This is a genomic window from Paraburkholderia ribeironis, assembly GCF_900019265.1.
Classification (GTDB): domain Bacteria; phylum Pseudomonadota; class Gammaproteobacteria; order Burkholderiales; family Burkholderiaceae; genus Paraburkholderia; species Paraburkholderia ribeironis.
This window is the reverse complement of record NZ_CYGX02000047.1, coordinates 1-56,680: the sequence shown is the minus strand read 5'-3', so window position 1 is coordinate 56,680 and position 56,680 is coordinate 1. Positions and strand designations below refer to the sequence as shown.

Genomic DNA, 56,680 nt, shown 5'->3' with positions numbered 1-56,680 from the left:
GCCGGTCGAACAGCATCGCACGCGAGCTGGTAGTGCCCTGGTCGAGCGCAAGGACGTACTGATCCTGCATTGTCTCTTCTCCATAGTCGTTTATCGTTCGAAGCGCGCTGCAACAGTGTGCAATTGGGCCGCCGCGAGCCGCCGCGCCGGGTTCAGCCGAAGGGATAAGTGAACCGCGTCATGCAGGCAAGCTCGCGCGCAGCGCGCGCCACACGACGATCCCCTGACTATGCGCGTTATCGATGCATCCGGTCTAGGCGCTCTGCTGCGCGGGCTCGTCGGCGAACCATGCGTCGATCTCGTGCGTGATCGAATCGAGCGCGCCTGGCCCGGCGTGCAGACCGAGCTTCGAGCGCCGCCACAACACGTCCTCAGCGCTGCGCGCCCATTCGGTGTCACGCAGATACGTCAACTCGGCTTCGTAGAGGCCCGGCGCGAACGCGCGGCCAAGCTCGGCCAGCGAGCGCGCCTTGCCGATCACGTGCTGCGCGCGTGTGCCGTACGCGCGTGCGAGGCGGTGAGCCAGATCAGCTGGCAGCCACGCATGCCGCTGCCTGAATTCAGCCAGGAAGCGCTCGAAGTCGGCGTGCTCGATATCGCCACCGGGCAACGGCGCGCTGACGGTCCACGCAGGCGCGTCTTTGTGCAGCGCCTGCGCGAGCGTATCGACGGCTTGCTCGGCGAGTTTGCGAAACGTCGTGATCTTACCGCCGAACACCGACAGCAACGGCGCTTCACCCGCCGGTGCGTCGAGTTCGAGCGAGTAATCGCGCGTGACCGCCGACGGATTGTCGGCCCCTTCTTCCTCGAGCAGCGGACGCACACCCGAATAGGTCCAGCGCACGTCGGCCGGCGTGATCTTCTGCTTGAAGTAGCGGTTGATCGAATCGCACAGGTACTGCGTTTCGTCGGCGGTGATCGCGACTTGCGACGGGTCGCCGTCATATTCGAGATCGGTGGTTCCGATCAGCGTGTAGTCCTGCTCGTACGGAATCGCGAAGATGATCCGCTGGTCCTGGTTCTGAAAGATATACGCGTGGTCGTGTTCGAACAGACGCCGCGTGACGATATGGCTGCCTTTGACGAGGCGCACGCCGTGCGCCGCTTGACGGCCAAGCGCGCCCTGCAGCAGTTGGGCGACCCACGGGCCCGCCGCGTTCGCTATCGATGCAGCGCGCACGGCGAGGCTCGTGCCGTCCGCGCGCCTGAGTTGCGCGCGCCATTCGCCGCCGGCGCGCACCGCGCTCACCAGCTTCGTGCGCGTGAGAATCCGCGCGCCGTGCTCGTGCGCGTCGAGTGCGTTGAGCACGACCAGACGCGCGTCGTCGACCCAGCCGTCCGAATACACGAAACCGCGCTTGATCGAATCGATCAGCGGCGCGCCCGCCGGATGATTGCGCATCACGATGCCGCGCGACCCCGGCAGCAATTCGCGCCGCGCGAGATGGTCATACAGGAAAAGGCCAGCGCGGATCAGCCAGGCCGGACGCAGATCGGGCATGTGTGGCATCACGAAGCGCAGCGGCCACATGATGTGCGGCGCGGCGCGCAGCAGCGTTTCCCGCTCCTGCAAGGCTTTGCGCACCAGGCCGAACTCGCGGTATTCGAGGTAGCGCAAGCCGCCGTGAATCAGCTTGGTGCTCGCCGACGACGTATGCGACGCCAGATCGTCCTGTTCGCACAGCAGCACCGACAGGCCGCGACCCGCCGCATCGCGCGCAATGCCCGCGCCGTTGATCCCGCCGCCTACGACGAGCAAATCGTATCTCGAGCCTTGCGTCACCTGCTGGGTCCTCTGCGGCGGATCTGGAAGATCGGTAGGAAAGTGGATCGAACGGATTGTGTTCGTTTTCGAACTCTAATGAACATATTCGAAAAAGTAAAGTTCGCTTGATGTGCGCGAATCCGGCTCGATTGGTCAGGGAGTGGCGCAACCGACGCCCACCGACGATACTCTTGGCAGCAGCCATTTCGAGGTGAACTCATGCGTGGACTTTTGGTGATCGGCACCGCTGCGCTTCTGACGGGGCTCCTGACGGCGGCGTGCGTCAGTACGCCGAGCCTGGAAGGAACGCGGGGCGCACCGTCGTTCGAGGCCTTGCAGCAAATGTGCACGGCCCAGACGGTCGACTACGGCAGCGACGCGCAAGACGTCTATATCACGCTGTTCGACGCTTACGTGGCGAGCCGGCGCGGCGCATTGTCGAAGGAGGATTTCTGCGCGTTCCAGGCATCGATCGCACAGCGCCATGCGAGCCAGGGCGTGAGCACCGATCCGAAGGTGCGCAATCAGTGGGTCGCGTTCTTCATCGAACAGCGGGCCAAGGCGTTGAGCTGGCGCGCCGCCGTCGATCCGACCTTGCGCAGCGGCTGAGCGGGCTGTTTGCGGTCTTTGATGCAGCCGGCTGCTCGCTGCCGTCCCCGCGTGGCTGGCTGACGTGCGAAGTCAGCCGCGCTGCGGCAGGGCCCCGCGCCACAACATGCGACGGATCTGAGCGAACACCGCTTCGCGGGTCAGCGCAGGATTGGCGTTCGCGCTGGCGTTTGTGGCGCTGGCTTGTTGCGCCTCGGGCAGTGGCAACTGATTGGCGAGCGCCAGCATCGTGAAACCGTGCAGACTTGCCCAGTACGCATAGCCGATCAACTGCGGGTCGCCCTCCAGAATGCCGGCCGCGACGAGCCGCTCGAAGTGCACGCCGAGCAGGCGCCAGGCACGCTGCGATGCGGCCGCGAGTTCCGGATAGCCGCCTTGCTGCGATATCTGATCGAACATCAATCGGTACGCGTGCGGTTCATCGAGTGCGAACGCGACATAAGCCTCGCTGAGCGCCGATTGATCGGTCGCGGGCGCATTTTTCGCGGCTGTTTCGAGGCGCGCCGCGAAGCGGTTGAACGCCGCGGCACGCACCATCGCGAGGATCTCGTCCTTGTCGCGGAAGTAGCGGTACGGCGTCATCGCGCTGCAACCCAGTTCTTTCGCCAGTTCGCGCATCGTTACACCTTGGGCGCCGCGCGTGGCGAACGCGTTTTCGGCGATGCGGCGCATGGCTTCGCGGAATTGCTGGATGTCGTCGGGGGAGAGCGTTTTGGGCATACGCGAGGGGTGGAAGTCCGTCGCGTCAATTTACTGTGTAAATGAGTTGCGCACAACAAAGCGGCCGCCTTGGCGCCGGCCTGCTTTCACGCGAAGCAAAGACGAGGCAATCTGAAGACGGCGGATGGAGCGCACGAAGTTGCGCCCCGCCATCATTGCGGGTCGGGCATCGACCGTTAAAACAGAGACTCGCTCGGTGACACTATGAAAAACGTTTGATGGCCCGCAGCGCGTTGTCGCCGGTTTCCGTCACGCTCCATTGTTCGTTGCCCGACGCAAGCCTTTCGAGTTGTACCAGCTGACGTTCCAACAGGGCGTCCAGTTCTTGACGATCCATATCGACTTGATTGGGTGCGTCCTTGACGAGCAACAACGTGGCGAATTCATGCGGACTCAGCATCGTTTCTCTCCATGTCAAGCAAACGCGGACGGCCTTGTCGGCAACTGGCGAGACGCCAGTGAAGTCCGCAAGAGGATCAGGGCGGGAAGTACGGCTCACACACGACAGATTCACGCAACCGGCGTTACGCAGAACGCGGAATCAACGCCGGGGAACTGGAGTGTAGTCAACCGCGCGTTAAACACCAAATCCTCCCCAGTAAATTTTCCCTTTGACAAGACGGCCTGGAAGCGGCGGTCTGGAGCCGCGGCCAGATTCTGGATTTCACTCGAAGTTTGGTGTGCGCCGCAGCATGGCGTGAATCCGCTACGCCTGGCCGGCGACAAACACCTGGCAATTGGCGGCGGCGAGCGTTTCGGCCATCTCGGCGGGCGGCGCGGCGTCGGTGAACAGCGCGTCGATCTGATCGAGGTGGCCTTGGCGCACGAGCGCCGGGCGGCCGAATTTCGAGTTGTCCGCGGCAAGGAACACGGTGCGGGCGTGCTGGATGATTGCTTCGGCTACGCGCACTTCGCGCGTGTCGAAATCGCGCAGCGTGCCGTCGGTTTCGATGCTCGACGTGCCGATGATCGCGAAGTCCACCTTGAACTGGCGGATGAAATCGATCGCCAGCTCGCCGACGATCCCTTTGTCCCACGGCCGCACGATGCCGCCCGTCACCAGGACTTCGCAATCCGGGTAGCCGCTCATCATGCTCGCGACGTTCAGGTTGTTGGTGATCACGCGCAGTCCGCGGTGCCGGTTGAGCGCGCGGGCGACTTCCTCGGTGGTGGTGCCGAGATTGATGAACAGCGAGGCCTGATCAGGAATGTGAGTGGCCACTAGCGCCGCGATGCGCCGCTTCTCTTCGTGGAACATGCGCTGACGCGCCGTGTACGAGACGTTCTCGGAACTGGTCGGCAGACTCGCGCCGCCGTGATAGCGGCGCAGCAGGTTCATGTCGGCGAGCCAGTTGACATCGCGGCGGATCGTTTGCGGCGTCACGTCGAAGTGGGCGGCGAGGTCGTCCACGGTCACGAAGCCGTCACGTTGCACCCACTCCAGCAATTCCTGTTGCCGGGCGTTGAGAGTCAGGCGGGGGTCTCGGGTCATGGGTGTCGTGGATTTTTGGGCGGCGCGGCCCGTCGCCGGCGCGATGTGTCGGGCGGGTAACGGGGTCGTGCATGAACGAACAGGCTGGGCGTATTGTAAGACCACCGGACCCCTTGTCCGCCAACTCGCGCAAGCTGCAGCCATTGCGAAAACCCAACCGGCCGATTCATTCAGGCGCACGACGCATTTATTCATTTGATAAATGAATTTGTTTTTTGGGCCGGTTCGCGCTGCAATCCAGGGTTTCGCGTTTTACCCGCGCGTACCTCTTTCCCATGGTTTCCGGCGTCTCCCTCAGGCTGCGCCGTGCTTTCGAGAGTGTTCGACATGACTGGCTTTAACTGGCAAAACCCCTATCCGACACCGCGTCTGCCTGTATTCGCGCGCAACATCGTTTCGACCTCGCATCCGCTCGCCGCGCAAGCCGGGCTGCGCATGCTGTGGAAAGGCGGCAATGCCGTCGATGCGGCCATCGCGGCGGCGGCCGCCATCACGGTGGTCGAGCCGGTGTCCTGTGGTCTCGGCGGTGACGCGTTCGCGCTGGTGTGGGACGGCAAGAAGTTGCATGGCCTGAACGCGTCGGGCGTGTCGCCCGCAGCCTGGAACGTCGACTACTTCAAGCGCAAGTACGGCGAGGAAAACGGCCTCGCGAAGCAGCCCAAGCGCGGCTGGGATGCGGTGACGGTGCCGGGCGTGATCGCCGGCTGGGAAGCGCTGCATCAGAAATTCGGCACGCTGCCGTTCGCCGACCTGATGGAGCCGGCGATCGAGATCGCCGAGCGCGGTCACGCGGTGGCGAGCATCGTCGCGTACAAGTGGGCCGCCGCTGTGCCGGAGTTGAAGGACCAGCCGGGCTTCGCGCAAACCTTCATGCCGCGCGGCCGCGCGCCGGAAGTCAGCGAGCTGGAGCGCTTTCCCGGCCACGCGAAGACGCTGCGCAAGCTCGCCCAACAAGGCCCGCGCGCTTATTACGAAGGTGAGATCGCCGAGCAGATCGCGGCGTTCGCACGCGCAGGCGGCGGCGCGCTCACGCTCGACGATCTGCGCAATTACCGCGCGGATTGGGTCGAGCCGATCGGCAAGGCATATCGCGGCTACACCGTGCATGAGATTCCGCCGAACGGCCAGGGCATTGCGGCGCTGATCGCGCTCGGCATCCTCGAAAAATTCGATGTGAAGGAATTGGCGGTCGACAACGTCGAGTCGCAGCACCTGCAGATCGAAGCGATGAAGCTGGCGTTCGCGGACGTGTACCGCTACGTCGCCGATCCGCGTTCGATGGACGTCACGCCCGAGCAGATGCTCGACGACGCGTACCTCACGTCGCGCGCAAAGCTGATCGATCGCAAGCGTGCCACGCAGTTCGACTTCGGCATGCCGAAGGTCGGCGGCACCATCTACATGTCGGTGGCGGACGAGCGCGGCATGATGGTGAGCTTCATCCAGTCGAACTATATGGGCTTCGGCTCGGGCGTCGTGGTGCCCGACAGCGGCATCGCGATGCAGAACCGTGGCTGCGGCTTCTCGATGGACCCGAAGTCGCCGAACGTGGTCGAGGGCGGCAAGCGGCCGTTCCACACGATCATCCCGGCGTTCCTGACGCAGCAGGTGAACGGCCAGCAGGAAGCGGTGATGAGCTTCGGCGTGATGGGCGGCGACATGCAGCCGCAAGGTCATCTGCAGTCCGTCGTGCGGATGCTCGATTACGGTCAGCAGCCGCAGGCCGCGTGCGACGCGCCGCGCTGGAAGGTCAACCGCGACTTCACGATCGACGTCGAAGCGACGCTCGATCTGAACACCGCCGAGGCGTTGCAGAAGCTGGGTCACACGATCAAGTCGGTCGATGATCCGTACATGGACTTCGGTTCCGGCCAATACATCTGGAAGCTCGATCGCAACGATCCGGAGCGCGGCTATGTGGCGGCAAGCGACAGCCGCCGCGACGGATTGGCCGCCGGCTTCTGATCGACTGACTCGCGCGACACCGCGCTGCCCGGGATGCTGTTCAAGGCGGCGCCCGGGCGCCGCTTCGCCGGGTTCGTCGGGTTTGCCTGGTGTCGCGCGGGGTATCGGGAAGCAGCCACATATCAAACAAAAAAGGAGACACCATGCACACGCCCGCGTCGCCATCCGCGACCGCTTCCCCACATGGCTCGCCCGCACCGCTTTCTAAAGCGATGGTGCGGCGGATTGTGTTTTCGTCCTCGGTCGGCAACGCGCTCGAATGGTTCGACTTTCTGGTCTACGGCTATTTCGCGACCATCATCGCGAAACAGTTCTTCCCGATGCAGGACGAGTGGCTCTCGACGCTGCTGGCCATCGCCACGTTCGGCATCTCGTTCCTGATGCGGCCGTTGGGTGCCGTGGTGCTGGGCATCTATGGCGACCGCAAGGGTCGCAAGGCGGCGCTCACGCTCGCCATTGTGCTGATGATGATCGGCACCTTCACGATGGCCGTGATGCCGCCGTATGCGTCGATCGGTCTTGCCGCGCCGTTGCTGGTTCTGCTCGCGCGACTCGTGCAGGGCTTCGCGGTGGGCGGCGAGTTCGGCAGCGCGACGGCCTTCATGGTCGAGCACAGCGCATCGCGGCGCGGCTACTACGCGAGCTGGCAGTTCGCGAGTCAGGGACTCGCGGCGATCACCGCGGCGGCCTTCGGCTCCCTGCTCACCGCGTGGATGCCGCCCGAGCATCTGAACAGCTGGGGCTGGCGTCTGCCGTTCGTGTTCGGTTTGCTGGTGGGGCCGGTGGGCTACTACATCCGTTCGCATCTCGACGAGACCCCTGAGTTCCTCGCGATGCGCGAAGCGCGCGAGGCGTCCGGCGCACAGAAGCAGGTGAGCGAAGAACAGGGCGCGTCGTTCGCCAATCAGTGGGTCAATCTGTTGCTCGCGATCGGCATCGTGGCGCAGTCCACCGTCGGCGTGTACGTGCTGCAACTCTACATGCCGATGTACGCGGTCAAGCAGTTGCATATGCCGACGACCGCATCGTTCGGCGTGGTGGTGCTCAATGGTGGACTGCAGTTTCTGCTGTCGCCGGTGATGGGCGCGTTGTCTGATCGCATCGGCCGGATTCGCATCATGCTGACCACCTCGATCCTGATGGGCTTGCTGATCTATCCGATGTTCGCATGGCTACAGTCTCACCCGACGATTGGCTGGCTGCTGTTGTTGCAGGCCACGGCCGGTATTTTCAAGGCCGCTTATTCCGGACCGATGCCCGCGCTGATGTCGGAAATCTTCCCGACGCAGGTGCGCTCGACCGGTCTTTCAATTGGCTACAGCATCGGCGTGACGATTTTCGGCGGCTTTGCACCGACAATTGTCGAGACCTTCATTCATTTGACCGGCGATAAACTTGCGCCAAGTTATTACGTGCTGCTTGCCGCGCTGCTGTCGGGGATGTCGCTGGTTATCGTGGCCTGGCGCATGCGTCGCTTGCGTCCGGTGCGAAGCGTTCAGCCCGCGTGAGGACACGCTTGCGCGACGCGTATCGATGACGCCTCCGCCCTTGTCGGGCACCGACTCGCAGGGTTTGATGCCCAGCCTGAAGCCAGCTCTTCGAGCTGGCTTTTTTTACGTGTCGCGCACAACTTTTTTGGTTCGATCGAAGCTTTCGACTATCTTCAAATTGGAACTGCGACGAATCGGCATGGTCTGTGCTGTGGTGATCTGCAGAGTTCGGAAACACCGGCTAAGATGCAAGATACAAGGGGTTAACTCTAATTCACGGCGCTGTATTCGACACGGCTCACCGCCACGACGAGCACCTGCGACGGCGAGCCTGCTCCACGAATCGATACAGCATTGGGAGCAAGACACGATGCAAACAGAGCTGAACCATGTCATGCCCTGGCGGATCGAGGACATCGACCTTACCCGCATTGATCGGCAGAAGGCCGTCGCGAACGAAGATCTACTGCTGCTCCTGTGTGCCGCTTCGTTTATTGAAAGCGGCACTGACCTCTACACCAGCAATCTGAGTACCTTTTTCAACGGTGATCCTGAAGTCTCGGCCTGGCTCAACAATGAGTGGGAGCCCGAGGAATTGCAGCACGGCCGTGCACTCAAAACCTATGTCGCTTACGTGTGGCCAGAGTTCGACTGGGACACCGCGTTCCGCAATTTCATGGACGAATATTCGCTGACCTGCTCGGTGGAAGATTTCGAAAGGACTCGCGCGCTCGAAATGGTCGCGCGCTGCGTGGTCGAAACCGGCACGGCGACGTTGTATCGCGCGATCGGCGTGTGTTCGGACGAGCCCGTGCTCAAGCAGATCACCGACAACATCCGCACCGACGAAGTCCGTCACTACAAGCACTTTTTCAAGTTCTTCAAGAAGTACAACCGGATCGAAGGCAACGGCCGTCTCACCGTACTGGGCGCGCTGATGCGCCGCGTGATGGAGATCAAGAACGAAGACTCCGAGATCGCATTGCGCCACGTGTTCGCGATTCGCTATCCGGAGCGCGTGCATGATTCGGCCTACAACCGCGAACGCGCGGCGCGTATCAATACGCTGGTGCGGCGCAATCTGTCCGCCGACATGTGCATAAAGATGCTGCTCAAGCCGCTCAATTTGCCGGCACGGATTCAGCCGGGCGTGCACTATCCGCTTGCGAAGATTACGCAGCACGTGTTCTTTCGCTGAACTGAGTCCAGCCCGCAACGACATGACACGACGAGACATGGCCCGCTGATGCGGGCCATTCTTTTTTCGAGGCATCATTGCATCATGGCGTCTTGCCCACTTCCAACCGGACCGACAGCATGAGCGATTCCCCCGCACCCGAACGTCCGCTCGAGCAGAACGTGTTCGACGAATGGCCCGATGCCGTGCGCGCGTTGTTCGACGGTTCGTCGCTCGCGACCAAGACGGGCTTCACCGCGTCGCTGCTGAGCGTCGATACGAATGGCCATGTGCGTACATCGCTGCTCAGTGTCGGTGAGTTGTATGCACCTGATTCGCGCACGCTGTGCATCGCATTGTGGCCGCATGCCCGAGCGGCACGCGCGCTTGCGCAAAGCGGACGCGCCGCGCTCAGCTTCGTTTGCGACGAGGCGTTCTATCAGGTGCAGTTGCTTGTCGCGCCGCTGGCAGGTGTCGCCGGCGACGACACTGGGCTGGTCTATCTGATCGGTTCGATCGATACCGCGGAGTCGCAGAGCGTACGTTATGCGCGCCTGACGAGCGGCATCACGTTTGAACTGGAAGACGAGGGCAGGGTGGTGCTCGACCGGTGGAAACGGCAGATCGAGCACCTGAAACAAGCCGCCGCCGCGGCCAACCGTTAGTCCCTCGACGACGGACGACGGCTGGCGAGCGGGCGGCCTCCTCGCAGCTTAACGGCCTCGTTGGCCGCTGCGCGAAGGCTGGCCGCCACGCGGGGCGTCGTTGCGGGGCTTGCCGCCGCCCAGCAACGCACCCGGATTGCTGCTTTGTGGCTTGCGCGGCGCGTGTTGCGCGGCGGCGCTTTCATGCGCGACGGCACGCGGCCGGTCGTCGTGACGCTGACCGTCGCGACGCGGCTGAGCGCCATTGCCGGCCGGCTTCGCGCCTTGCGGCTTCTGCTGACCATTCGACGGCCGTTGAGTGGAACGCTGTGCCGGCTTCGCTGAGGCAGCGCCGTCACGCTTCGGCGCGCCTTGACTCTGACGCGGCGAACGTCCACCACCGCCACCACCCTGGCCGCGACGCAGAATCGGCTCCGGCTTCGCGGTCGGGTCCGGTTCGAAACCGGCGATCACTTCCTGCGGCACCGGACGCTTGATCAGCTTCTCGATGTCCTTCAACAGTTGCAGTTCGTCGACGCATACCAGCGACACGGCTTCGCCCGTCGCGCCCGCGCGCCCCGTGCGGCCAATACGATGCACATAGTCTTCCGGCACGTTCGGCAGATCGAAGTTGACCACGTGCGGTAATTGATCGATATCGATGCCGCGTGCGGCGATGTCGGTCGCGACCAGCACCTGCAGCGTGCCGTCCTTGAATTCGGCCAGCGCGCGAGTTCGAGCCGACTGGCTCTTGTTACCGTGAATCGCCAGCGCGCTGATGCCGTCCTTGGTCAGTTGCTCGGCAAGCCGGTTGGCGCCATGCTTGGTACGCGTGAACACCAGCACCTGGAACCAGTTGTGCTGCTTGATCAGGTGCGTGAGCAGCTCGCGCTTCTTGTCGCGATCCACCGGGTGAATCTTTTGCGCGACCGTTTCCGCCGTCGTGTTGCGGCGTGCGACTTCGATCAGCGCCGGCGAGTCGAGCAGGCTGTCGGCAAGGGTCTTGATCTCGTCGGAGAAGGTCGCCGAGAACAGCAGGTTCTGACGCTTCGGCGGCAGCTTGGCGAGCACGCGCTTGATGTCGTGGATGAAGCCCATGTCGAGCATGCGATCGGCTTCGTCGAGCACGAGAATCTCGAGATGCGACAGGTCGATGGTCTTCTGTTGCATGTGATCGAGCAAACGGCCTGGTGTCGCGACGACGATGTCGACGCCGCTCTTCAGCGCGCCGATCTGCGGATTGATGCCGACACCGCCGAACATCACGGTGGACTTCAGCTTCAGATATTTACCATACGCACGCACGCTTTCTTCGACCTGCGCGGCCAGCTCGCGCGTGGGCGTGAGGATCAGCGCGCGCACCGCGCGCTTGCCCGCACCCGTGGCGACGGCGGGCATCGAATGGAGACGCTGCAGGATCGGCAGCGTGAAGCCGGCGGTCTTGCCAGTGCCGGTCTGCGCGCCGGCCAACAGGTCGCCGCCGTTGAGCACGGCGGGGATCGCTTGCGTCTGGATGGGAGTCGGACTGGTGTAGCCGAGTTCGTTTACAGCGCGGACCAACGGTTCGGACAAGCCGAGGGAATCAAAAGACATAGAAGCTCTTTGCAATGCAGTTTCGCGAACGGCACGAATGGGCCCAGGCAGGCATCAACGCGGCATGAACACGCCCGCATGGCGCACTCGAGGCCCAAGCCCAGTTCCGGTCGCTGAGAAATCGGCGGCACGCTCAAACATGTGCCGAATGCTTCAACGCGCTATGCAGACACGTTGACTGGCCTTAAGTTGCATTTCGTCGCCGTGGGATGTCACGCGACGTAGCGCGCGACACTGACGAATTGACACAGACTGCCCGCCAGTACGAACAGGTGCCAGATACCATGTCCGTGGCGGATGCGCTCGTCGTTGATAAAGAAGTAGATGCCGGCGCTGTAGATGACTCCGCCGGCCACGAGCCACGCGGTGCCCGCCGCCGGTAACGCTTGCAGCAGCGGGCGGACGGCTACGAGCGCGAGCCATCCCATCAATACATACAGCACCATCGAAACGCTGCGGGTGCGTCGCCCGAGCGTCAGTTCCTGCACGATGCCAAGCGCGGCAAGCCCCCAGCTCACACCGAATAGCGACCAGCCCCACGGTCCGCGCAACGTCACAAGGGTGAACGGGGTGTAGCTGCCGGCGATCAGCAGGTAGATCGCCGAATGGTCGCATTTCTGCAGGACCGATTTTGCACGCGGACTGCGCACGCTGTGGTAGAGCGTCGAGATAGCATACAGCACGAACAGCATCGCACCGTACACGCTGAAGCTGACCACCTTGTACGCGTCGCCGTCGAGCGCGCCCATCGTGACGAGCGTCGCAAGACCCATCACCGACAGCACGGCGCCGACGAGATGGGTGATGCTGTTCAAACGCTCCCCGACATGCACGACTCTTTCCTCCCACCCGGTTTCACAAGGACAAAAACAACGACATAAGTGCCCACATGATACCGGTCCTGAAAAAACGAAGGGCGCGGCCGCGAATTTCGCAGGCCGCGCCCCGGGTACAACGGACGCTGCTTAGTCGAGCGGCGCCGAACGCAGATCGGCCACTTGCTGCGGCGACACGGCGGTGCCGTGGTTGCCCCAGGACATACGGATGTACGTCACGACCGCCGCGACTTCCTGATTCGACAGCGACTGCGCGAACGGCGGCATGCCATACGGATGCGGGTTGGCATCCGTGCTCGGCGGATAGCCGCCGTTGAGCACCATACGGATCGGGTTGACCGCCGACGGCATCTGGATCGACTGGTTGTTCGCGAGCGGCGGGAAAGCCGGCGGCTGGCCCAGACCATTTTCCGCGTGGCACTTCGCGCAGTTGTCAGCGTAGATCTTCTGACCTTGCTTCAACAGCTCGCCACCGAACTTTTCCGACGTTTCGAGCTGCATCGGTTCAGGCGCTTCGCTCTTTTGCGGGATCGTCTTCAGGTACGTGGCCATCGCGTTGATGTCTTCGTCGGACATGTACTGCAGGCTGTTGTGGACCACTTCAGCCATCGGACCGAACACCGCGCCACGATTGGACACGCCGGTCTTCAGCAGGTCGGCGATGTCCTTGATCTCCCAGTCGCCGAGGCCGGCTTCCCGGTTCGACGTCAGCGACGGCGCGTACCAGTTCTGCAGCGGAATCAGGCCACCGGCAAACGCCGCCGAATTGACCGGGCCACCCATGGCGTTGATCGACGTGTGGCACATGCCGCAGTGGCCGAGGCCTTCGATCAGGTAAGCGCCGCGGTTCCATTCGACCGACTTGGTCGGATCAGGCTTGAACTCGCCTTCGCGGAAGAACAGCGTGCGCCAGCCGATCAGCATGTTGCGCTGGTTGAACGGGAATTTCAGTTCGTGCGGACGGCTCGGCACGTTGACCGGCGGGACCGAGCGCAGGAATGCGTAGATCGCGTCCGAGTCGGCGCGCGTGACTTTCGTGTAGCTCGTGAACGGGAAGCCCGGATACAGCAGGCTGCCGTCTTTCGAGCGGCCGGTGTGCATCGCGCGATAGAAGTCGTCCTGGGTCCACTTGCCGATGCCGTACTGGTCGTCGGGCGTGATGTTCGGCGTGAACATCGTGCCGAACGGCGTGGCCATCGGCAGGCCGCCGGCGAACTGCTTGCCGCCGCGCACCGTGTGGCATGCGATACAGTCGCCTGCGCGGGCGAGGTACTCGCCCTTCTTGATCAGTGCCGCCTGGTCGGCGGGCGTGGCCGCCATGGCCGTGCCGTTATGCAGATTGTCGCCGCCCGACCAGAGGACCGGAACGAGCGCGGCAGCCGCCGCCACGACGACGGCTGAAAGAGCGAACAAAGACTTGCGTTTCATTTGAGTGTCTCTCCCGGTGCCTTATTGCGGTGCGCTGCCGCAGGCAAGCGGAGTCTTCAACGAGCGGGCCGGAGCCGGCACGGGGTTTTGTGGGGCCCGCTGCGTGGCAAGCCATGCCGCAACGGCGTTCACGTCTTCGTCGGTCAGACGCGTGGCGACGGTGTGCATGCAATCAGGGGCGATCGCGTGACGCGAGCCCGAGCGCCATGCGCCAAGCTGCGCGCTCATGTAATCGGAGTGCAGACCGACGAGACCCGGAATAGCCGGTTCCATACCCGTCAGAGCCTTGCCGTGGCAGGCCACGCAAGCCGGAATCTGCTTCGATGCGTCGCCGTTCAGCACGATCTGCTCGCCGCGAGCGAGCGTGGCCGCCGACACTGTCGGCTTGGCCGGCTGCGGATACGGCGGACGCTGTTGCGAGAAGTACGCGGCGATCTTGTGAAGGTAGTCGTCAGAAAGATACGTGACGAGGTAGTTCATCGGCGGGTACTTGCGGCGCCCTTCACGGAAGTTCTGCAACTGGTTGTAGAGGTAGTCGGCCGGCTTGCCCGCGAGGCGCGGGAAGTAGTCATTGTCCGTACCTTGCCCGTGGGCGCCATGGCAGGCGGTGCAACCTTGCACGCGCGCTTCCATCGTGTCGGGGGCCTTCGGTTGAGTCTGCGCTTTCGCAGCGCTATAGACACCCGCAGAGCCGATCAACAGAAGGGCGAGCAACGGGCGGAAGAGGCGTCTTGAAGACACGCGTAACTCCATCAAAATCGGGGACCTGACCGAACTTCGAGCGGCTCGGTGTGAAGGGTAGCCGGCGCTGCGGCGACGCAGCATTCTATCATCGAAGGGTAGTGGTGACCATTTGTCACATAAGAGAAGGCTCCCGGTGTGACAGGCATGCGACAGTTTGACGCGCAACATGGCTTCGGGTGGTGTGGGTGCCATCTCGAATTTGCAATGCAGGCGCCACTGCTACCGCACTCGTTGCATCTGGTTGCATCTCATTCGACAAAGCAGGTTGAACCGATGTGCACGCGAACCATCGAAGCGTACACTTCCGGGCTCGCCGGCCGCCGCCGTACCCAGGCTTGCTCCGGCTCGACGCCCACCGTTTATCTGTCCACCAGCTATCGTCCCAACATGAAGCTATTCCAATTTTCCCGTCCGGCGCTGCGTGCGTTGATGCTCGGCGCCGTGGCGCTGGTCGCGACGTCCGGCGCATTCGCGCATGCGCATCTGGCGTCGAGCGCGCCGGCGGCCAACGCCGAAGTCGTTGCGCCGACCGAAGTGACGATCCACTTCACCGAACCGCTCGAGCCGGCGTTCAGCAAGATCGCGATCGCCGATGCACGCGGCAAGGCGGTCGCGCCAGCCGCATCCGAAGTGGACAGCCAGGATGCCAAGGTCATGCGTATGCGTCTGCCGCAGTTGAGCACCGGCCGCTTTGCGGTGAACTGGATCGCGGTTGCCACGGATGGTCACCGTACCCAAGGCGATTTCGCGTTCAACGTCAAATGAGCGTCGACGGACTGTGGATCGGGCAGGTCGCCATGGCCGCGCTCATGAATATCGCGTTTGCGTTTGCCGTGGGTTCGGCGCTGCTCGGCGCGTGGCTCGCGAAAGACGCTCAGCAGACGACCTCACCCGCGCGCCCAGGCTGGCTGCGCGCGCAACGTTCGATGCTGACCGCCAGCGTCGTGCTGATTCTCGCGGACCTCGGCTGGCTGCTGTATCAGGCGGCGTCGATGAGTGGCGTCGCGCTGCCGGCCGCGCTCGGCGTGGTGCCGACCGTTCTGACGCAGACCCATGTCGGCTACGGCTGGAGCGTCGCGTTTGCCGGAGCGGTGGTGCTGCTCGGCACGGCCATGGCCAGTCATACGGGCATGCTGCGCAATGCGCTCTTATGGCTCGCGGTGATCGCGGTCGCGGCGGGCAAGGCGTCGCTCGGACACGCGGCCGATGCCGGCGTGGCCTCGGCGGCGATCGGCACGCAAACGCTGCACGTGCTCGTGACCAGCGTGTGGGGCGGGCTGGCGATGGTGGCCGGGCTCGCGGTGCTGCCGGCGCTTGGCGCGTCGACCGCACGCGGGATGCTGATCCGCACGGCGACCCAGGTATCGAAGGTATCGCTGGTGTCGGTGGCATTCGTGCTGCTGTCTGGCATCTTCAACGCGGTGCGGGGGTCGGGGGGCTCGTTCGAAGCGCTTCAGTTCAGCACATGGGGCCATGTGTTGATGCTGAAGCTCGTGCTCGTCGCGCTGGCGCTGGTCCTCGGCGGACTCAACCGATTCTCGGCGCTGCCACGCCTGCGCCGCACGGCTTCGACGATGGATGCGCATACCTTCGTCAACGTGCTCTATCTGGAAGCGCTGGCAATGCTCGGCGTGTTCACCGCGGCGGCCGTGTTGGCGCATATCGTGCCGGGGTACGCGGCGCTAGGGTAACGGCGCTGGATCAGGATCGACGACGCGCCTCGCCGGTGCGTGCGTCGCGTGTCACCGCTCCAACAAACCCGCTGCATAAAAATGCGCCGCACGGCAAAGCGTGCGGCGCAATGCCCGCGGTCGCCACGGGCGCTACGATCGGCTGGTGATGTCAGTAGATCCGTCGCTGTTCTTCGCCAGTTGCATGCCCACCAATCCGTTTGAGGAATCCGCTCATTCGAAGCCGAGCCGATGGCCGAGGATCGGCGCGCAGAAGAGCGCGATCGCGCAGCCCGCGACTTTGCCTTCGAGTTCGGCGCTGGCCGCTCGCGCGCCGTACGTATGCGCTAGCAGATCATAAAGCTGCGGCAGACAATACACGAGCGCGGCGGCAATGAAACATCTCTCGAGCACGGGGATGCGCCAGCCGTGTTCGTAAGCCAGCATCGCGCCGAAGAGGCGCAGCAGCCCGAACGCGACCAGTGCGCCGACCGCGGCCTGTTCGCGGATCAGATAGTCAGGAAGGAATTCGCCCATGATGTGCCCCGATGCATCTGTCGTTTGCATGCATTTGAGCGGAAAGCGGGCCATGCGTATGTCTGATGCCGAACAATCGGCGCGTCAGTCGGGCTGGATAAGCGTTGCGTGAGCCACGGCGGAGCGGCTTCGCGCACGGTGTGGGCGAAGCCGCTCGATCGTGCCCACGACGAACAGAGAGGACCACACGCCGACTATGCCGAGCGCGCGCATGATGATTTGTCCAATGGCGCGGCGCGCATCTCGAACCAGTCGGCCGACGAGACGTAAAACACAAAACGAAACATGCAAACAGAAACGCCGCCCGCAGGCGGCGTTCGTTCACGCGATCACCATTCGGCGACGCTGCCGTCCGCGTGGCGCCACACCGGATTGCGCCAGCGATGGCCGACCTTGGCCATCTCGCGCACCTTCTCTTCGTTGACCTCGATACCGAGGCCAGGACCTTGCGGGATCGACACGAAGCCGTCTTCGTATTTGAAGACTTCCGGATTCTTGATGTAGTCGAGCAGGTCGTTGCCCTGGTTGTAGTGAATGCCGAGGCTCTGCTCCTGGATAAACGCGTTGTAGCTCACCGCGTCGATCTGCAGGCAGGTGGCGAGCGCGATCGGACCGAGCGGGCAATGCAGCGCGAGTGCGACGTCGTACGCTTCGGCCATCGACGCGATCTTGCGGCATTCGGTGATCCCGCCCGCGTGCGACGCGTCCGGCTGGATGATGTCGACATAGCCGCCCGACAGAATGTGCTTGAAGTCCCAACGCGAATACAGACGCTCGCCCAATGCGATCGGCGTGTTGGTCTGATTGACGATGTCGCGCAGCGCTTCCGCGTTCTCCGACAGAACCGGCTCTTCGATGAAGAGCAGCTTGTACGGGTCGAGCTCTTTTGCCAGCACCTTCGCCATCGGCTTGTGCACGCGGCCGTGGAAGTCCACGCCGATGCCGATGTTCGGGCCGACCGCCTCGCGTACCGCCGCGACGTTGTTGATCACGCCTTGCACCTTGTCGAAGGTGTCGATGATCTGCAGTTCTTCGGAGCCGTTCATCTTCACGGCCTTGAAGCCGCGTTCGACCACCGCTCGCGCGTTGTTGGCGACGTCGCTCGGACGGTCGCCGCCGATCCACGAATACACCTTGATCCTGTTGCGCACCTGGCCGCCGAGCAGCGCATGGACCGGCACGCCATGATGTTTGCCCTTGATGTCCCACAACGCCTGGTCGACGCCGGCAATCGCGCTCATCGTGATCGGGCCGCCGCGGTAAAAGCCTGCGCGGTACATCACCTGCCAGTGATCTTCGATCAGCAGCGGGTCTTTGCCGATCAGATAATCGGCCAGTTCGTCCACCGCGGCGGCGACCGTGTGTGCGCGGCCTTCGACCACGGGCTCGCCCCAGCCGACGATGCCCTCGTCGGTCTCGATCTTCAGGAAGCACCAGCGCGGCGGAACGATGAAGGTTTCGAGCTTGGTGATTTTCATGAGGTATGTCTCCTTGCGGCTTGGCCGGCGGCGAAAAAATTTCGAGGACTACATGCTACAACAAAGCGCATTTAAGTACTATTAATAGTATTATTCACCACATATTGGTCAGGTGGCGGTCGTCGCCGGGCGCCATCGCGGCGGCGGCGTCGCAACCGCAGCACGGCTGGCTTGGCTCCTGCGGGGTCCGGTTTGCCATCAATCGCGCCGCAAGGGCGTTGGGAGAGAGCTATTCAGCATGATCTGCATGGGCGAGTCGCCCATTTGCTGGCGACCGCGATTCTGCGCGGCGACTACGCGCCCGATTCGATCCTGCCGCGCGAAGCGGAGTTGATGGAAACGTTCGGCGTGAGCCGCACCGTGTTGCGCGAGGCGCTGCGCACGCTGACCTCGAAAGGGCTGATTGAGTCGCGTCCGCGCGTCGGTACGCGCGTGCGGCCGAAGCCCGCATGGAACCTGCTCGACGTCGACCTGCTCGATTGGTACTCGCGCGTCGCCGAGCCGATGGCGTTCGCGCTCAAGCTGCAGGAGATGCGCGAGATGATCGAACCATACGCTGCGGGTCTGGCGGCCGCTTCACACACGGCCGACACGTTTCGCGCGCTGGCGGCCGCCCATACGGCGATGGTGGCGGCGCGCAATGTCGATGAATGGGTGCGTGCCGATCTGCAGTTTCACTTGAGCGTGTTGACCGCGTGCAGCAACGAATTGCTGATTCCGCTCGGCACGCTGATCGAGCGCACGCTCGAGGCGCAATTGCGGCTGAACGCGAAACGCGCGGACGTGTTCAATGCGTCGCTAGCCGAGCATACAGCCGTGTTCGACGCGATTCGCGATCGCGATGCCGTGGCAGCGCGCGCGGCGATGGCGTCGTTGCTGGGTGTGACGCGTGGGCGGATCGAAGGATGAAGAGGGCTGTCGAGGCGCAGCCGCTTTCGCTCACGCTCTTGCGTTGCGGCGATCAGTCCATCGCGGCATGCGCCACCGACGCATCCGGCGCCCTGCCTGAAGGGCGAATCAACAGCAACAGCGGGATCACTAGCAGCGTCGCCATGAACATCAGCTTGAAGTCGTTCAGATAAGCGATCATCGACGCCTGCTGCGTAATCGACGCGTTCAGTGCCGCGATGTCATAGTTCGAGCCGCTGTGGAGCATCGGCTGGATCGCCGGATTGAACGGCGTGACGTTCGCCGCGAGATCCGCGTGCGAGATTTGCGTGTTGCGCGTCATCAGCGTCTGCACGATTGAAATGCCGATACTGCTGCCAATATTGCGCATCAGGCTGTACGTCGCGGTGCCGTCCGCGCGCAGTTCCGGCGCGAGCGTCGAGAAGGTCAGCGCGCTCAGCGGCACGAACACGAGACCGAGTCCGAAGCCCTGGATCACGCCGGGCCAGATGATGTCCGACGCCGACAGCACGATCGTGTATTGCATCATCTGCCACAACGCGAACGCCGAAATCAGAAAGCCGGCCAGCAGCAATAGTCGCGCGTCGAACCGCTTCAGCAGGCGCCCGGCGAGCAGCATCGCGACCATCGTGCCCGCGCCGCTCGGCGCGGTGACGATGCCGGTGGTCGCGACCGGGTAGTTCATCAGGCTTTGCAGCATCGGTGGCAGCAACGCACGCGTCGCGTACATCACCGCGCCGATCACGAAGATGAAGAAGGTGCCGGTCGCGAAGTTCGGGTCCTTCAGCAACTTGTACTTGAAGAACGACTTCTCGCCGACCGTCGCCGTGTGCACGAGGAAGAACGCGAAGCTGATCGCCGCGACCAGCGCCTCGATGATGATTTCGGTCGACGCGAACCAGTCGAGCTGTTCGCCGCGATCGAGCAGCGCCTGCAATGCGCCGATCGCCAGACCGAGCGTGATGAAGCCGAACGCGTCGAACTTGACGTCGTGTTTGGGCTCGCGCGTGGGCAGGAAGGTCGCCACGCCGAACAGCGCGAACGCGCCGATTGGCACGTTGATGAAGAACACCCAGCGCCAGTTGTAGCTGTCGGTGAGCCAGCCGCCCAGCGTCGGACCGAGAATCGGTCCGACCATCACGCCCATGCCCCACACCGCCATCGCCTGGCCCTGCTTTTCGCGCGGATTGATGTCGAGCAGGATGGACTGCGACAGCGGCACCAGCGACGCACCGAATATCCCTTGCAGCAAGCGCGACGCAACAATCTGCGTCAGCGTTTCAGACAACCCGCACAGCGCCGACGACACAGTGAAGCCGCCGATCGCGACGATCAGCAGGCGCTTCACGCTCAGCCGGTCGGACAGCCAGCCGGTGAGCGGCGTGGCGATCGCGGCGGCGACGATGTACGAGGTCAGCACCCAGGTGATCTCATCCTGCGACGCGGACAGCGCACCCTGCATATGCGGCAGCGCCACGTTGGCGATCGTGCTGTCGAGCGTCTGGATCAGCGTCGCGAGCATGATCGAGATGGTGATCATGGGCCGGTTGAGCGGTGCGGCTGCGCTCGCCGGCGAGGAGACAGAGGACATGGATGGGCGGCGGTCGTCGATATAGTAAGCATGCTTATTATATCGACGAGGCGGGAGCTCGTCATTGGGAGTTGTGCGCACAATGAATTGCGCACCCGACGACACTGGAAGACACAGGGTTTTCGTATAATCCGCGCATGAAAACCCAACTCGAAGAGCGCTTCGGCTTTCTGGTTCACGACGTCGGCCGGTTGGCGGGCAAGCGGTTCGACGATCTTGCGAAATCGTCGGTGGATCTGACGCGCGCACAGTGCCGCGTGCTGTCCTATCTCGCGCATTACGGCGACATCAATCAGGCGCGGCTGGCCGATCTGCTCGAAGTTGCGCCGATTTCGGCGGGGCGTCTGCTGGACCGGATGGAGGAGGGCGGCTGGATCGAACGGGCGGCCAATCCGCAGGACCGTCGCGAGCATCAGGTGCGCATGACGGCGAAGGCCGAGCGCACGCTCGGCAAAGCGCGCAAGGTGGGCGATGAAGTCGCGCTCGAGGCGCTCGACGGCTTCACCGCCGACGAGACGGCGCAACTGATCGGGCTCTTGCAGCGGGTGCGCGGCAATCTGAGCCGGCTGGTGGATCGGTGATGCGTGTTCGTGTGGCGAGGCGGTGGCCCGCGCCGATCAGTGCGCGGGCTAACAGAGTTACTTCAAGGATTACTTCGAGGGTTACTTCGATTCGGCGGCGGGCGGCGTCCCCGACGGCGGCGCCAGTTCGAAACAGGCGGGCGGCGCAGTGGGCGTTTTCGCTCTCGCGTCCGACTGCTGCGGATCGATGCATTTGAACGCGCTCTGATCGCGCTGGACGAAGATCGTGTCGGCGGGCCCTGCGTTGCCATGCGCGCCGCTCACGACCGCGACGATCCGGTAGCCGTCCTGCAGCAGCGTGGAAAGGGTGAGCTGGCTGGTGCGCCACTGGCTGTCGGGCGGGGTCTGCGCTTGAGCGGCTAACGTCGACGCAGTGCCGAGCAGCGCGATGGAAGCGGTAGCCACGGCGAGCGCGGCGGTGCGGAACGTCATCAAGAGATCTCCTTGAAGTTGCAATCGGGAAAGCCAAATCAAAAAAGCCGCTGAACCTTGAGGATCAGCGGCTTTTTCTTGCAACTGGCGATTTGGTGATGGTAGCACGATGGTAGGGCGACTACGGTGGGGAGACGGTATCGCACGCGCCGACCGAGGCGGTGAAATTCGCAGCCTTGGCGTTTCCTCTAGCGTGATCGGGAGGCGCTTGAAAAGGCGCTTTGCCTTGTTGAGTTGTCGAGTCAGCTTGCCCCGATCCGTAAGCCATCTGTGTGACGACGGCAGGGGACGAGCCAAAACAACCAACACAAAAAAGCCGCTGCCCTTGCGGGACAGCGGCTTTTTTTGAAGCTGGTGGCGAATCAGGGATTCGAACCCCGGACCTGCGGATTATGATTCCGTCGCTCTAACCGACTGAGCTAATTCGCCGAAAGAAGCGAGATTATGCTGACCGCACCGGAGGCTGTCAACCCCCGGCGCGCAACTTTTTTAAGGCTGTCCGGCGATCAGCTAGTTCAGTCCTTTGCGTAGATGTCCGAGTCCTTGGTTTCCCTGACGAACAGCATGCCGATCACGAAGGTGATCAGCGCGATTATGATCGGATACCACAGCCCCGAGTAGATGTTGCCCTTCGCCGCGACGATCGCGAAAGCCGTCGCTGGCAGGAAGCCGCCGAACCAGCCGTTGCCGATGTGATACGGCAGCGACATCGACGTATAGCGAATGCGCGTCGGGAACATCTCCACCAGCATCGCCGCAATCGGGCCGTAGACCATTGTCACGTAGATCACGAGGATCGTCAGGATCACCACGCTCATCGGCCAATTGATCTGCGACGGATCGGCCTTCGGCGGATAGCCGGCGGCCTTCAATGTCGCAGCGAGGGTCTTCTCGAACAGCTTGCCTTGCTCCTTCGCGTCGGGAGCCCGGCCGTCAAACGTGTTGACCACCGTGTCGCCGACCCTGATCTGCGCCTGCGTGCCCGCCGGCGCCGCGACGTTGTCGTAGTTCAGGCCCGCCCTCGACAGCGCGCTCTTCGCGATGTCGCACGAACTCGTGAACTTGGCCGTACCGACCGGGTTGAACTGGAACGAGCACTCTGACGGATCCGCGATCACGACGATCGGCGACTTTGCGGTTGCGGCTTCCAGCGCCGGATTCGTGTAGTGCGTCAGCGCCTTGAACAGCGGGAAGTACGTCAACGCGGCGATCAGCAGGCCGACCATGATGACCGGTTTGCGGCCGATGCGGTCCGACAGCGAGCCGAAGAACAGAAAGAACGGCGTGCCGATCAGCAGCGCGATCGCGATCATGATGTTGGAGCTGCTGCCGTCGACCTTCAGCGTCTGCGTCAGGAAGAACAGTGTGTAGAACTGGCCGGTGTACCAGACCACGGCCTGGCCGGCGGTCAGGCCGACCAGCGCGAGAATCACGACCTTCAGATTTTTCCATTGGCCGAACGCTTCGGACAGCGGCGCCTTGGAGGTCTTGCCCTCGGCTTTGATGCGCTCGAACACCGGCGATTCATGCAGTTGCAGACGAATCCACACCGACACCGCTAGCAGGATGATCGACAGGATGAACGGAATGCGCCAGCCCCATGCGCCGAACGCGTCTTCGCCCATTGCCGTGCGTACGCCGAGAATCACCAGCAGCGACAGGAACAGGCCGAGCGTGGCGGTCGTCTGGATCCACGCGGTGTAGAACCCGCGGCGTCCCGCCGGCGCGTGTTCGGCCACGTAGGTTGCGGCGCCGCCGTACTCGCCGCCAAGCGCGAGGCCTTGCGCCATGCGCATCGCGATGAAGAGCACCGGCGAAGCAATGCCCATCGCCGCATAGCCAGGCAGGAAGCCGACGAGGAAGGTCGACAGGCCCATGATCACGATCGTGATGAGGAACGTGTACTTGCGCCCGACCATATCGCCGAGCCGACCGAACACGATCGCGCCGAACGGCCGGACCGCGAAGCCGGCGGCGAAACTGAGCAGCGTGAAAATGAAGGCGGCAGTCGGATTGACGCCGGAGAAGAAGCTCTTGCTGATGAAGGCCGCGAGCGAGCCGGCCAGATAAAAGTCGTACCACTCGAAAACCGTGCCCAGCGACGATGCGAAGATTACCCGTTTCTCCTCGCGCGTCATCGGCACGGGCGAGATCTGCCCGCCAACAGTAGCCATATGTCGTCTCCAATATTGATATGCACGCGAACCACCCTGAAGGCATTCCCGTGAAACCGATTATTGGAGTGGAAACTTACGGCGTACTGACGCGGCACGGGTAAATGGCGCGGCTCCAAAAGGCATGGAAGGGCGGGCAATATCTGTCAAATTGCCGCTATATTGCAATAAGATCCATCAAAATCTCGGTAAACGGCGCGACTGCCGCTTTGCGCTCAAGACGCGTTAGGGTAAGTCCCGCCCCCGTTCGTGCACACGCAGGCTGACACGTACCAGCGTCCCCGCGAGCCGCGGCGACTCCTGATAAACGTTGTCGTCGATCGTCAGTTCGCCGCCGTGCACGGCCGCGATCTCGCGCACGATCGCCAGCCCGAGGCCGCTGCCGTCGCCTTCGCGACCGAGTATCCGGTAGAAGCGCTCGAGCACCCGTGAGCGCTCGGCGGCCGGAATGCCGAGGCCGGTGTCCTCGACTTCCAGATGCACGCGCCGCGCCGCCGCGTCGTGCCTCACCCTGACGGTAATGCGCCCTCCCGGCGGCGTGTAGCGGATCGCGTTATCAATCAGGTTCGACAGCATTTCGCGCAACATGACCTGATTGCCGTCGACTTCGACCGGCTCGTCGGGCGCTTCATAGCCAAGGTCCATCTGCTTCGCGAGCGCGGCTTGCACCCAGTCGCGCACCGCGTTGCGCGCGACCTCGCCCACTTCGACCGGCGTGAAGATTTGCCCCGACATGCGGTTTTCCGCGCGCGCCAGCGCCAGCAGCTGTGTGACGAGCCGCGCGGCGTGCTCCGAACTGGTCGCGATCTGTTCGAGCGAGCGGTGCACTTCGGCCGACGCATCTTGACGCAGCGCCAGTTCGGCCTGGGTGCGCAGGCCGGCGAGCGGCGTTTTCATCTGGTGCGCCGCGTCGGCGATGAAGCGCTTTTGCAGCTCCATGTTCTGTTCGAGGCGCGTCAGCAGATCGTTGAACGAGGTCACCAGCGGCTCGATCTCCGGCGGCGCCCGGCGCGCTTCCAGCGGCGACAGATCGTCCGGGCGGCGCGCGCGGATGTGCGCCTGCAGCGCGTGCAGCGGCGCGAGGCCGCGCGACAGGCCGAACCAAACCAGCAGGATCGCGAGCGGCAGGATCACGAACTGCGGCAGGATCACGCCTTTGATGATGTCGTTGGCAAGCTGGCTGCGTTTGTCGAGCGTTTCGGCGACCTGCACCAGCACTGGCTGTGCGCCCGGCGTCTGCGGAAACTCGACGGTCGTGTAGGCGACGCGGATATCGTTGCCGCGCAGCACGTCATCACGGAACTCGACGATGCCCGATTGCGGCCGGTCCTCTTCATGCGGCAGCGGCATGTCACGCTCGCCGGCGACCAGTTCGCCGCGTGTGCCGAGCACCTGGTAGAATACGCTGTCGACGTTGTCGGTGCGCAGAAAATCGCGGGTGGAATCGGGCAGCGACAGCTCCGCCACGCCGTTGACCGGATGAATCTGGCGCGCGAGCACGTAGGCGTCGGTCTCGAGCGCGCGGTCGAACGGCCCGTTCGCGATCGACTTGGCGACCAGGTAGGTGACAGCGAGGCTCATCGGCCACAGCAGCAGCAACGGCGCCAGCATCCAGTCGAGAATCTCGCCGAACAGCGAACGCGGGCGCGCTGCGGCGGCGGCTTCGGTTTCGTCGGGCGGAGCGAACGGATTGGCGTAGCGCTCGTCGCGAGCCTCGTCGAGGTCCGCCGCGTGCGCCGTGGCGCGGTCTGCGCGCACGGACATAGATGTCCTCTATTTGTAGTGGTGACTCGCCGGCATCGCGCCGGTCGGCGGCGAAGCGGGTGATTCAGGCGCGGCGGGGGCGGGCGCTGCGCTCGCCCCCGCCGCGCCTGTGCTCGCGGGCGGCGGCGCTTTTTCGAGGCAGTAGCCGAGGCCGCGCACGGTGATGATGCGTACGCCGCTCGGCTCGATCTTCTTGCGCAGGCGGTGCACGTAGACCTCGATCGCGTTGTTGCTGACTTCCTCGCCCCACTCGCACAGGTGGTCGACCAGTTGCTCCTTCGAGACCAGTCGGCCGATCCGTTGCAGGAGCACTTCGAGCAGGCCGAGTTCGCGCGCCGACAGGTCGATCACCTGGTCGTTCACATGGGCGATCCGGCCGACCTGGTCGAACGACAGCGAGCCGTGCCGCACGACCGTCGGGCCGCCGCCCGCGCCGCGCCGGGTCAGCGCGCGCACGCGTGCTTCGAGTTCGTTCAGCGCGAAGGGCTTCGCCATGTAGTCGTCGGCGCCGAGATCGAGGCCCTTGACGCGTTCGTCGACGCTGTCGGCGGCGGTCAGGATCAGCACCGGCAGGTTGGAATTGCGGGCGCGCAGACGGCGCAGCACCTCGAGGCCCGACATGCGCGGCAGGCCCAGATCGAGAATCAGCAGGTCGAAAGTCTGCATCGACAGCGCGGTGTCGGCTTCGACGCCGTTCTTCACATGATCGACCGCATAGGCCGATTGGCGGAGTGATCGAACCAGACCGTCCGCGAGTATGCTGTCGTCTTCGGCAATCAGAATTCGCATGATGCGCCAACCTGGCTTGCTGGCACCGAGGGTGCCCGGCGCACAGCGGTCTCCGAAAATGATTGTGGGTAGTTTGGACGACGCGACAGTAAAAATGCGCGTTCGCATGAGAATCGCGCTTGCCAAAACTACTGTTTTTTTATACAGTATCTGAGTTTCGTGTGCTGTCCTTCATGGATAAGTTGAATCCGGTTGAAATTGGGCCGCACACCTGCCTCAGACGCCGTTCATCATAGCAAAGGACGATTCATGGAAGAAAGCAAGAAAGGCTCGGCTGGACTGACTGCTGAAAAGAGCAAGGCATTGGCTGCCGCGCTCGCGCAGATCGAAAAGCAGTTCGGCAAAGGGTCGGTCATGCGGCTCGGCGCAGGTGAGGCAGTCGAAGACATCCAGGTGGTCTCAACCGGATCGCTCGGTCTGGACATCGCACTGGGCGTCGGCGGTTTGCCGCGTGGCCGTGTGGTCGAAATCTATGGCCCGGAATCATCCGGTAAAACCACGCTGACGCTGCAAGTCATCGCCGAAATGCAGAAGCTCGGCGGCACGGCGGCGTTCATCGACGCGGAACACGCGCTGGACATCCAGTACGCGGGCAAGCTCGGCGTGAACGTGGCCGACCTGCTGGTGTCGCAGCCGGACACGGGCGAACAGGCGCTCGAAATCGCCGACGCGCTGGTGCGCTCGGGCTCGATCGACATGATCGTGATCGACTCGGTCGCGGCACTCGTGCCGAAGGCGGAAATCGAAGGCGAAATGGGCGACTCGCTGCCGGGTCTGCAAGCGCGCCTGATGTCGCAAGCGCTGCGCAAGCTCACCGGCACGATCAAGCGCACGAACTGCCTCGTGATCTTCATCAACCAGATCCGCATGAAGATCGGCGTGATGTTCGGCAATCCGGAAACCACTACCGGTGGTAACGCGCTGAAGTTCTACGCGTCGGTGCGTCTGGACATTCGCCGGATCGGTTCGATCAAGAAGAACGACGAAGTGATCGGCAACGAAACGCGCGTGAAGGTCGTCAAGAACAAGGTGGCGCCGCCGTTCCGCGAAGCGATTTTCGACATCCTGTACGGCGAGGGTATTTCGCGTCAGGGCGAAATCATCGATCTCGGCGTGCAGGCCAAGATCGTCGACAAGGCCGGCGCATGGTACAGCTACAACGGCGAGCGGATCGGTCAGGGCAAGGACAACGCGCGTGAATTCCTGCGCGAAAATCCGGACATCGCTCGTGAGATCGAAAACCGTATCCGCGAATCGCTGGGCGTCAATGCGATGGCCGAAGCAGTGACCGGCGCAGGCGCCGAAGTCGCGGACGAAGAAAAGTAACCATCACGTGATGCGCAAGGGCCGGCCGTTGTCCAATGTAGGACGCCATCCGGACGGCCCGTGCGAGGAAGGCGACGATTCGTTCGATCCGTTCGAATCGTTCGACGCACACGACCGCGCCGCGGGCCACAGCCCGCGACGCACGCAGTCTGAATCATCGTCGCCCACTGTCTCGGATCCTTCCGAGACCACCTACACCCGCTCGCGCCGCATCCCAGGCGAAGCGAAGCCGGGGCAAGACGAAGCCCAACAATCCCAACGGCCCGAGCGCTCGCTTAAAGGGCGTGCGCTCGGTTATCTGTCACGTCGTGAATACAGTCGTGTCGAACTCGCACGCAAACTGAAACCGTTCGTCGAGGAAAACGAGTCGCTCGACGCGGTACTCGACGCACTGGAAGCCGAAAACTGGCTGTCCGACTCCCGTTTCGCGCAAAGTCTGATTCATCGGCGTTCATCGCGGCTGGGCGCGAGCCGGATCGTCGGCGAACTGAAACAGCACGCGCTCGACCAGGCGCTCGTCGAAGAGGCCAGCGCGCAATTGCGCGAGACCGAATTGGCACGTGCTCAAGCCGTCTGGCGCAAGAAGTTCGGCCAGCGTCCCGCCACCCCGGCCGAGCGGGCCAAGCAGGCGCGCTTTCTGGCGACGCGGGGTTTTTCGGGCGCTACGATCGGCAAAATCCTTAAAGGCATCGACGAGACATTGAGCGACGAATAGTGGCGCAGCGTTGCCGCCCGCGCGAGCCGCAAGGGCCTTTTGCGCATTCCGACCTGTCTCAAAAACCCGATATGCTAAAATTCACGGGTTTTCCAATCCGGCCTTTCCTTCCCGCATGCCGCTTTCTCCGCCAGCGTCCCGTCAATTGCGCCACCGTCGCGCAATCAGAGCGGAAGCCTATGAGCGTGCCGATGGCCTGTGGGATGTGGAAGCGTGCTTGACCGACGAAAAGCCACGCGATGTGGCGCTTGCGTCGGGCGTCCGGCCCAATGGTCAACCGATCCATGAACTCTGGCTTCGCATCACCATCGATCGCAAGCTCAATGTCGTCGACGCCGAGGCGTCGTCCGACTGGGTGCCCTATCCAGGGTTGTGCGAGGCCAGCAATCCCGCCTACCGTGCCCTCATCGGGCTCAATCTGTTCAACAACTTCCGTCGCGATGCTGCCCGTTTGCTGGCCGGCACGGCCGGTTGCACGCATCTCACCGAGCTGTGCGCAATGCTGCCGACCGCTGCCATCCAGGCGTTCGCCGGCGATGTGTGGAACACCAATGACGGCACGCCGGGCGCGAACGCGGGTTCAGGAGACGAATCGTCGGACAGCACAGACGAGCATTCCAACGATAAACCGCCATTCCAGCTGGGACGCTGCCACGCGCTGCGTTTCGACGGCGAGGCGGTGCAACGGTTTTATCCGCGCTGGTATGGCCACGCACCGCGTTCAGCGGATCGCGCGACATCGTCAGGCGACGGGGCGGTCCGCCAGACAGGCGAGGGCGGCAACGCGTCCGGCATGAACGACGGCAGCGGAAACAAAGTTCAATCCAACTCTCAGACTGAAGGGAATCACGCATGAAGATTCACGAGTACCAGGGTAAGGAAATCCTGCGGAAATTCGGCGTCGCGGTACCGCGCGGCAAGCCGGTCTTCTCGGTGGATGATGCGGTCAAGGCCGCGCAAGAGCTGGGCGGCCCGGTATGGGTCGTGAAGGCTCAGATCCACGCGGGTGGCCGTGGCAAGGGCGGCGGCGTGAAGGTCGCCAAGTCGCTGGACCAGGTTCGCGAATACTCGAACCAGATCCTCGGCATGCAGCTCGTCACGCACCAGACCGGTCCGGAAGGCCAGAAGGTGAACCGCCTGCTGATCGAAGAAGGCGCTGACATCAAGAAGGAACTGTATGTCGGTCTCGTGATCGATCGCGTTTCGCAGAAGATCGTCGTGATGGCATCGAGCGAAGGCGGCATGGACGTCGAAGAAGTCGCGGAAAAGACGCCTGAGCTGATCCACAAGGTTGCCGTCGACCCGTCGACGGGCCTGAAGGACGCGGAAGCGGACGACCTCGCGAAGAAGATCGGCGTGCCTGACACATCGATTCCGCAAGCGCGCGCCATCCTGCAAGGTCTGTACAAGGCGTTCTGGGAAACCGACGCATCGCTGGCCGAAATCAACCCGCTGATCCTGACCGGCGACGGCAAGGTGATCGCGCTGGACGCCAAGTTCAACTTCGATTCGAACGCACTGTTCCGTCACCCGGAAATCGTTGCGTACCGCGATCTGGACGAAGAAGATCCGGCTGAAGTCGAAGCATCGAAGTTCGACCTCGCGTACATCTCGCTCGACGGCAACATCGGCTGCCTCGTGAACGGCGCTGGCCTCGCGATGGCAACGATGGACACCATCAAGCTGTTCGGCGGCGAACCGGCGAACTTCCTGGACGTGGGCGGTGGCGCCACGACCGAGAAGGTCACTGAAGCGTTCAAGATCATGCTGAAGAACCCGAACCTGACCGCGATTCTGGTCAACATCTTCGGCGGCATCATGCGCTGCGACGTGATCGCGGAAGGCGTGATCGCGGCGTCGAAGGCCGTGTCGCTGAAGGTGCCGCTCGTGGTTCGCATGAAGGGCACGAACGAAGACCTGGGCAAGAAGATGCTCGCCGAATCCGGCCTGCCGATCATCTCGGCGGACAGCATGGAAGAAGCGGCTCAGAAGGTCGTCGCGGCCGCTTCGGGCAAGGCTTAAGCCAACCGTCCACAGCGGATTTACGAGGCGCATTTACCAGCGCTTTTGCCAGGTTGACGAATGGCGGCGCGCGAGCGACGCGGGCGTGGAACATCGCGCTGCGTGGCGCTTGCGCACGACGCCAAACGAACAGAGGTCAATACATGTCGATTCTGATTAACAAAGACACCAAGGTCATCACGCAGGGCATCACCGGCAAGACCGGTCAGTTCCATACGCGTGCTTGCCGTGAATACGCAAACGGCCGCGAAGCGTACGTTGCAGGCGTGAACCCGAAGCGGGCCGGCGAAGATTTCGAAGGCATTCCTATTTATGCGAGCGTCGCTGAAGCCAAGGCTGAAACGGGCGCGACCGTGTCGGTGATTTACGTGCCGCCGGCAGGCGCCGCTGCGGCAATCTGGGAAGCAGTCGAAGCCGATCTGGATCTGGCGATCTGTATCACGGAAGGCATCCCTGTCCGTGACATGATCGAGATCAAGGACCGTATGCGTCGCGAAAACCGCAAGACGCTGCTGCTCGGACCGAACTGCCCGGGCACGATCACGCCGGACGAACTGAAGATCGGCATCATGCCGGGTCACATCCACCGCAAGGGCCGCATCGGCGTCGTGTCGCGTTCGGGCACGCTGACGTATGAAGCAGTCGGCCAGTTGACGACGATCGGCCTCGGCCAATCGTCGGCGGTCGGTATCGGCGGCGACCCGATCAACGGTTTGAAGCACATCGACGTGATGAAGATGTTCAACGACGATCCGGATACGGACGCCGTCATCATGATCGGCGAAATCGGCGGTCCGGACGAAGCGAACGCCGCGAACTGGATCAAGGACAACATGAAGAAGCCGGTGGTCGGCTTCATCGCTGGCGTCACGGCGCCTCCGGGCAAGCGCATGGGCCATGCTGGCGCGCTGATCTCGGGCGGTGCGGATACGGCCGAAGCCAAGCTGGAAATCATGGACGCCTGCGGCATCAAGGTCACGAAGAACCCGTCGGAAATGGCGCGTCTTCTGAAGGCGATGCTGTAAATCGAAATTCACGCGCTGTAGCGGCGCGTTTTTTGATACGCTTACGAAATCCTTTCGTGAGCAAACGGTCCTGAAAAGCGGGGGAGTTCAAACTCCCCCGCTTTTTTTATCGTCCGTGCGCCAGAATTTTTCTTATTCCTCCAGTCATGCTTGAGTTCTTCGCCACCCTTCACTGGGGTGCGGTCTTTCAGATCATCGTCATCGACATCCTGCTGGGTGGCGATAATGCCGTCGTGATCGCGCTAGCCTGCCGCAATCTGCCGCCCTCGCAACGCATACGAGGCGTGCTGTGGGGGACCGCGGGCGCGATCGCGCTGCGCGTGGCGCTGATCGCATTCGCGGTGGTGCTGCTCGACGTGCCGCTGCTGAAGTTCGCAGGCGGTCTGTTGCTGCTGTGGATCGGCGTGCGTCTGATGGCGCCGGCGCACGACGTGCACGAGAACGTCAAGCCGGCCGACAAGCTGATGTCGGCGGTCAAGACCATCATCATCGCGGATGCGGTGATGAGCCTGGACAACGTGATCGCGATTGCGGGCGCGGCCGAAGCCGCCGACCCGCAGCATCGCATCGCGCTGGTGATTTTCGGGTTGGGGGTGAGCATCCCGCTGATCGTGTGGGGCAGCCAGCTGGTCCTCAAATTGCTCGACCGCTTCCCGATCGTCGTCGTGCTCGGCGCCGCATTGCTGGGCTGGATCGCGGGCGGGCTGATCATCAACGACCCGGCCGGCGACCGTTGGCCGATCCTCGATACGCCTGCCGCCGAATACGGCATGAGCATCGCCGGGGCGTTGTTCGTCGTGATCGTTGGCTATCTGTTGAAACGCCGCAAGGCCAATCGCGCGGCGGCTTGAGGTTGTTCGCACGGCGGCCGCCTCCATGTGCGCGTCACGCTGAGATCGCCATCGCGCTAACGCAACGTTAGCCATTTGGCCGACTGTGAGCCATGCGCGTCGCTGGCTACGATTGAAACGCCTGTCCCCGATCCGCGGGTCAGGCGTTTTTCGTTTCAGGAGCCTGCCGATGACCTACACGTTGCCGTATTCCCCTTATTCGCAGTCCATGCTTTCGTCGAGTCCCACGCGTGGGCGAACGAGCTGGTCCGCGCGATTCGCACGCGCCTGCCGACGCTTCGCCGTCGGCTTCACGCTGATCGAACTGATGATCGTGCTGGCGATTGTCGGTGTGATCGCGGCCTACGCGATTCCTGCCTACCAGGACTATCTGGCGCGCAGCCGGGTAGGCGAGGGGCTGTCGCTGGCGTCGTCCGCGCGGCTCGCGGTGGCTGAGAACGCCGCGAGCGGCAACGCGTTCAGCGGTGGCTATGCGTCCCCGCCCGCCACGCGCAACGTCGAGTCGATCCGGGTCGATGACGACACCGGCCAGATCACCATCGCGTTCACCACGCGCGTCGCGCCTGCCGGTGCGAACACGCTGACGCTCGTGCCGTCGGTTCCTGACAATGCGGATGCGCCGACCGCGCGCATCGCGTTAAACAAGGACTCGGTGCAGGCCGGCGCGCTGACGTGGGAGTGTTTCGCCGGCGGCAAGGCCGCATCTTCGTTACCGGCGCCAGGCGCGGGGCCCACACCCACCGATGCGCCCACCCTGGCGTCGAATCTTGCACCGCCTGAATGCCGCTCGTGAATCATCGTGTGAGCGGCGGACGGGGTGCCGTCTGCACGTAAAAGGCTGATTTTTGGCCTATTTCAGCCGGGCCGGCGCACAGTGTAAGGAATTTTTTGTATAGTGCGCCGGTTGCTGACGTCCTCCGGTTACTCGATGCCCACCCCATTTGCGCGCTACCTGTCTCTCATTCTGTTGGCTCTCGCGTTGGTCCTGCCTTATGCAGTCCCCTACCATACGTATCCGATTCCGACCTTCTACGCTGAATTCACTGCACTCGCGTTGTATCTGTTGACCGGCGTAGGCGTCGTGTTGCTGGTGGCGACCGCGAGGCCGCGCATTACGTTCGCTTCGCCGGCGGTCGCGCTGGTGCCGTTGCTGTTCGGACTGCTGCTGGTAGTGCAAATGGCGGTGTTGCCGGTCACGCAGCCGTCGATGAACTGGCTCGGCGCCAGTTTCCTGCTGGCGGCGTTGATGGCGACGTACATCGGCTACGGCTTTACGCGTGCGAAGCTCGATGACACCGCATTGCGCTGGGTGGCTGGAGCGCTGATGGTCGGTGGCCTGTTCGCGGTCTTCAGTCAGGTGATGCAACTATTTCACCTGGAGGCGCGCGTGTCGCCATTCGTCGTCGCCTATAACGTGACCGTCGAGCGCCGGCCGTTCGGCAACATGGCGCAGGCGAACCATCTCGCCACCTACATCGCATTCGCGATGGCGGCTGCGATGTTCCTCGTGCAGACACGGCGCATCAACGTCGCCATCTGGCTGCTCGTATCGACGATTTTCGCGGTCGGACTCGCGCTCACCGTGTCGCGCGGTCCATGGCTGCAGATGGGCGTGATCGTCGTTGCGGGTTTCTGGATGGCGTTCGCGCAGACGCGCAATGAACCGCAGCTACGCCGCAGCAATCGCGAGTGGATCGTTCCGATCGTGCTGGCTGTGCTGTTCTTCGCGGTCAATGCGCTGATCCGCTGGGCCAATGTGCGCTATCACCTGGAGCTGGGTCAGTCGGCGGCCGATCGGTTCAAGGATGCCGGCCAGATCGCGCCGCGCCTTGCGCTATGGAAGTACGGCTGGACGATGTTCAAAACGCATCCGTTGCTGGGTGTCGGTTGGGGCGAGTTCCCCAGCTACCAGTACGAGCTCGTGAAGACGCTTGGCGGCGTCGAGATTGCCAACAACTCGCACGATATCTTTGTCGACCTGCTCGCGAAGACCGGTTTGATCGGTCTCGCGATCGTGCTGTTCGGCTTGCTCAGCTGGCTCGTGCGTGTGGTGCGCGCACCGCAAAACGCGGCGCGCGTGTTTGGCATCGCGCTCATTGGCGTGCTGGTGATGCATGCACTGGTCGAGTATCCGCAGCAGTACTTGTTCTTCCTGTTGCCGGCGATGTTCGTGTTCGGTCTGCTTGAGACGCGGCCGTTGCGGCTCGTGCCGGGCAGTCTGTCGCTCGGCGCGTTCGCGGTGGTGGTGTTCGGCGGGCTGGCCGCGCTGTATCCGGTGTTCCGCGATTACGCGCGTGCCGAAGTGCTGTACTACGGTTCGCGTCCTGCCGAGCAATACGGCGCGGACCCGTCGTTCCTGTTTCAGGCGTGGGGCGAGTACGGTTTCGCGACGCTGCAGCCGATGAATTCCTCGGACCTGCAACACAAGCTCGCAATGCACAGGCAGGCGATGACGCTGTTGCCGGGCGAAACCGTGCTGCGCCGTTACGCGGTGTTGCAGGCGCTGAGCGGCGATATGGCGGCGGCGCTCGACACCGTCGAACGCCTGAAGATTTTTGCCAAGGAACTGAAGGACTGGCCGGCGCAATTGGGCTACCTGTACCAACTGACTGACGAACAGAAAACGCTGGGCGGCTTTCGGGCGGAACTGGTCAAGCGCTACGGCATGCCGCCGGCCGACGCCAATCAGGACGACGACAGCGAGGACGATTGACGCCCTCGCGTTCGCCGCGCGAAGTTTGCAAAGGGAGTGGGGCGATGACGCGGGCCGTGGTCAGCCCGCCACCCAATCCCCCGACTTCCCGCCATGCTTCTCCAGCACGCGCACATCGGTGATCGTCATGCCGCGGTCCACCGCCTTGCACATGTCATACACCGTCAGCAGCCCGACCTGCACCGCGGTCAGCGCTTCCATCTCCACACCCGTTCGTCCGAGCGTCTCCGCCTGAACCGTGCAATGCACGCCGGGTAGCGTTTCATCGAGTTCGAAATCGGCCTTCACGCGTGTCAGCGCGAGTGGATGACAGAGCGGGATCAGTTCGGCGGTGCGCTTCGAGCCTTGAATCGCTGCAATGCGCGCGATGCCGATCACGTCGCCCTTTTTGGCATTGCCGTCGCGGATCAGCGCGAACGTCTGCGGCAGCATGCGGATCGAACCGCGCGCCACGGCGATGCGCCTCGTCTCCTGCTTGCCGCCGACGTCCACCATATGCGCCTGGCCGGCCGCATCGAAATGAGTAAGTTCGGGCATGGTTGGGCTCCTTCAGAGGGCGCCTATCATAGCAGTGCGGCGCATACCGATTTACCGCCACGACTGATTACAATGGCCCCGTGCCCGCTATCTTAGTCCGTGCGACGGGCGTTGCTTTCGACTTCGCCATATCGACCTCGCGATGCGTCCGAATCGGTTTCTTGCTGCGTTGTTGTCTGTCGCGCTGGCGGCGCCGCCGGGCGCGTTCGCACAAGCGCAGGGCGGATCGAGCCTCGCGCTGAACGCGCAGCCGGTCGAATCGCCGTTGATCAGCGGCCCACCCGACGCCTACTCTGACCCACTCGTGCCGCACGACATCGCGCCAGGTGTGTTCGGCGTGTATGGCGGCGCGCAGAGCCGCCTTTCCAACGGTTCAGGCAACAGCGGTTGGCGCGCGCCGATCGTCACCCAGCAATTACCCGACCTCGGCAGCGGCGGCGCCGGTTCGCTGACGCCGCAGGCCGAGCGCAAGCTCGGCGAGCGCGTGATGCGCGAAGTGCGCCGCGACCCGGACTATCTCGACGACTGGCTGCTGCGCGACTACCTGAACTCGGTGGCCGCCAAGCTCGCTGCGGCGGCGAGCGCGCTGTACATCGGCGGCTATCGTCCCGACTTCGATCTGTTCGCGGCGCGCGACACGCAGATCAACGCGTTTTCGCTGCCGGGCGGTTTCATCGGCGTGAACACCGGTCTGATCGCGGCGACGCAGACCGAATCAGAGCTCGCGTCGGTGCTCGGTCACGAAATGGGCCACGTGCTACAGCGGCACATCTCGCGGATGATCACGACCGGCGAGCACAGCACCTATGCCGCGCTTGCCGCCATGTTGTTCGGCGTGCTGGCCGGCGTGCTTGCGCACAGTGGCGACCTCGGCAGCGCCATTGCGATCGGCGGCGAGGCGTATGCGGTCGACAACCAGCTGCGCTTCTCGCGCTCCGCCGAGCACGAGGCGGACCGCGTCGGTTTCCTGCTGCTGGCCGGCGCCGGCTATGACCCGTATGCGATGGTCACGTTCTTCGGCCGCCTCGATCGTGCGGCGATGAGCGACACGGGCGTGCCAGCGTATGCGCGTACGCATCCGCTGACTGGCGAGCGGATCGCCGACATGGAGGACCGTGCGCGCCGCGCCCCTTACCGGCAGCCGCATCAGACACCGGAATACGGTTTCGTGCGGGCCCGCTCGCGCTTGTTGCAGGACCGCTCGCGCAGCGAGTACGCCGATGAGATTTCGCGCCTGCGGACCGAAATCGACGATCGCACGGCGGTCAACGTCGCGGCCAACTGGTACGGGATCGCGTTTGGGCAGATGCTGCTCGAGCGTTACGACGATGCGACGGCATCGCTCGCCAATTCCCGCGCGATCTTCGCGGCGGGCGAGCAGAGAGAGGGCGAGCCCGCGCGCAGCTCGCCGAGCCTTGACGTGCTGGCCGCCGACATCGCCCGGCGTGCCGGCCACGACGACACGGCCGCGCGACTCGCGGCGTTTGCGCAGAAGCGCTGGCCGCAGTCGAATGCGGCCATCGACATGCACATCCGCACCTTGCTGACCTTGCGGCGCTTTGCCGACGCGCAGGCGCTCGCGCAACAGGAGACGCGTGCGCAACCGGATCAGCCTGCGTGGTGGCTATATCTCGCGCAGGCCAGCGCGGGCAGCGGCGATGCGTTGACGCAGCATCGGGCGATGGCCGAAAAATTCGCGCTCGAAGGCGCGTGGGCGTCGGCGATCCGCCAACTAAAGGACGCGCGTGATCTGAAGACGATCGGCTACTACGACCTCGCGACCGTCAACGCGCGATTGCACGAGCTGGAGAACCGCTATAAGGAAGAGCGGCTCGACGAGAAGAGTTGATCAACGCAGGCTGTCGCGCTCCGGATACAAGCGTACCCGGCGCTTCGCGAACGACGCCCTATACCATCGAAGCGGGACTCGGCACGAACCCGAACCGCGTCGCTACTTCATGGCGCCGCACGGTCTGCAGCGGCAGCACCAGCTGCTCGTTCCAGCGGAATTCGCCGCTCATCGAATCGTCGGCCAGCGTCGCGTGATCGGAGAAGATCTGCAGATCGTGATCGTGCAAAACCGCGATCCTTGCAGGCGTCGAGCAATCTGCAAACAGAATCCCGCCGTCTTCGTCGACGAACGCAGCCGCGGGCGCGAAAACGCCGCCGGCCTGGTCGTGCAACGCCAGCACTCCATTGGCATCAACCGACAAGCGCACGACCCACGGCGTATAACCCAACTCCACATACACCCGCTGTGGCCCGTTCTGGAAAAACCACTGGCCACACTCGTCAGCATCGTAGTTGCGGTTGATGAAGCCGAGCAACGCCTCGTGCCGGATCGGCTCGCCCGGCGAGCCGCTCGCCTGGGCGGCCTCGTCGCGCATGCGCCAGTTGCCGCGGCGGTCCAGCATCAGCCAGCCCGTGCAGGCCGGAACGTTGGGCCACTTGGCCAAAGCCTGCCTGACGATGTCATCCATGGTCGATGTGTCGCTCCAGGTAGCCGAACACGCGCCGCGACAGCCAGTCGATACGGCCCGGGAACGGCCCGGTCATGAAGCCAGCGTGGCCGCCGTGCCTCGGTTGGTCGAGTTCGACCGCCGCCGACACCTGGTGCCGCGACGGCAACGCGTCTTCCGGCAGGAACGGGTCGTTGCGCGCATTCAGCACCAGCGTGGGCACCTGAATGTGCGGCAGCAGCGGACGCGTGGTCGCGCGGGTCCAGTAGTCGTCGGTATTGCGAAAGCCGTGCAGGGGCGCGGTCACCACATTGTCGAACTCGTACATGGTGCGGCTCGCCAGCATCGCGTCGCGATCGAACAGGCCCGGAAACTGGACCAACTTCTGGTCGGCTTTCTGCTTGAGCGTCTTCAGGAAACTGCGCGTGTAGACGAGGCCGAAGCCTTGGGACAACGCACGCCCGCCAGCATGCACATCGATAGGCGTCGAAATCGCGGCGGCGGCGGACACCACCGACGCGGCCTCCTCGCGCCGCTCGCCGAGCCAGCGCAGCAGCACATTGCCGCCGAGCGACACGCCCGCCACCACGACCGGCCCGCGATGCGCGGCGCGCAAGCGTCGCAGCACCCAATCGGCTTCATTGCTGTCGGCGAGGTGGTAGAAACGCGGCAAGCGATTCAACGTGCCGCTGCAACTGCGAAAGTGCGGCACGACGCCATGCCAGCCGTAATCGCGTGCGGCTGCCATCAATGACGCCGCGTAGTGCGATGCCGAACTGCCTTCGAGGCCGTGAAACAGCACGAACAGCGGTGCGTCGGCGGCGGGAATCCGGGGCGTCGCGGCAGCGGTGAGCGACGCGGTGGACCGATCGTCATGCACGACCCAGTCGAGATCGATGAAGTCGCCGTCGGGCGTGTCCCAGCGTTCACGTCGAAACGACACCGCGGGACGGCGCGCGAACAGCGACGGGACGATGGTCTGCGCATGCCGGTTCGGCAGCCACAGCGGCGCGCGATAGAGCAGTTCAACGGTGGCCGCGGCGGTGGCCTCGACGGCGGCCGCGGCGCGCGCCGTGCCGGAGGAAGCGGATTTATCGTGCGTCGAACTCATGCCGGCGTTGGAACGAAAAAGCAATGAAACCGCCTGAGCCCGTCAGTGCAGCGAGCCCTGGCCATGTCGCATCTTCGTCGCGAACTGGCTCGCGGTCTCATTCGGCATCGGGCTCGCGTGAATGTGCGCGATGCGCCATTCGCCGCGTTCGTGGACCATCACGTAAGTGGTGAACACCATCGCGGGCGTGGCGGTGGGATCGACGGGACGGTGCGCTTCGGCGATCGCATAGACGACCGTGCCGAGGCTGTCGTAGACGCGGATGTCGAGCGGTTCGATCGACACGGGCGCGGCCTCGAGCTGGGTCTGCAAGCCGGTGCGAATACTGTCGATACCGTGCAGGTGCGAGCCGTCGGCACAGATGCAGCTGACGAACTCTTCATCGATCCACAGGCCCATCAAGCTGTCGATATTGACCTCGGCGATGGCCTGATAGTAGGCGTTCAGGGTATCGGCGGCGGCTTCGAAGATATGGGCAAAACGTGGCATGGCTCGTCAGTCTCTTGTGCGCGGCGCGCGGTTGCGGGGCAGCGGTCAGCGGGACAGTCCGGCGCACCGGACTTGCCGCCCCTGCCGCCAGAATGCCCACGCCGCAAGGCGCGAACATGACGCGACGCACTCAGGGGCGTGCAGTGTTGCGTGCAAGTATCAGTCGGCTCAGCGTTGCGCGAGCAGCATGCCGCGCAAATCGCCGAATACCTGTTCGGCGCTCAGCTGCTTCAGGCAGTTCAGATGACCGAGCGGACACTCGCGCTGAAAACAGGGGCTGCATTCGAGATGGAGCCATTGTACCTTCGCAAGCTCCGACAGGGGCGGCGTGTGGCGCGGATCGGTCGAACCGTACACCGCCACGAGCGGGCGGCGCAGCGCGGCGGCCACGTGCATCAGGCCGGAGTCGTTGGTGACGACCGCGTTGGCCCGCGAGATCAGCGCGCAAGCTTCGCCCAGCGCGGTCTGGCCGCACAGGTTGCGCACGTTCGGCGCCTTCTCGGCGATTGCCTGTGCGAGCGGCGCGTCTTTCGGCGAGCCGAGCGCGACGATCTGCGTGTACGGGAACGACTGGCCGACCATCTGCGCGAGCGCCGCGAAGTGCTCGGGCGGCCAGCGCTTGGCGGGCCCGTACTCGGCGCCCGGACAGAACACCAGCAGCGGCACGCGGGTGTCCAGATTGAAGCGCGCCGACACGCGCGACGCTTCATTCAGGTCCGTGTCGAGACGCGGCATCGGCAGATCGTCGGGGATCCTGGCGCCGGGCGCGTAGGCGAGGGCGGCGTAATGGCCGACCATCGGCGGACGTTCGTCCTTGCGCGGATTCGCGTGACGCACGTTCAGCAAGCCATAGCGACTCTCGCCGGTATAGCCGATGCGCAGCGGAACGTTCGCCAGCCATGGAATCAGCGCCGATTTGAACGAGTTCGGCAGCACATAGGCCGCGTCGTAGCCGACGTCGCGCAAATCGCTCGACAGCTGCCAGCGGCGCAGCATTTGCAGCTTGCCGTGCCCGAGGTCGGTGGCGTAGACGTCGCGGATTTCCGGCATGCGTTCGAGCACGGGTGCGACCCACGAGGGCGCGACCGCGTCGATCACGATGCGCGGATGCAATTTCACGAGGCGCGCAAACAGCGGCTGCGCCATCAATGCGTCACCGATCCAGTTCGGTGCGATAACCAACGCGCGACGCATCAGAGAGAGTGTCCGGTGTCGAAATGAAGCGCCGCGTGAGATGCGCGTGGCGTTCGGATTGGTAAAAAGGGAAAAGCCGCCAACTGCGCGGTGCGCTTTCGATATCGCCGGATGCGCCGCGGTGGCGGCCCTGCCGCCACGCGCTGCCCTTTGGCCTGCGTGCGTGCGCGTTGGCGCCGTGTTCGCCTGCTGCGCAACCGCTGCCGACCGGTCTAACGACGAAGCGGCAAGCGGAATGCGCAGCGAATCAGTCAGCAAGCCACGCAACGCGACGGGTGACGATGTCGACGTCGAAACAGACGACGGGACGCACGCAATAAATACACATCAACCCGCGCACATCAAACCGCGCCCCCCACCTCGCAGGCCGCGCCGCCAGCAAGCAACGCTCGGTACGCCGTATTCAATGGCCTTTGACGACTTCGCCGTCGCGCAGCTTGTAACGCGTGCTGCAGTACGGGCAACGCGCTTCGCCATGCGTGACGTCGATGAACACGCGCGGATGCGCGCTCCAGCGCGGCATGGCCGGGTTCGGGCAGTACGCCGGCAGGTCTTTTGCCGACAGTTCGACCAGCGGCATTTCCTTGATTTCGCTCATGGGACTTTCTCGTTGTATGCAGGGTGCGGGCGTCGCGCCGGTAGCAGGCGCGCTGCACAAGCGGCCTCGCCAGCGGCGTGGCGCGCGTTAGATCTTGGTTAGCCAGTGCGCGTACTTGTCGCTCTTGCCGTTCACGACGTCGAAGAAGGCCGACTGCAGCTTCTCGGTGATCGGGCCGCGTGCGCCCGAGCCGATCGTGCGGTTGTCGAGCTCGCGGATCGGCGTGACTTCGGCTGCGGTGCCGGTGAAGAAGGCTTCGTCGCAGGTGTAGACCTCGTCGCGCGTGATGCGCTTTTCGATTACCTGGATGCCCGCGTCGCGCGCCAGCGTGATGACCGTATCGCGCGTGATGCCGTCGAGGCACGACGACAGGTCCGGCGTGTACAGCTTGCCGTTGTTCACGAGGAAGAAGTTCTCGCCCGAGCCTTCCGACACATAGCCGTCGACGTCGAGCAACAGCGCTTCGTCGTAGCCGTCGGCGGTCGCTTCCTGGTTCGCGAGGATCGAGTTCACGTACCAGCCCGACGCTTTCGCGCGAACCATCGACACGTTCACGTGATGGCGCGTGAACGACGAGGTCTTCACGCGGATGCCCTTGGCGATGCCGTCTTCACCAAGGTAGGCGCCCCACGGCCACGCGGCGATGGCCACGTGAATGGTGTTGCCCTTGGCCGACACGCCCAGCTTTTCCGAGCCGACCCAGATGATCGGGCGCAGATAGCACGACTCGAGCTTGTTTTCGCGGACCACTTCGCGCTGCGCGGCGGCGAGCGTTTCGTGGTCGAACGGCACGTCCATCTGGAAAATCTTGGCCGAGTTCAGCAGACGCTTGGTGTGCTCCTGCAGACGGAAAATCGCGGTGCTACCGTCGGCCGCCTTGTAGGCGCGCACGCCTTCGAAAACGCCCATGCCGTAGTGCAGCGTGTGGGTGAGCACGTGGATTTTGGCATCGCGCCATTCGATGAGCTTGCCATCCATCCAGATCTTGCCGTCGCGGTCGGCCATTGACATACGATTCTCCAGCAGGTGCGTTGTGAGGTGTGGCTACCAGCGCCTAGGCGCAGCCAAGAGCGTCATTTTAGCGTCTTTTGCACACCGAACGGGCATTGAGCCGCATCGCGGGCGGTATAATCCGGCGCACGCATAAATCAAATCCGGATGCGCCAGCGGGTGCCTTGATGACCTGGCGTCGACTCTCCCTTCATTACGGCGTTCTTGCGCCGAGCCGTTTCGCCTCATGCTTGCTCGTCTGTCACACAACAATCGCCGTGCCTTTCGTGAAGGTGCGCGCGACTATTCGCCGACGCTCATGGCGATTTTCTCGTGGGGGCTCGTCACCGGTATTGCGATGAGCAAATCCGTGCTCACGTTGCCGCAGGCGCTGACCATGTCCCTGCTGTGCTACGCGGGATCGTCGCAACTGGCGGTACTGCCGCTGCTCGCCGCCAAGCTGCCGATCTGGACCGTGCTGCTCACGGCCGCGATGGTCAATACGCGTTTCGTGATCTTCAGTGCGGGGCTCGCGCCGCATTTCTCCTATCTGTCGATGTGGCGGCGCATCCTGCTCGGCTATTTCAACGGCGACGTGATCTATCTGCTGTTCCAGAAGAAGAGCTTCCCGACCGGTTACGTGCCGGGCAAGGAGGCGTACTTCTGGGGCATGGCGCTGGCGAGCTGGCTGTCCTGGCAGGTGTCGTCGATCGCCGGCATTCTGCTCGCGAGCCTGATTCCCGACAACTGGGGGCTTGCGCTGGCGGGCACGCTGGCGTTGGTGCCCATCATGGTGTCGGCGATCGCGACGCGTTCCACGCTGGTCGCGGTGAGCATTGCCGGCGTCGTGTCGCTGCTCGCTTTCGACCTGCCTTACCGGCTCGCGCTGCCGCTCGCGGTGATCGCGGCGATCGTCGCCGGCAGCGCCGCCGACGTGATGGTCGAGCGCGCCGACTTGCGCCGTATCCGCAACAGCGCCGGAGACCGCCAATGACATCCACGCAGATCTGGCTGGCCATTCTCGGCATGACCCTCGTCACCGCGGTGACGCGTGCGATGTTTCTGATCGGCGGTGAGCGTACGGTATTGCCAGAGCGCGTGCAGCGGATGCTGCGCTACGCGCCGGCCGCGGCGCTGGCCGCCGTGGTATTGCCCGATGTGCTGGCGACGTCCGAAGGCCTGTCGTTCGCGCCCTCCAATCACGAATTTTACGCGGCGCTGGCTGGTCTGGCGTGGTTTTTGTGGCGGCGCAGCATGCTTGGCACGATCGTCACTGGAATGGTCGTTTTTACGTTGTTGCGCATCTTGTTGCGCATCTTCATGTGATTGCATGGCAATCAATGCTGCGTTGCGACATGAGTGGCCGACTGTCAAATGCGGGACATTCGCCTCGCCGCCGGTCAGCAGGCAGTGGGGATCACAGTGCGGATCAGTTAAAATGCCGCTTTCCGGGTCGAGCGCGCTCCTGCAAGGCGCCCAAGCCGCGGCCCTGCCGTCGGCGCCCATCCTGTGGAACCGCTGCCGAGCGCAAGCGCTGAATCTGCGGCGCCTGAGGCCCGCGCGTCGTCCGCCATCGCCTTCTCATCAACTCGTACACATACGCCCATGAACAAGGTATTGCGTCTCTCCGATCTGATCGCCGATGGCAAGCTGTCTGGCAAACGCGTGTTCATCCGTGCCGATCTGAACGTGCCGCAGGACGATCAAGGCAACATCACCGAAGACACCCGTATCCGCGCCTCCGTGCCGGCGATCAGGTCCGCGCTCGACGCGGGCGCGGCCGTGATGGTCACGTCGCACCTGGGCCGCCCCACCGAGGGCGCCTTCAAGCCGGAAGACTCGCTTGCGCCGGTCGCGACGCGTCTGGCCGAACTGCTCGGCCGCGACGTGCCGCTGGTCGCGAACTGGGTCGAAAACGGCGTGAACGTCGCGCCGGGCTCGGTCGTGCTGCTGGAAAACTGCCGCGTCAACAAGGGCGAAAAGAAAGATTCCGACGAGCTCGCGCAGAAAATGGCGAAGCTTTGCGACATCTACGTCAATGACGCGTTCGGCACCGCCCACCGCGCCGAAGCGACCACGCACGGCATTGCGAAGTACGCGCCTGTCGCGTGCGCGGGCCCGCTGCTGGCGGCTGAACTCGAAGCGCTCGGCAAGGCGCTGGGCGCGCCGAAGCGTCCGCTGGTGGCGATCGTCGCCGGCTCGAAGGTGTCGACCAAGCTGACCATTTTGAAATCGCTGGCCGACAAGGTCGATCAGCTGATCGTCGGCGGCGGCATCGCGAATACGTTCATGCTGGCCGCCGGTCTGAAGATCGGCAAGTCGCTTGCCGAAGCGGATCTGGTGAACGAGGCCAAGGCGATCATCGACGCGGCCAAGGCCCGCGGCGCGTCGGTGCCGATCCCGACCGACGTGGTCACGGCCAAGGAGTTTTCGCCGACCGCCAAGGCCGAAGTCAAGGCTGTCGCCGACGTGCAGGACGACGACATGATCCTCGACATCGGACCGGACACCGCCAAAGCGCTCGCCGCGCAACTGGAAAAGGCCGGCACGATCGTCTGGAATGGCCCGGTCGGCGTGTTCGAATTCGACCAGTTCGGCAACGGCACGAAGACGCTGGCGGACGCGATCGCCAGGTCGTCGGCGTTCTCGATCGCGGGCGGCGGCGACACGCTCGCGGCGATCGCCAAGTACGGCATCCACGACAAGGTCAGCTACATCTCGACGGGCGGCGGCGCATTCCTCGAGTTCCTCGAAGGCAAGAAGTTGCCGGCCGTCGAGGTGCTGGAATCGCGGGCTTGATGTGGCGCCGCGCTCCCCCACGGTAAAGTCTGCAAAAGTTCGCGGCGGCCAGCGCGGCGGCGATCATGGCGGCAAAGACGGCAGCAAGTCGCCGCGCGCTGCGACCGCAGCAACTGCAGCGACTGCAGCGACTGCAGGGGAGCGCGCGGCATCCTCCGCCGCCACGCCGGCGGCGTCAGTCGAAACCGCAGCCGCATCCGGCTTGTCCGTTGCGCTCGCGGAGTTGACCACTGCCGGCGAGGCCGCGGCATTGTCCAGCGGACAAGCTGCGCCGTCGCAGGCAGGACTCCCCGGCGCCGAGCCCGTTCCCCCGCGGGCATCCGCCGTGCTGGTATCGAATACCGCTTCATCCCATAAAGCGACGCTGGTTTCAACCGGCGCGCAGCCCCTGGCAGCATCTTTCGGTGCGCAGCCTCCGCATCCGACTCGCAGCGCTCTTTCCAGCGATCTTTTCCAGACGAGGAGACTCATGCATCGCGCTACCAAGATTGTCGCTACCGTTGGACCGGCTTCCAATACGCCGGAAATCCTGCTGCAAATGATTCACGCAGGGTTGGACGTGGTGCGGCTCAATTTCTCGCACGGCACCGCCGACGACCACCGCCAGCGCGCCGATTTCGTGCGTGAGGCGGCCCGTCAGGCGGGCCGCGAAGTCGCCATCATGGCGGACCTGCAAGGCCCGAAGATCCGGGTCGGCAAATTCGAAAACGGCAAGGTCACGCTGGTTGCCGGCGCGCCGTTCATCCTCGACGCCGATTGCGAACTCGGCAACGATGAGCGCGTCGGTCTGGACTACAAGGATCTGCCGCGCGACCTGAAAGCGGGCGACGTGTTGTTGCTCAACGACGGCCTGATCGTGCTGGACGTCGCACGCGTGATCGGCAACGAGATCCATACGATCGTGAAGATCGGTGGCGACCTGTCGAACAACAAGGGTATCAACCGCCAGGGCGGCGGCTTGTCGGCACCCGCGCTCACCGCGAAAGACATGGAAGACATCCGCACGGCGATGTCGCTCGGTGCCGATTATGTCGCGGTGTCGTTCCCGAAGAACGCCACCGACATGGAGATGGCCCGCCAGCTGGCGAATATCGCCGGCGCGCCGTACGGCATGAAGCCGAAGATGATCGCCAAGATCGAGCGCGCGGAAGCGATCCCGGCGCTGCAAGGCATCCTCGACGCCTCGGACGGCATCATGGTCGCGCGTGGCGATCTTGCCGTAGAGGTGGGCAATGCCGCAGTTCCCGCGCTGCAAAAGCGGATGATTCGTATGGCGCGCGAATCGAACAAGTTCGTGATCACCGCGACGCAGATGATGGAGTCGATGATTTACGCGCCGGTGCCAACCCGCGCCGAAGTGTCGGACGTCGCCAACGCGGTGCTCGACGGCACGGACGCGGTGATGCTGTCGGCGGAATCGGCGGCGGGCAAGTACCCGGTTCAAACCATCGAGACGATGTCGGCGATCTGCCTGGAAGCCGAAAAGTCGGAGCAGTCGGAGCTGGACAAGGATTTCCTCGACCGCACGTTCACCCGGATCGACCAGTCGATCGCGATGGGCGCGCTCTTCACGGCTTATCACCTGGGCGCGAAGGCGATCGTGGCGTTGACCGAATCCGGCTCGACCGCGCTGTGGATGTCGCGTCACTGGACCCACGTGCCGATCTTTGCGCTCACGCCGCGCGTCACCAGTGAACGGGCGATGGCGCTGTACCGCAATGTGACCTCGCTGCATCTGGACACCAACACCGACCGCGACACCGCGTTGCAGCAGGCAGTGGAGACTGTGGTCAGCAAGGGCTACGCGTCGCGCGGCGACATGGTGGTGCTGACCGTCGGCGAGCCGATGGGGCAGGCCGGCGGCACCAACACGCTGAAGATCGTGCGGGTCGGCGAGCCGTACTGATCGGGCGGGAACAGCGCTGCATGGGACCGGAGTAAGAGCTTTGCATGGGGCCAGAGTAACGCGCTAAAGCGCGAACTCTGGCCGACAGCTAAAGCGCCAACTCCGGTCGACATCATTGCTCGATCGGCGCAGCGCAAATCGGGCGAAGCAGGCCGACATGCCCCGCGAGAGGCGGCGCGCCGTCCGCCGTCGCGTCCGGAGCGGACCGTACCGCCCGACGCGCTGCGGTCCGTGCGAACGGGGATGCAGTCCGCTTCGCGATAAAATCGCCCAAGAGATGCCGACGGCACAAGAATTCGTTTCAATCTAAGGAGTTACAGCATGCCTCTCGTATCAATGCGTCAACTGCTGGATCACGCCGCTGAAAACGGCTATGGCCTTCCGGCATTCAACGTGAACAACCTGGAGCAGGTGCAGGCGATCATGGCGGCGGCCGACAAGGTCAACGCACCGGTCATCATGCAGGCGTCGGCCGGCGCGCGTAAGTACGCGGGCGAGGCGTTCCTGCGCCATCTGATCGAAGCAGCGGTCGAGTCGTATCCACACATTCCGGTCGTGATGCACCAGGATCACGGTCAGTCGCCGGCGGTCTGCATGGCGGCGATCCGCAGCGGCTTCACCAGCGTGATGATGGACGGCTCGCTGGAAGCCGACGGCAAGACCGTCGCATCGTACGAGTACAACGTCGACGTGTCGCGCAAGGTCGTCGAAGCGGCGCACTCGATCGGCGTTACCGTGGAAGCTGAACTGGGCGTGCTGGGTTCGCTGGAAACCATGAAGGGCGACAAGGAAGACGGCCACGGCGCCGAAGGCACGATGACCCGCGAGCAGCTGCTGACCGACCCCGAGCAGGCGGCCGACTTCGTCAAGCTGACGCAGTGCGATGCACTGGCGATTGCGATCGGCACGTCGCACGGTGCTTACAAGTTCAGCAAGAAGCCTACAGGCGACATTCTGTCGATCCAGCGCATCAAGGAAATCCACCAGCGCATTCCGAACACCCACCTGGTCATGCACGGTTCGTCGTCGGTGCCGCAGGAGCTGCTCGCGGAAATCCGCGAATTCGGCGGCGACATGAAGGAAACCTACGGCGTGCCGGTCGAGGAAATCCAGGAAGGCATCAAGCACGGCGTGCGCAAGGTCAACATCGACACCGACCTGCGTCTGGCGATCACCGGCGCGATCCGCCGCTACATGGCGACCAACCCGGGCAAGTTCGACCCGCGTGATTACCTGAAGCCGGCGCGCGAAGCGGCGATGAAGATCTGTATCGACCGTTACACGCAATTCGGCTGCGAAGGCCAGGCCGGCAAGATCAAGCCGGTTTCGCTTGATAAAATTGCGGAGAAGTACAAGGCGGGCGAGCTCGCGCAAGTCGTCCGCTAAGCGGGTAATTGCGTCAGCGTTTGGCTCCGCATCTGGCCGTTTGGCCAGGTTGTCGTTAGATCGCCGTTCCCGCATCATCCGGGGAACGGCGTTTCCCTTTTGTTCCGGTCACACTTTTTGCCTCACTTTTAGCGAACCACGACGATGTCTACCCTCTACGAATCCACGCTCCACTCGCTGCCGCTGCTCGGCCGCGGTAAAGTCCGCGACAACTATGCGGTGGGCAACGACCAGTTGCTGATCGTCACGACCGATCGTCTGTCGGCCTTCGACGTCATCATGGGCGAGCCGATTCCGAACAAGGGCCGCGTGCTCAACGAGATGGCCAACTTCTGGTTCGAGAAGCTGAAGCATGTGGTGCCGAATCACCTGACGGGCGTCGCGCCCGAGTCGGTGGTCGCGCCGGACGAAGTCGAGCAGGTCAAGGGCCGCGCGGTGGTCGTCAAGCGCCTCGAACCGATTCTCGTCGAAGCAGTGGTGCGCGGCTATCTGGCCGGCAGCGGCTGGAAAGACTACCAGGCAACTGGCTCGGTGTGCGGCGTGCAATTGCCGCCGGGTCTGCAAAACGCGCAGAAGCTGCCCGAGCCGATCTTCACGCCGGCAGCCAAGGCCGAAATGGGCCACCACGACGAAAACATCACCTACGACGAGATGGAGCGCCGCATCGGCACCGAACTGTCGGCCACGATCCGCGACATCTCGATCAAGCTGTACAAGGAAGCCGCGGACTACGCTGCGACGCGCGGCATCATCATCGCGGATACGAAGTTCGAATTCGGTCTGGACAACCACGGCAAGCTGTACCTGATGGACGAAGCGCTGACCGCGGATTCGTCGCGCTTCTGGCCGGCCGACCAGTACCAGGTCGGCACCAACCCGCCTTCGTTCGACAAACAGTTCGTGCGCGACTGGCTCGAAACCCAGCCGTGGAAGAAAGAGCCGCCGGCGCCGAAGCTGCCGGACGACGTGGTCACGAAAACGGGCGAGAAGTATCAGGAAGCGCTCGAACGCCTGACCGGCCACAAGCTCGCCTGATTACGCGCACCTGTTGTAGCCGCAGTGATTGAGAAACAAGGAAGCCGTAAGATGAGTGAAGCGCAAACCGCCCATACGCATGGCGCGCCGGTCGTCGGCGTGCTGATGGGCTCCAGTTCCGACTGGGAAGTCATGAAGAACGCCGTGGCCATTCTGCAGGAATTCGGCGTGCCGTACGAAGCCAGGGTGGTGTCCGCGCACCGCATGCCCGACGAGATGTTCGCCTATGCTGAAAGCGCGCGTGAGCGCGGCATTCGCGCGATCATCGCCGGCGCGGGCGGCGCGGCGCATCTGCCGGGCATGCTGGCCGCCAAGACCACGGTGCCGGTGCTTGGCGTGCCGGTGGCGAGCAAGTATCTGAAGGGCGTCGATTCGTTGCATTCGATCGTGCAGATGCCCAAGGGCGTGCCGGTCGCCACGTTTGCGATCGGCGAAGCGGGCGCGGCGAATGCGGCGCTGTTCGCGGTATCGCTCCTCAGCGGCACGAGCGCTGAATATGCGGAAAAGCTGGCTGCGTTTCGTGTGCGCCAGAACAAAGCGGCCCACGCGATGGTATTGCCGGCGCTGTGATAGCGCGCAGGCTGATAGCTTTTGGACGTCCCCCTGTCTGACCCCCGGCCGGATGCGCGCGGTTGCATGAACCGCATGGGCACCCGGCCGCGACCGACCACTAAGATGAACCCAGACAACACACCGGTTTCACCGATTCTGCCCGGCGCTTGGCTTGGCATGGTCGGTGGCGGCCAGCTCGGCCGCATGTTTTGCTTTGCCGCCCAGGCGATGGGCTATCGCGTCGCCGTGCTCGATCCGGACGAGAGCAGTCCGGCGGGCGCCGTCGCCGACCGTCATCTGTGCGCGGCCTACGACGACGAAGCGTCGTTGACCGAGCTTGCGCGGCTGTGCGCGGCGGTGTCGACCGAATTCGAGAATGTGCCGGCCGCGAGCCTCGACTTTCTCGCGAAGACGACGTTCGTGAGCCCGGCGGGCCGTTGCGTGGCGGTGGCCCAGGACCGTATCGCCGAGAAGCGCTTTATCGCGTCGTCGGGCGTGACGGTGGCGCCGCACGTGATGATCGAGTCGTCGGATGCGCTGGCCGCGCTCGACGACACCAGGCTCGAAGCCGTGCTGCCCGGCATTCTGAAGACCGCGCGCATGGGCTACGACGGCAAAGGCCAGATTCGCGTGCGCAATGCCGAGGAAGTGCGCGAGGCGCATGCTTCGCTCGGCGGCGTGCCGTGCGTGCTGGAAAAGCGTCTGCCGCTGAAGTTCGAGGTGTCGGCGCTGATCGCGCGTGCGGCGAGCGGCGCGTCGGTGGTGTATCCGCTCGCGCAGAACACGCACCGCGACGGCGTGCTGTCGCACACTATCGTCCCCGCGCCGGACGCGAGCCCGGCGCTGGTCGGGCAGGCGCAGCAGGCCGCGCTGCAGATCGCCGACAAGCTCGGCTATGTCGGCGTACTGTGCGTCGAGTTCTTCGTTCTCGAAGACGGCTCGCTGGTGGCCAATGAAATGGCTCCGCGCCCGCATAACTCCGGCCACTACACCGTCGACGCGTGCGCGACCAGCCAGTTCGAACAGCAGGTCCGCGCAATGACCAGCATGCCGCTCGGCGACCCGCGTCAGCATTCGCCCGCGGCGATGTTGAACATCCTCGGCGACGTGTGGTTCCCGGACGGCCCGAAGCGCGCGGCGGTCACGCCGCCGTGGCATGAAGTCGCCACGATACCGGCGGCGCGTCTGCATCTGTACGGCAAGGAGGAGGCACGTTGCGGCCGCAAGATGGGGCACGTGAACTTCACGGCGCCGACGCTTGAAGAAGCCCGCACCGCGGCGCGCGATTGCGCGCGGCTCCTGCACATCGCCACGAGCTGAAGCGAGCGCCATGCCGGATCAACCGAAACCCGCTGAAGGCACTGCGAGTGCATTGCCCGTGAGCGCCGCGCAGATCGAACACGCGGCGGCGCTGCTCGACGCGGGCGGTCTGGTCGCGTTTCCCACGGAAACGGTGTATGGCCTCGGCGGCGACGCCGAGAATCCGGACGCGGTCGCGCGCATTTACGCGGCGAAGGGCCGACCTGCCAATCATCCGGTCATCGTGCATCTGGCGCCGCAGGGCGATCCGAACTACTGGGTCGAGCATTTGCCCGCGGACGCCCAACGTCTGATCGACGCGTTCTGGCCAGGACCGCTCACGCTGATCCTCAAGCGCGCCGCGCGGATTCCCGCGGCGGTGAGCGGCGGGCAGGATTCCGTCGGACTGCGCTGCCCGTCGCATCCCGTCGCCCAGGCCTTGCTCGAAGCGTTCAGCGCTTTGCGCAGTGGGCACGGGGGTGTGGCCGCGCCGTCGGCGAATCGCTTCGGGCATGTGAGTCCGACCACCGCGCAACACGTGCGCGATGAATTCGGCAGCACGATTCATGTGCTGGACGGCGGTGCGTCGGATGTCGGGATTGAATCGACTATCGTCGATTTGTCGCGCGGCTTCCCGGCGCTGTTGAGACCGGGCCGGGTCACGCCGCAAGATATCGCCGACGTGCTTGGCGAAGTGCCGCGTTTGCCGGACGGATCGGATGCAACCGCGCCGCGCGCTTCCGGCACCTTGAAGGCACATTACGCGCCGCGCACGCCGTTGGCCTTGTTGCCGTTCGGCGCGCTGGAGACGTTGCTTGCCGCGCGTGAAGCAGGTGAGCGTGTGGCGTTGGTGGCGCGCGCTTCGCGAGCCGGACATTGGGCCGATGCGGAAGGCGTGCATTTCGTCGCCGCGCCGGAAGACCCGCATGTTTATGCGCGCGAGTTGTATGGGCTGTTGCGAGCGCTGGATCGCGCGAACGTCACGCAGATTCTGATCGAGAAGCTGCCGGATACGATCGAATGGATCGCGGTCAATGATCGGCTTGGGCGCGCGGCAGCGGCGTTCGAAGCGCAAAGCTGACGCGTCAGGGTTTCCCGCTTTTCACTGCGCGCTCAGCAAAGCAAAACAAGCAAAACGCCCGGCTTGAACGAGCCGGGCGTTTTACAAAACATTCACCGCATCGAACCGGCTAGCTACTCATTATTTGCCGAGTCCGCTCGCAGCGATCTGCTGCTCGACCCGCTGCGCGAACAGCGCGTGCAGATGCGTGGTCGGATGCACCGTGTCCGCGAACATGTAGGTCTGGTCGGCACCGGCCACGGTCAAAGTCTGCGGCGAGCAGAACAGCGCCCGCGCGAACTGGCTGCCGTACTGCGCAGCGGTCTGCCCTGGGGCGAGTACGGCCGGATTCTGCGTGGCATAGGTGGTCGCGTTCTGTGCCATGGCCGTCAGGTTACAAGCCGTACCCGTATTCGACACCGTGAAGCCAAGCGACTGGAAGTTCGCGAGGGTTTGGTCCTGCCACGCGTACGCGCTCACATAGATGATCTTCGAGTTCGAGCCGAGTGCACTCGCCACCACGCCGTTGTATGTCTGGGTCAGCGCAGTGAACAGCGCCTGGCCTGACGCGCCGCTTTGGAGACCTTGCGGCGTAGTCGCGATGTCCGGCACATCCGACACCACCACATGCGTTGCGCCGGCCGCAACGACCTGCTGAACCACGCCGACGAACTTGGTCGCGGCCACCGTGATCGCCTGGACCGCCGCCGGTATAGCCGCCTGCGACGCGGTCGCCGCTGCTGCCTGCGCGGCAGCCGCGGTTCCGCCGCTTAGCAGAACCTGCGTCGCCGCCGCGGTGCCGGCATCCGAAACCGCCTGCGCCTGAATGAAGATGTCGTTCGCGCCGCCGTTGATCAGCACAAGCTGGTTCGCGTTGAAGCTGCCGTGTTGACCAATATACTGAGTGAGCTGCGCCGTGATCGGGACCGTCGTCGCCGCCATGTTGTTCGGTGCGAAACCTACGCCTTGTGCCTCATCGACACGCGATCCGCCTTGCGCATAACCATAGCCGCCCGTCACCGTCAGCGGTTGACCGAAGCCGCCCAGATTCGCTGCCGTCAACGTATCGCCATAGTACTCAGCGACCTTCTGTGCCCAGACTTCACCCGGATTCGTCGTGAAGCGGCCGCCGCCGAAGCTTGCCTGGATTACCGGCGCATAGGTGCCGACGTCCGACAGGCTGTCGCCGAACGACACGACCTGCAACTTGACGCCGCCTGCCGGCGTGCTGCTGCTCGCATTGTTATTGTCGCCGCCACCGCCGCAGGCAGCGAGCGTGGCAAACGCAGCGCTTGCTACAGCGATCTGTGTGACACGCAACCATTGATGCTTCCTCGATGCTGTTTGCTTCATATTGACTACATCTCCTCGAATGTGCGGCCCTTGCGCCGTGTGTTGCAGGCAGCGTCCACCGCGTCGGCGGCATGACGGCAGCTTACAAAATTCTCTACGGCCTGCGCGGCGTTTTGAACGCGGCCGTATGGTTTTCACTGATGCCCGATTGGTTGTTGTTTTCGTCGCCCAACTTTTTATTCGATAGCGGCCAGGCCAGCACCGCGCCGCGCATGATAATCCACGGCCCATGCGGGCGGCGCGAACAGTGCGCGCCACTTGTTGCGCCAGCCGCGCACGCTCGCGAAGTCAGCCGCCATCGACGCCCATTCGTGAAACGTCGCCTTCACCGGGTTGTAGGTATGCAACGGCTCGACGATACCGTACACCGGCGCGTCGTGCGGATGCTCGTCGACATAGCTGCCGAACAGGCGGTCCCAGATCACCAGCACGCCTGCGTAGTTGCGATCGATATAGCGGTCGTTGCGCGCGTGATGCACGCGATGAATCGACGGCGTATTGAACGCGTATTCGAGCCAGCCGAGCTTGCCGATGGCCTGCGTGTGCACGAAAAACTGGAAGCCGAGATTGATCAGCACGGTCGCGACGATCTGCTTTGGCGCAAAGCCGAGCACGGCCAGCGGAATCCAGAACAGCCACATGCCGGCGACCGGATACATCAGGCTTTGCCGGAACGCGGTCGAAAAATTCATGCGCTCCGACGAGTGATGCACGACATGCGCGGCCCACAGCCAGCGTACCCGATGGCTGCAACGGTGAAACACGTAGTAGAGCAGGTCCTGGACAACGAATAGGACGACGAACGAAATCCAGCTCGCCTGCCAGGTATAGACGCGGTAGTGCTCGTGGAAAAACGCGTAGACGGGAATGATCGCGAGCCACGCGAGCTTGTCGGCGGCTTGCTGCATCAGCGCTAGCGCGGCATTGCAGAACGTGTCGCGCCAGCTATAGATCTGTTCGCCCGGGCGCGTGCGCCGCAGGTGCCACGCCTCCCAGCCGATGCATGCGAGAAAGACTGGCGCCATGGCGAGCAGCAGCAATTCGGCGTCGAATTGCATGGTGTCTTCCTCCGTGGTCCCTGACCGTCGCGCTGTGCGCAGCGGGCGGTGTCGTTATCGTTCGAGTGCGGCGCCTCGCTTTCATGGCCGCGCCGCTTGCGCGACACGCATGCCGTGCGGCGCGCGCGTCAAACACTGCTCGACAGCGTACACGCTTAGGACGTTGCCGCGCGTGGCTTCGCTAGAAGAAATACTCAGTGAGTGCCGCGCTTGTGGGGGTTTTTCCTGGGCTTGCCGCGCGGTTCGTCGATGGGGGCCGCGACCCTGGTGAAGCCCGCAGCCGGTCCCTGGTACACCCATTCGAGCAACGCGTCGTGCGCGGCGCGTGCGGCTTCCGAATGTGGATCGTTGATCAGGCTGACGACCACGTAGCTGTTGCCGTCGGCCGATGCGACATAGCCCGCGATCGCCCGCACGTCGCGCAAGGTGCCGGTCTTGATGTGCGCATTGCCGCCCGCGCCCTGGTTGGTCAAGCGATTGCGCATCGTGCCGTCGACTCCCGCAATCGGCAGCGATTCCACGAACACCTGCGCGACCGGACTTGCGTTGGCCCGCTGCAACAGGTCGGCGAGCGCGAGCGCGGTGATGTGTTCTTCGCGCGACAGGCCCGAGCCATTGTCGAGCGTCAGGTATTCCATGTTGAGGCTGTCGCGGCGCAGAAACGCCTCGATCGCATCCGCGGCTTTGGCCGGGGTGGCAGGCGGCCTGTCTTCGGCCGCGCCGATCGTCAGGAACAGATTGCGCGCCATCGTGTTGTTGCTGAACTTGTTGATGTCGCGAACGATGTCGGACAGCATCGGCCCCTGATGCGTGGCGACCAGTTTGGCGCCAACCGGCACCGCGCCCTCGCGGGTTGCGCCGTTGAAGGTGCCACCGGTCTGCTGCCACAGCGCGAGAAAGCCGCCTGCGAAAAACGCCGAGTGATCGAGCACCGCGACGTTGATCGTGCGCGCATCGCAGCGCATCGAATAGTCGCCAGTGAAGGACGCCACGACAGTGCCGTTTGGCTGCGGCGTGACGGTCGGCGACACCGACGCCGCGTCGCCGCGGCATGGACCGTTGACCGCGTGCATCTGGTTGTCGATCTGCAACTGCGCGAGCGCCGGCAGCACGTCGATCGCGACGCTGCCGTCGGGTGACGGCGTCAGCGTGAACGAAAGCGATTTGAATGCATACAGCAACGGATCGGGGCCGACGTTGTATGGCGCGGTGATGTCGTCGTCGAACGCCGGCAGGTTGCGCGTCGACGGATCGAAGTAGCGTTTGTCGAGCACCAGTGCGCCGTCGATGCCATTGATGCCCGCCTTGTGAATCTTCTGTACGAGGTCGATCAATTCTTCCGGCACCAGCTTCGGGTCGCCGGTGCCTTGAATGTACAGATTGCCATGCAGCACGCCGTTGCCGTCGAGCGTGCCGTCCGCGTATGCACTCGTGCGCCAGCGATAGTCGGGGCCGAGGATCGACAGACCGGAGTAGGTGGTGACGAGCTTCATCGTCGACGCGGGCATCATCGGCTTGCCGGCGTTCAACGCAACGATCGGTGTGCGATTGCCGATTTTCTCCACGACCACGCTGATCGACGACAACGGCACGTGCGCACGTCGCAGGCCGACCATCACCGACGGCGGCAAGACCGTCGTGACGCTGACGCTCGGATGGACAGCCTTGGCGCGAGCTTGCGCGGCAAGCGGCAGCGCTGCGCCGCTCGAGGCAAGCGCGGCGCAGACCAGCAGCCATGCGCTCGCGCGGGACGCGAGCCGGCCCGGCATGAGGGCGGCGGAGGCGGAGGCGGCGGGGGCGGCAGCAGGGGCGGA

53 protein-coding genes, 1 tRNA gene and 1 pseudogene (1 of these 55 cut by a window edge) are annotated in these 56,680 nt (G+C 63.9%); 28 read left to right on the top strand and 27 right to left on the bottom strand.

Features of this window, described 5'->3' with window-relative positions; genetic code table 11:
- Both glpK and glpD read right to left on the bottom strand, forming a co-directional pair.
- Positions 1-70 carry the 5' end (the start) of a glycerol kinase GlpK gene (glpK, locus tag BN2475_RS21085; protein ID WP_094781439.1) on the bottom strand. The gene continues 1,430 nt to the left of window position 1, outside the view, so only the first 70 of its 1,500 coding nucleotides appear in the window; its start codon is at positions 68-70; its stop codon lies beyond the left edge, outside the window.
- Positions 71-253: 183 nt separating this feature from the next.
- Complete coding sequence (gene glpD, locus BN2475_RS21080; protein WP_094781438.1) at positions 254-1,783, bottom strand: glycerol-3-phosphate dehydrogenase; 1,530 nt, start codon at positions 1,781-1,783, stop codon at positions 254-256.
- 201 nt (positions 1,784-1,984) lie between these two features.
- On the opposite strand from glpD, the gene BN2475_RS21075 reads away from it, so the two are divergent.
- Positions 1,985-2,374: a hypothetical protein gene (locus BN2475_RS21075; protein WP_094781437.1), complete on the top strand. Its 390-nt coding sequence runs from the start codon at positions 1,985-1,987 to the stop codon at positions 2,372-2,374.
- Positions 2,375-2,446: 72 nt separating this feature from the next.
- On the opposite strand, the gene BN2475_RS21070 is transcribed toward BN2475_RS21075, so the two are convergent.
- The 3 genes from BN2475_RS21070 to BN2475_RS21060 form a co-directional block, all read right to left on the bottom strand.
- Positions 2,447-3,094, bottom strand: a complete 648-nt coding sequence (locus tag BN2475_RS21070) for a TetR/AcrR family transcriptional regulator (protein ID WP_094781436.1) — start codon at positions 3,092-3,094, stop codon at positions 2,447-2,449.
- Positions 3,095-3,296: 202 nt separating this feature from the next.
- Positions 3,297-3,494: a hypothetical protein gene (locus tag BN2475_RS21065; RefSeq protein ID WP_094781435.1), complete on the bottom strand. Its 198-nt coding sequence runs from the start codon at positions 3,492-3,494 to the stop codon at positions 3,297-3,299.
- A 306-nt stretch (positions 3,495-3,800) separates the two neighbouring features.
- Positions 3,801-4,586 carry a DeoR/GlpR family DNA-binding transcription regulator gene (locus BN2475_RS21060; protein ID WP_094781434.1) on the bottom strand — a complete coding sequence of 262 codons (786 nt, stop codon included), beginning with the start codon at positions 4,584-4,586 and terminating at the stop codon, positions 3,801-3,803.
- Between the two features lie 327 nt (positions 4,587-4,913).
- Between BN2475_RS21060 and BN2475_RS21055 the strand changes: the two genes are divergently transcribed.
- From BN2475_RS21055 to BN2475_RS21040, 4 genes are all read left to right on the top strand, one after another.
- The gene (locus BN2475_RS21055; RefSeq protein ID WP_094781433.1) at positions 4,914-6,551 is read left to right on the top strand and encodes a gamma-glutamyltransferase family protein; all 1,638 of its coding nucleotides are present in this window, start codon (positions 4,914-4,916) and stop codon (positions 6,549-6,551) included.
- 143 nt (positions 6,552-6,694) lie between these two features.
- The gene (locus tag BN2475_RS21050; RefSeq protein ID WP_094781432.1) at positions 6,695-8,059 is read left to right on the top strand and encodes an MFS transporter; all 1,365 of its coding nucleotides are present in this window, start codon (positions 6,695-6,697) and stop codon (positions 8,057-8,059) included.
- Positions 8,060-8,411: 352 nt separating this feature from the next.
- Positions 8,412-9,239, top strand: a complete 828-nt coding sequence (locus BN2475_RS21045; protein WP_094781431.1) for a ferritin-like domain-containing protein — start codon at positions 8,412-8,414, stop codon at positions 9,237-9,239.
- A gap of 119 nt (positions 9,240-9,358) precedes the next feature.
- Positions 9,359-9,883, top strand: a complete 525-nt coding sequence (locus BN2475_RS21040; RefSeq protein WP_094781430.1) for a hypothetical protein — start codon at positions 9,359-9,361, stop codon at positions 9,881-9,883.
- A gap of 48 nt (positions 9,884-9,931) precedes the next feature.
- Here BN2475_RS21040 and BN2475_RS21035 read toward each other — a convergent pair whose 3' ends face one another.
- From BN2475_RS21035 to BN2475_RS21020, 4 genes are all read right to left on the bottom strand, one after another.
- Positions 9,932-11,455: a DEAD/DEAH box helicase gene (locus BN2475_RS21035; RefSeq protein ID WP_094781429.1), complete on the bottom strand. Its 1,524-nt coding sequence runs from the start codon at positions 11,453-11,455 to the stop codon at positions 9,932-9,934.
- Between the two features lie 212 nt (positions 11,456-11,667).
- Entirely contained in the window at positions 11,668-12,288 is a 621-nt protein-coding gene (gene trhA, locus BN2475_RS21030) for a PAQR family membrane homeostasis protein TrhA (protein ID WP_094781428.1), read from the bottom strand.
- A gap of 132 nt (positions 12,289-12,420) precedes the next feature.
- Complete coding sequence (locus tag BN2475_RS21025; protein WP_094781427.1) at positions 12,421-13,719, bottom strand: c-type cytochrome; 1,299 nt, start codon at positions 13,717-13,719, stop codon at positions 12,421-12,423.
- Positions 13,720-13,740: 21 nt separating this feature from the next.
- Entirely contained in the window at positions 13,741-14,472 is a 732-nt protein-coding gene (locus tag BN2475_RS21020) for a c-type cytochrome (protein WP_094781426.1), read from the bottom strand.
- 378 nt (positions 14,473-14,850) lie between these two features.
- Between BN2475_RS21020 and copC the strand changes: the two genes are divergently transcribed.
- Positions 14,851-15,228 (top strand): copper homeostasis periplasmic binding protein CopC, encoded by a 378-nt coding sequence (gene copC / locus BN2475_RS21015; RefSeq protein ID WP_094781577.1) that lies wholly within the window; start codon positions 14,851-14,853, stop codon positions 15,226-15,228.
- Positions 15,225-16,154: a CopD family protein gene (locus BN2475_RS21010; RefSeq protein ID WP_094781425.1), complete on the top strand. Its 930-nt coding sequence runs from the start codon at positions 15,225-15,227 to the stop codon at positions 16,152-16,154. Before copC ends, BN2475_RS21010 begins: the two co-directional genes overlap by 4 nt.
- Positions 16,155-16,367: 213 nt before the next feature.
- Here the strand turns inward: BN2475_RS21010 and BN2475_RS21005 are convergent, their stop codons facing one another.
- Positions 16,368-16,670, bottom strand: a complete 303-nt coding sequence (locus BN2475_RS21005; RefSeq protein WP_094781576.1) for a hypothetical protein — start codon at positions 16,668-16,670, stop codon at positions 16,368-16,370.
- Between the two features lie 108 nt (positions 16,671-16,778).
- Between BN2475_RS21005 and BN2475_RS34330 the strand changes: the two genes are divergently transcribed.
- Complete coding sequence (locus BN2475_RS34330) at positions 16,779-16,940, top strand: hypothetical protein (RefSeq protein WP_159444594.1); 162 nt, start codon at positions 16,779-16,781, stop codon at positions 16,938-16,940.
- Between the two features lie 59 nt (positions 16,941-16,999).
- On the opposite strand, the gene dgoD is transcribed toward BN2475_RS34330, so the two are convergent.
- Positions 17,000-18,148 carry a galactonate dehydratase gene (gene dgoD / locus BN2475_RS21000; RefSeq protein WP_094781424.1) on the bottom strand — a complete coding sequence of 383 codons (1,149 nt, stop codon included), beginning with the start codon at positions 18,146-18,148 and terminating at the stop codon, positions 17,000-17,002.
- Between the two features lie 192 nt (positions 18,149-18,340).
- Here dgoD and BN2475_RS20995 point away from each other — a divergent pair, with 192 nt between their 5' ends.
- Positions 18,341-19,057, top strand: a complete 717-nt coding sequence (locus tag BN2475_RS20995) for a FadR/GntR family transcriptional regulator (protein WP_245841445.1) — start codon at positions 18,341-18,343, stop codon at positions 19,055-19,057.
- 52 nt (positions 19,058-19,109) lie between these two features.
- Here the strand turns inward: BN2475_RS20995 and BN2475_RS20990 are convergent, their stop codons facing one another.
- Positions 19,110-20,648, bottom strand: coding sequence for a DHA2 family efflux MFS transporter permease subunit (locus tag BN2475_RS20990; RefSeq protein WP_094781423.1), 1,539 nt, complete (start codon positions 20,646-20,648; stop codon positions 19,110-19,112).
- A gap of 137 nt (positions 20,649-20,785) precedes the next feature.
- Between BN2475_RS20990 and BN2475_RS20985 the strand changes: the two genes are divergently transcribed.
- The gene (locus BN2475_RS20985; RefSeq protein WP_094781422.1) at positions 20,786-21,229 is read left to right on the top strand and encodes a MarR family winged helix-turn-helix transcriptional regulator; all 444 of its coding nucleotides are present in this window, start codon (positions 20,786-20,788) and stop codon (positions 21,227-21,229) included.
- 81 nt (positions 21,230-21,310) lie between these two features.
- Here BN2475_RS20985 and BN2475_RS20980 read toward each other — a convergent pair whose 3' ends face one another.
- From BN2475_RS20980 to BN2475_RS20960, 5 genes are all read right to left on the bottom strand, one after another.
- Positions 21,311-21,661: a hypothetical protein gene (locus tag BN2475_RS20980; RefSeq protein WP_094781421.1), complete on the bottom strand. Its 351-nt coding sequence runs from the start codon at positions 21,659-21,661 to the stop codon at positions 21,311-21,313.
- A 352-nt stretch (positions 21,662-22,013) separates the two neighbouring features.
- A tRNA-Met gene (locus tag BN2475_RS20975) sits at positions 22,014-22,090 on the bottom strand.
- A gap of 86 nt (positions 22,091-22,176) precedes the next feature.
- Positions 22,177-23,835, bottom strand: coding sequence for an MFS transporter (locus tag BN2475_RS20970; RefSeq protein ID WP_094781420.1), 1,659 nt, complete (start codon positions 23,833-23,835; stop codon positions 22,177-22,179).
- A gap of 225 nt (positions 23,836-24,060) precedes the next feature.
- On the bottom strand, positions 24,061-25,599 hold the full coding sequence (locus tag BN2475_RS20965; RefSeq protein WP_094781419.1) for a sensor histidine kinase: 1,539 nt from the start codon (positions 25,597-25,599) through the stop codon (positions 24,061-24,063).
- A gap of 9 nt (positions 25,600-25,608) precedes the next feature.
- Entirely contained in the window at positions 25,609-26,388 is a 780-nt protein-coding gene (locus BN2475_RS20960) for a response regulator transcription factor (protein ID WP_094781574.1), read from the bottom strand.
- A gap of 249 nt (positions 26,389-26,637) precedes the next feature.
- Between BN2475_RS20960 and recA the strand changes: the two genes are divergently transcribed.
- From recA to BN2475_RS20920, 8 genes are all read left to right on the top strand, one after another.
- Positions 26,638-27,714: a recombinase RecA gene (gene recA, locus BN2475_RS20955; protein ID WP_094781418.1), complete on the top strand. Its 1,077-nt coding sequence runs from the start codon at positions 26,638-26,640 to the stop codon at positions 27,712-27,714.
- Between the two features lie 7 nt (positions 27,715-27,721).
- A complete protein-coding gene (recX, locus tag BN2475_RS20950) occupies positions 27,722-28,429 on the top strand; it encodes a recombination regulator RecX (protein WP_094781417.1) in 708 nt (235 codons plus the stop codon).
- Positions 28,430-28,544: 115 nt separating this feature from the next.
- Positions 28,545-29,285 carry a DUF2889 domain-containing protein gene (locus BN2475_RS20945; RefSeq protein WP_094781416.1) on the top strand — a complete coding sequence of 247 codons (741 nt, stop codon included), beginning with the start codon at positions 28,545-28,547 and terminating at the stop codon, positions 29,283-29,285.
- A complete protein-coding gene (gene sucC / locus BN2475_RS20940) occupies positions 29,282-30,451 on the top strand; it encodes an ADP-forming succinate--CoA ligase subunit beta (RefSeq protein ID WP_094781415.1) in 1,170 nt (389 codons plus the stop codon). The genes BN2475_RS20945 and sucC overlap by 4 nt, the downstream gene beginning before the upstream one ends.
- Positions 30,452-30,594: 143 nt before the next feature.
- The gene (gene sucD / locus BN2475_RS20935) at positions 30,595-31,476 is read left to right on the top strand and encodes a succinate--CoA ligase subunit alpha (protein WP_094781414.1); all 882 of its coding nucleotides are present in this window, start codon (positions 30,595-30,597) and stop codon (positions 31,474-31,476) included.
- A 146-nt stretch (positions 31,477-31,622) separates the two neighbouring features.
- Positions 31,623-32,327, top strand: coding sequence for a TerC family protein (locus tag BN2475_RS20930; protein WP_094781413.1), 705 nt, complete (start codon positions 31,623-31,625; stop codon positions 32,325-32,327).
- A 169-nt stretch (positions 32,328-32,496) separates the two neighbouring features.
- Complete coding sequence (locus tag BN2475_RS20925) at positions 32,497-33,120, top strand: pilin (protein WP_094781412.1); 624 nt, start codon at positions 32,497-32,499, stop codon at positions 33,118-33,120.
- A 135-nt stretch (positions 33,121-33,255) separates the two neighbouring features.
- The gene (locus tag BN2475_RS20920; protein ID WP_094781411.1) at positions 33,256-35,040 is read left to right on the top strand and encodes a PglL family O-oligosaccharyltransferase; all 1,785 of its coding nucleotides are present in this window, start codon (positions 33,256-33,258) and stop codon (positions 35,038-35,040) included.
- 60 nt (positions 35,041-35,100) lie between these two features.
- Here the strand turns inward: BN2475_RS20920 and moaC are convergent, their stop codons facing one another.
- Positions 35,101-35,577 (bottom strand): cyclic pyranopterin monophosphate synthase MoaC, encoded by a 477-nt coding sequence (gene moaC, locus BN2475_RS20915; protein ID WP_094781410.1) that lies wholly within the window; start codon positions 35,575-35,577, stop codon positions 35,101-35,103.
- Positions 35,578-35,719: 142 nt separating this feature from the next.
- Here moaC and BN2475_RS20910 point away from each other — a divergent pair, with 142 nt between their 5' ends.
- Positions 35,720-37,426: a M48 family metalloprotease gene (locus BN2475_RS20910; protein WP_094781409.1), complete on the top strand. Its 1,707-nt coding sequence runs from the start codon at positions 35,720-35,722 to the stop codon at positions 37,424-37,426.
- Between the two features lie 58 nt (positions 37,427-37,484).
- Here the strand turns inward: BN2475_RS20910 and BN2475_RS20905 are convergent, their stop codons facing one another.
- The 6 genes from BN2475_RS20905 to BN2475_RS20880 form a co-directional block, all read right to left on the bottom strand.
- A complete protein-coding gene (locus BN2475_RS20905) occupies positions 37,485-38,057 on the bottom strand; it encodes a DUF2946 family protein (RefSeq protein WP_094781408.1) in 573 nt (190 codons plus the stop codon).
- Positions 38,050-39,147 (bottom strand): YheT family hydrolase, encoded by a 1,098-nt coding sequence (locus tag BN2475_RS20900; RefSeq protein ID WP_094781407.1) that lies wholly within the window; start codon positions 39,145-39,147, stop codon positions 38,050-38,052. Before BN2475_RS20900 ends, BN2475_RS20905 begins: the two co-directional genes overlap by 8 nt.
- 42 nt (positions 39,148-39,189) lie before the next feature.
- Positions 39,190-39,636, bottom strand: a complete 447-nt coding sequence (locus BN2475_RS20895) for a nuclear transport factor 2 family protein (RefSeq protein ID WP_094781406.1) — start codon at positions 39,634-39,636, stop codon at positions 39,190-39,192.
- A gap of 168 nt (positions 39,637-39,804) precedes the next feature.
- A complete protein-coding gene (gene waaF / locus BN2475_RS20890; RefSeq protein WP_094781573.1) occupies positions 39,805-40,830 on the bottom strand; it encodes a lipopolysaccharide heptosyltransferase II in 1,026 nt (341 codons plus the stop codon).
- 403 nt (positions 40,831-41,233) lie between these two features.
- Positions 41,234-41,428 carry a zinc-finger domain-containing protein gene (locus BN2475_RS20885; protein ID WP_064268765.1) on the bottom strand — a complete coding sequence of 65 codons (195 nt, stop codon included), beginning with the start codon at positions 41,426-41,428 and terminating at the stop codon, positions 41,234-41,236.
- Between the two features lie 87 nt (positions 41,429-41,515).
- The gene (locus BN2475_RS20880) at positions 41,516-42,439 is read right to left on the bottom strand and encodes a branched-chain amino acid transaminase (RefSeq protein ID WP_094781405.1); all 924 of its coding nucleotides are present in this window, start codon (positions 42,437-42,439) and stop codon (positions 41,516-41,518) included.
- A 226-nt stretch (positions 42,440-42,665) separates the two neighbouring features.
- On the opposite strand from BN2475_RS20880, the gene BN2475_RS20875 reads away from it, so the two are divergent.
- From BN2475_RS20875 to BN2475_RS20835, 9 genes are all read left to right on the top strand, one after another.
- Positions 42,666-43,412 (top strand): AzlC family ABC transporter permease, encoded by a 747-nt coding sequence (locus tag BN2475_RS20875; protein ID WP_094781404.1) that lies wholly within the window; start codon positions 42,666-42,668, stop codon positions 43,410-43,412.
- Complete coding sequence (locus BN2475_RS20870; RefSeq protein WP_094781403.1) at positions 43,409-43,744, top strand: AzlD domain-containing protein; 336 nt, start codon at positions 43,409-43,411, stop codon at positions 43,742-43,744. The genes BN2475_RS20875 and BN2475_RS20870 overlap by 4 nt, the downstream gene beginning before the upstream one ends.
- 279 nt (positions 43,745-44,023) lie before the next feature.
- Positions 44,024-45,217, top strand: a complete 1,194-nt coding sequence (locus BN2475_RS20865) for a phosphoglycerate kinase (RefSeq protein ID WP_094781402.1) — start codon at positions 44,024-44,026, stop codon at positions 45,215-45,217.
- A gap of 469 nt (positions 45,218-45,686) precedes the next feature.
- Entirely contained in the window at positions 45,687-47,123 is a 1,437-nt protein-coding gene (gene pyk / locus BN2475_RS20860) for a pyruvate kinase (RefSeq protein WP_094781401.1), read from the top strand.
- Positions 47,124-47,444: 321 nt separating this feature from the next.
- Complete coding sequence (gene fba / locus BN2475_RS20855) at positions 47,445-48,509, top strand: class II fructose-bisphosphate aldolase (RefSeq protein WP_094781400.1); 1,065 nt, start codon at positions 47,445-47,447, stop codon at positions 48,507-48,509.
- 144 nt (positions 48,510-48,653) lie between these two features.
- Positions 48,654-49,544 (top strand): phosphoribosylaminoimidazolesuccinocarboxamide synthase, encoded by an 891-nt coding sequence (locus BN2475_RS20850; RefSeq protein ID WP_094781399.1) that lies wholly within the window; start codon positions 48,654-48,656, stop codon positions 49,542-49,544.
- A 51-nt stretch (positions 49,545-49,595) separates the two neighbouring features.
- Positions 49,596-50,114, top strand: a complete 519-nt coding sequence (gene purE / locus BN2475_RS20845) for a 5-(carboxyamino)imidazole ribonucleotide mutase (protein ID WP_094781398.1) — start codon at positions 49,596-49,598, stop codon at positions 50,112-50,114.
- A gap of 105 nt (positions 50,115-50,219) precedes the next feature.
- On the top strand, positions 50,220-51,416 hold the full coding sequence (locus BN2475_RS20840) for a 5-(carboxyamino)imidazole ribonucleotide synthase (protein ID WP_094781572.1): 1,197 nt from the start codon (positions 50,220-50,222) through the stop codon (positions 51,414-51,416).
- A 10-nt stretch (positions 51,417-51,426) separates the two neighbouring features.
- Complete coding sequence (locus BN2475_RS20835; protein ID WP_094781397.1) at positions 51,427-52,476, top strand: L-threonylcarbamoyladenylate synthase; 1,050 nt, start codon at positions 51,427-51,429, stop codon at positions 52,474-52,476.
- A gap of 120 nt (positions 52,477-52,596) precedes the next feature.
- On the opposite strand, the gene BN2475_RS20830 is transcribed toward BN2475_RS20835, so the two are convergent.
- From BN2475_RS20830 to dacB, 3 genes and pseudogenes are all read right to left on the bottom strand, one after another.
- The gene (locus BN2475_RS20830; RefSeq protein WP_094781396.1) at positions 52,597-53,808 is read right to left on the bottom strand and encodes an SGNH/GDSL hydrolase family protein; all 1,212 of its coding nucleotides are present in this window, start codon (positions 53,806-53,808) and stop codon (positions 52,597-52,599) included.
- Between the two features lie 94 nt (positions 53,809-53,902).
- Positions 53,903-54,866, bottom strand: a pseudogene (locus tag BN2475_RS20825) (sterol desaturase family protein).
- A gap of 194 nt (positions 54,867-55,060) precedes the next feature.
- A complete protein-coding gene (gene dacB, locus BN2475_RS20820) occupies positions 55,061-56,635 on the bottom strand; it encodes a D-alanyl-D-alanine carboxypeptidase/D-alanyl-D-alanine endopeptidase (RefSeq protein ID WP_094781394.1) in 1,575 nt (524 codons plus the stop codon).
- Positions 56,636-56,680 lie beyond the last annotated feature (45 nt).

Bases quoted from the DNA above. Each gene is read 5' to 3' on its own strand.
- BN2475_RS21075 (WP_094781437.1), top strand. From the start codon at position 1,985: ATGCGTGGACTTTTGGTGATCGGCACCGCTGCGCTTCTGACGGGGCTC.
- BN2475_RS21070 (WP_094781436.1), bottom strand. From the start codon at position 3,094: ATGCCCAAAACGCTCTCCCCCGACGACATCCAGCAATTCCGCGAAGCC.
- BN2475_RS21065 (WP_094781435.1), bottom strand. From the start codon at position 3,494: ATGCTGAGTCCGCATGAATTCGCCACGTTGTTGCTCGTCAAGGACGCA.
- BN2475_RS21060 (WP_094781434.1), bottom strand. From the start codon at position 4,586: ATGACCCGAGACCCCCGCCTGACTCTCAACGCCCGGCAACAGGAATTG.
- BN2475_RS21055 (WP_094781433.1), top strand. From the start codon at position 4,914: ATGACTGGCTTTAACTGGCAAAACCCCTATCCGACACCGCGTCTGCCT.
- BN2475_RS21050 (WP_094781432.1), top strand. From the start codon at position 6,695: ATGCACACGCCCGCGTCGCCATCCGCGACCGCTTCCCCACATGGCTCG.
- BN2475_RS21045 (WP_094781431.1), top strand. From the start codon at position 8,412: ATGCAAACAGAGCTGAACCATGTCATGCCCTGGCGGATCGAGGACATC.
- BN2475_RS21040 (WP_094781430.1), top strand. From the start codon at position 9,359: ATGAGCGATTCCCCCGCACCCGAACGTCCGCTCGAGCAGAACGTGTTC.
- BN2475_RS21035 (WP_094781429.1), bottom strand. From the start codon at position 11,455: ATGTCTTTTGATTCCCTCGGCTTGTCCGAACCGTTGGTCCGCGCTGTA.
- BN2475_RS21025 (WP_094781427.1), bottom strand. From the start codon at position 13,719: ATGAAACGCAAGTCTTTGTTCGCTCTTTCAGCCGTCGTCGTGGCGGCG.
- BN2475_RS21020 (WP_094781426.1), bottom strand. From the start codon at position 14,472: ATGGAGTTACGCGTGTCTTCAAGACGCCTCTTCCGCCCGTTGCTCGCC.
- copC (WP_094781577.1), top strand. From the start codon at position 14,851: ATGAAGCTATTCCAATTTTCCCGTCCGGCGCTGCGTGCGTTGATGCTC.
- BN2475_RS21010 (WP_094781425.1), top strand. From the start codon at position 15,225: ATGAGCGTCGACGGACTGTGGATCGGGCAGGTCGCCATGGCCGCGCTC.
- BN2475_RS21005 (WP_094781576.1), bottom strand. From the start codon at position 16,670: ATGGGCGAATTCCTTCCTGACTATCTGATCCGCGAACAGGCCGCGGTC.
- dgoD (WP_094781424.1), bottom strand. From the start codon at position 18,148: ATGAAAATCACCAAGCTCGAAACCTTCATCGTTCCGCCGCGCTGGTGC.
- BN2475_RS20990 (WP_094781423.1), bottom strand. From the start codon at position 20,648: ATGTCCTCTGTCTCCTCGCCGGCGAGCGCAGCCGCACCGCTCAACCGG.
- BN2475_RS20985 (WP_094781422.1), top strand. From the start codon at position 20,786: ATGAAAACCCAACTCGAAGAGCGCTTCGGCTTTCTGGTTCACGACGTC.
- BN2475_RS20980 (WP_094781421.1), bottom strand. From the start codon at position 21,661: ATGACGTTCCGCACCGCCGCGCTCGCCGTGGCTACCGCTTCCATCGCG.
- BN2475_RS20970 (WP_094781420.1), bottom strand. From the start codon at position 23,835: ATGGCTACTGTTGGCGGGCAGATCTCGCCCGTGCCGATGACGCGCGAG.
- BN2475_RS20965 (WP_094781419.1), bottom strand. From the start codon at position 25,599: ATGTCCGTGCGCGCAGACCGCGCCACGGCGCACGCGGCGGACCTCGAC.
- BN2475_RS20960 (WP_094781574.1), bottom strand. From the start codon at position 26,388: ATGCGAATTCTGATTGCCGAAGACGACAGCATACTCGCGGACGGTCTG.
- recA (WP_094781418.1), top strand. From the start codon at position 26,638: ATGGAAGAAAGCAAGAAAGGCTCGGCTGGACTGACTGCTGAAAAGAGC.
- BN2475_RS20945 (WP_094781416.1), top strand. From the start codon at position 28,545: ATGCCGCTTTCTCCGCCAGCGTCCCGTCAATTGCGCCACCGTCGCGCA.
- sucC (WP_094781415.1), top strand. From the start codon at position 29,282: ATGAAGATTCACGAGTACCAGGGTAAGGAAATCCTGCGGAAATTCGGC.
- sucD (WP_094781414.1), top strand. From the start codon at position 30,595: ATGTCGATTCTGATTAACAAAGACACCAAGGTCATCACGCAGGGCATC.
- BN2475_RS20930 (WP_094781413.1), top strand. From the start codon at position 31,623: ATGCTTGAGTTCTTCGCCACCCTTCACTGGGGTGCGGTCTTTCAGATC.
- BN2475_RS20925 (WP_094781412.1), top strand. From the start codon at position 32,497: ATGACCTACACGTTGCCGTATTCCCCTTATTCGCAGTCCATGCTTTCG.
- BN2475_RS20920 (WP_094781411.1), top strand. From the start codon at position 33,256: ATGCCCACCCCATTTGCGCGCTACCTGTCTCTCATTCTGTTGGCTCTC.
- moaC (WP_094781410.1), bottom strand. From the start codon at position 35,577: ATGCCCGAACTTACTCATTTCGATGCGGCCGGCCAGGCGCATATGGTG.
- BN2475_RS20910 (WP_094781409.1), top strand. From the start codon at position 35,720: ATGCGTCCGAATCGGTTTCTTGCTGCGTTGTTGTCTGTCGCGCTGGCG.
- BN2475_RS20905 (WP_094781408.1), bottom strand. From the start codon at position 38,057: ATGGATGACATCGTCAGGCAGGCTTTGGCCAAGTGGCCCAACGTTCCG.
- BN2475_RS20900 (WP_094781407.1), bottom strand. From the start codon at position 39,147: ATGAGTTCGACGCACGATAAATCCGCTTCCTCCGGCACGGCGCGCGCC.
- BN2475_RS20895 (WP_094781406.1), bottom strand. From the start codon at position 39,636: ATGCCACGTTTTGCCCATATCTTCGAAGCCGCCGCCGATACCCTGAAC.
- waaF (WP_094781573.1), bottom strand. From the start codon at position 40,830: ATGCGTCGCGCGTTGGTTATCGCACCGAACTGGATCGGTGACGCATTG.
- BN2475_RS20885 (WP_064268765.1), bottom strand. From the start codon at position 41,428: ATGAGCGAAATCAAGGAAATGCCGCTGGTCGAACTGTCGGCAAAAGAC.
- BN2475_RS20880 (WP_094781405.1), bottom strand. From the start codon at position 42,439: ATGTCAATGGCCGACCGCGACGGCAAGATCTGGATGGATGGCAAGCTC.
- BN2475_RS20875 (WP_094781404.1), top strand. From the start codon at position 42,666: ATGCTTGCTCGTCTGTCACACAACAATCGCCGTGCCTTTCGTGAAGGT.
- BN2475_RS20870 (WP_094781403.1), top strand. From the start codon at position 43,409: ATGACATCCACGCAGATCTGGCTGGCCATTCTCGGCATGACCCTCGTC.
- BN2475_RS20865 (WP_094781402.1), top strand. From the start codon at position 44,024: ATGAACAAGGTATTGCGTCTCTCCGATCTGATCGCCGATGGCAAGCTG.
- pyk (WP_094781401.1), top strand. From the start codon at position 45,687: ATGCATCGCGCTACCAAGATTGTCGCTACCGTTGGACCGGCTTCCAAT.
- fba (WP_094781400.1), top strand. From the start codon at position 47,445: ATGCCTCTCGTATCAATGCGTCAACTGCTGGATCACGCCGCTGAAAAC.
- BN2475_RS20850 (WP_094781399.1), top strand. From the start codon at position 48,654: ATGTCTACCCTCTACGAATCCACGCTCCACTCGCTGCCGCTGCTCGGC.
- purE (WP_094781398.1), top strand. From the start codon at position 49,596: ATGAGTGAAGCGCAAACCGCCCATACGCATGGCGCGCCGGTCGTCGGC.
- BN2475_RS20840 (WP_094781572.1), top strand. From the start codon at position 50,220: ATGAACCCAGACAACACACCGGTTTCACCGATTCTGCCCGGCGCTTGG.
- BN2475_RS20835 (WP_094781397.1), top strand. From the start codon at position 51,427: ATGCCGGATCAACCGAAACCCGCTGAAGGCACTGCGAGTGCATTGCCC.
- BN2475_RS20830 (WP_094781396.1), bottom strand. From the start codon at position 53,808: ATGAAGCAAACAGCATCGAGGAAGCATCAATGGTTGCGTGTCACACAG.
- dacB (WP_094781394.1), bottom strand. From the start codon at position 56,635: ATGCCGGGCCGGCTCGCGTCCCGCGCGAGCGCATGGCTGCTGGTCTGC.